Here is a 57,092-nt window from a genome sequence, read left to right as displayed (position 1 = left end):
GAACGAACATGTTGCCGCCGACGTCACCGTAGAAGACGTAGGTGCCCAGCGAGGCGCCTGTGAAACTGTCGTCGCCGCCCTTGCTGTGGTCCGAGCTATCCTCGCCGGCATCTCCGTAAGCAGTGGTGGTGGAGGATGGCGATCCCGTGAAGATGTCGTTGCCGCCCCTCGAGAAATCTAGCAGGCTGCCGCCAGCATCGCCGATTAAGGTGTTTGTATTTAGATCGCCTGCGAGGACGTCATCGGTGCCCCGTTGACGATCTACTAGATCACCGGGAGTAAAGGGAACGCGTATAGCCATTGTTCGCTCTCCTGTTAAGCCTGCCCGTCCGATGACAGCCGTACGATGTGAGGTAACAGCGAGCAATCATCCCGAATGGCTATATCTTTAGGCGTAGGGATCGGTGCCTCGTTAACGGCGCGCTTGGCGGCAGCTTCCTGAGGCCGTCCTATTCCGGACTATCCCAGCCTTGCGCGAGCCTTCGCCGTCCAGGCGTTGAACAGCCGGTCGGCGACGATGCCGATGAAGGCAATGGCCAGGCCGGCGACGATGCCGCGGCCGGAATCGGCCTTGGACAGGGCGATGAACACCTCCTGGCCGAGATCGCGGGTGCCGACCATGGCGCAGATGATGATCATCGCCAGTGCCATCAGGATCGTCTGGTTGACGCCAAGCATGATCTCTGGAAGGGCCAGCGGCAGCTGCACGCGAAAGAAGGTCTGCCGCCTGGTGCAGCCGGACACCTTCGCCGCCTCGATCAGCGCCGGCGGCACCTGCCGGATGCCGTGATTGGTGTAGCGGATCGCCGGCACCACGGCGAAGGCGACGGTGGCGATCATCGCGGTGACGTCGCCGACTCTGAACAGCATCACCACCGGAATGATGAAGCAGAACGACGGCAGCACCTGCAGCGTGTCGATGACCGGCGTGACGGTCTTTTCGAAGCGGTCGCTGCGCGATGCCATCAGCCCGATCGGAATGCCGATGAGGCAAGCGATAAAGGCCGAGATGCCGCACAAATAGACCGTCGCCATGGTCTTTTCCCAAAGGCCGGTGACGGCGCAGAACGCTGTCAATGCCGCGACCAGGGCGGCGAGGCGGAAGCCGCCGAGCTGGTATCCGGCAAGGCCAAGGAGACAAACCGCGCCCAGCCACGGAAAGCCCTCGCAGAAGGCGCGCACCGGGTTCAGCACGTTGAGGATAAGCGCCACGCGGAACGCTTCGATCGTGTCGAAGAAGTTGATGGTGATCCAGTTCACCGCCGCCTTCCACAAAGGCGCGGTGGTGAAGGTGATCGCCTTCGGCACCGCGGCGAAGGCCGGCACGAACAGGCCGAGCAGCGTGGTGACGGCGAGAATGGCGACGGCCAGCGTCAGGTTGGGATAACGCCGCCAGAAGCTGGTGCCGGCCTGATGGCGGACATTGCCCTTGGCGTGATTGTGCGCGATCCCCTGGCTCAGCCGGTCGAGTGCAATCGCCAGTGCGACGATGGCGAGGCCAGCTTCCATCGCCTCGCCGACCTTGAGCGCGCGCAACGCCAAAAGCACGTCATAGCCGAGCCCACCGGCGCCGATCATCGAGGCGATGATCACCATATTGAGCGCCAGCATGATGACCTGGTTGACGCCGACCATCAATGTCGGCCGCGCCGACGGCAACAGCACCCGCCACAGCTTCTGCCGTGCCGTGCAGCCGGCCATCTCGCTGAAATCGTCGATCTCCGACGGCACCCGCGACAGGCCGAGCATCGTCGCCCGCACCATTGGCGGCGTCGCGAAAATTGCCGTCGCGATCATTGCCGAGACCGGGCTGTTGCCGAACAGAAGCAGCATCGGGATGAGATAGGCGAAGGTCGGGATCGTCTGCATCAGATCGAGGGCAGGGGAGATCAACAGCCTCTCCGCCCAGGGCTTGCGCCATGCCCAGATGCCGGCGAACAGCCCGGTGACAATGCAAAACGGCACAGCGATCGAGATTAAGCCCAGCGTCAGCATGGCGCTGGTCCACTGCCCGAACAGCGCGATGTAGAGAAAACAGCCGCCGGCCAGCGCACCCAGCTTCCAGCCGCCGGCGGCGCGTCCGGCAAGGTAGGCGGCAGCGCAGACGCCGACCCAGGACAGGCGCGGCAACACGACCATATCGGCGCCATGGCCGATCTTGAAATTTTTGGCCAGAAGAGCGAGCGCGAAATCGAGCGGCACGCCGAGCACCGCGGTGATCGAACGGGTCAGCCAGGAGAAATTCGACTTCACCCAGTTCATCAGCGCACCGACCCAGTCTGCGACAGGAACGATCGCGCCGGCCGGGTAATTGACCGCCCAGGGCAGGCTTTCCTGCAGCAGGAAGACGACAAGCACGGCGGCGAGCGCGCAGGCCCAGATCGCCAGCCAGGTTTGAACCGGCCGGGGCCTCGCTGCGCTGGCGCTTGCCGTGACCGTCATGCGCCGGCCCCACGACGTTCTATGCCGGCCAGAAGATCGATCACCGCCTGCGGCGTGACTAAGCCGATCGGCTTGCCGGTGCCGTTGACCACCGCGAAGGGCTTGCCGGCAGAGACGATATCAGCCGAGAAACTGGCGATCTTGGCATCCGGCGCGACCGTGCCCCCGTACTCGGCGCCGTCGCAGGCGCGCATCAGGCTGCGCGCCGATATCACCTTGGCGCGATCGACATCGCGGGTGAATTCGGCGACGTAGTCGGTCGCCGGGTTGACCACCAACTCTTCCGGCGTGCCGATCTGGATGACCTCGCCGTCCTTCATGATGGCGATACGATCGGCTAGCCGGATGGCCTCGTCGAAATCATGGGTGATGAAGACGATGGTCTTGTGCAGCATGGTCTGCAGCCGCATCAGCTCGTCCTGCATCTCACGGCGGATCAGCGGATCGAGGGCCGAGAACGGTTCGTCGAGGAACCAGATTTCCGGCTTCGTGGCGAGGCTGCGGGCGATGCCAACACGCTGCTGTTGTCCGCCGGAAAGCTCGCGCGGATAGAAATGCTCACGGCCGCGCAAGCCAACCAGCTCGATGACTTCACCGGCCCGCTTCTCGCGCGTCGGCCGGTCCTGCCCCTGGATGCCCAAGGGAAAGGCGATGTTCTCCAGTACGTTGAGATGCGGCAGCAAGGCAAAATTCTGGAACACCATACCCATACGGTGGCGTCGCAGCTCGATCAGCGCGGCATCGGAAATCTTGAGCAGGTCCTTGCCTTCAAACTCGACCTTGCCGTGGGTCGGCTCGATCAGCCGCGACATGCAGCGCACCAGCGTCGACTTGCCTGACCCGGAAAGTCCCATGATGATGAAGATCTCGCCCTGGCGGATTTCGAGATCGACGGCGCGCACCGCCCCAACCAGTCCGGCGGCGGCGATGTCCGTCATGCTGGCCTTGCCGTCGCGCCGGCGGATGAAATTGGCCGCGTCCGCGCCAAACAGCTTCCAGACATTGCGACAGGCAAGTTTTATCGGGCGTGCATCGTTGCCCGCTTTCAACGCCTGTTCAATCGTATCGCTCATTCAATCGTCCTTCTGGAATAGGGGATCGAGACCCGGCCCTGAGTGGCCGGGTCGTCGCGTTTCCAGTCAGACGGTCACTCGGCCCAGGCTTTCCAGTCGGCTTCGTGGGCGGCGATCCAGGCGGCGGCGACGTCTTCCGGCGTCTTGCCTTCGAGATCGATCTCGCCGCTCATCTTGTTGAGCTCGTCGGTATCGACCGTGTAGTTTTTCGCGACCTTGTAGGCGACCGGCCATTTGTCCTTCATGCCGGCCCAGGAATATTTCCAGATCTCGCCATGCGGCTTGCCGCAGTCATATTTGGCATCGGGGTTCACGCCCCATTTCGGGTCGTTGTAGCATTCCGGCGTATAGTCGGGGAATTCGACCCATTCGCCCTTGTATTTGGCCGGCGCCCAATGCGGCGAATAGATCCACAGCATGATCGGCGCCTTGCGCTGATAGGCCGAGTCCAGTTCGGCGAACATCGCCGCATCAGTGCCGGCATGGATGACGGTGAAGGGCAGTTTCAGCGCCTCGACGCGTTCGTCGTCAAAACCTTCCCATGTCACGGGTCCGCCGAGATAACGCCCCTTCGGCGCGGTTTCGGCGGTCGAGAACGCTTCGGCGCATTTCGGGTCTTTCAGCGCCTCCCAGTTAGGCAGGCCGGGGCATTTCTCTTTCATATACTCGGGAAACCACCATTCTTCCTTGGCCTTGGGTCCGAGCTTGCCGAGGCGTTCGGTCTGGCCCGTCGCGTCCGAGGCCTTCATCGCCTCGCCGGCCGTCGTGTCCCAGAATTCCAGGCCGACATCGATGTCGCCATTGGTCAGGCCGGTGGTCAGGCTGGAGAGATAGTCGGCGGTCGGGTACTCGACGGTGTAGCCGAGCTTTTCGAGGATGCCGCCGAGGATCTTGGCGTTCAGATTGACGCTGGTCCAGTCGAACAGCGCGATCTTGATCGGGTCGTTGGATTCCGGCGCTGCCGCATAGGCCGAAGACGTCAGCGCGCTCGCCGCGGCAAGTATTAAGGCTCCCATTGAGAAACTCGAAATCATGCTCCGAAGTGACATGCTTGTTCTCCTGTCAAGCTCTGGTGAAGTTATCGTTCGTTCCCTTCTTGCGTCTTTTTTTGATTGTGTTGGAAAAGCTGGTCGTTGCGCAAGGGCGTTGGCGCCAGATTGCTGCCGGCGCTGAAGCGGCGCAGAGCGGATGATGCCCAATTTTGTGAAGATGTGCCGGAGGGGACCGTGTCATGGCTGCTGATGGATTGCTGCCAAGGCAGTCCGCGGATCGATCGCCGGTCTGGCGGCGCTCTGAAAGATGCGAGCCATCAAGGTCCCATGATCTCAGCTGTCGGCCTGGCGAACCCATCTCGCCAGAGCCGTTTCATGGGATGAAATTATATATACCAACATTCATGTCTCGCAACGCGTAATGCCGTCACGGTCATGCAATTCGGACAGGGCACTGGCGCCCGAGTATCCTCACGACATGATCAGGCCGCCATCGACATTGATGGTCTGCCCGGTGATGTAGGCCGCATCGTCGCTGGCGAGAAAGCTGACCAGGCCGGAGACATCCTCGCCGCTGCCGGCGCGGCCCATCGGGATGTTCTTCACCCATTCGGCCATCAGCTCGCCGGGCTTGTAGTCGCCCATCAGCTTGCCCCACGCCGCATCGTTATAGGCCCACATGTCGGTGTCGATGATGCCGGGGCAGATCGCGTTGACGGTGATCTTCTCCTTTGCCACTTCCTTGGCCAGGCTCTGGGTGATGCCGACGACGCCGAATTTCGAGGCAGCATAATGCGGCGTGTAGATAAAGCCCTGCCGCGCCTGGCCGGATGCGGTGTTGATCAGCCGGCCGCCGTCGCCGTGCTTGCGGATGCGCGCGATCGCCTCCTGGCAGCACAGGAACACGCCCTTGGTGTTGACCGCCATCACCTTGTCCCATTCGGCCTCTGTCATCGCCTCGACCCGGGCGATGGTGATGACACCGGCATTCTGTACGGAGATGTCGACGCGGCCGAACTGTTGCTCGGCCAGGTCATAGAGGGCGGCGACTTCGTCCTTCCTGGTCACGTCCATGCGCAGCGATGCGACCTTGGCGCCCGCAGCCTTCAGGTCGGCGGCAACCTCATCGACGCGCGCGTCGATGGCGCTGACGACGACCGCCGCACCTTCCGCGGCGAAGCGCCTGGCCATTGCCGCCCCAATGCCGCCGCTGGCGCCGGTGATGACCGCCGTTTTTCCCTGGAATCGTTTCTGCATTTTTTCTCCTACCAGCAGACGAAGCCGCCATCGACAATCAGGTCGATGCCGGTGACGAAACTCGAGGCGCGGCTGGCCAGGAACACGGTCGGGCCGACCATTTCTTCTGGCGCCGCCATGCGGCCCATCGGCGTGTCGCGCTCGAAGATTTTGACCTGGTCGGCGACCTCCGGCCGCTTGTTCATCGGCGTCAACGTATAGCCGGGGCTGACGACATTGACGCGCAGGCCGCGATCGGCCCATTCCATGGCCAGGCTCTTCGACATGTGGATGACCGCGGCCTTCGACGAATTGTAATGCGCCTGGGTCAGGCCGCGATTGACGATCGAGCCAGACATCGAGGCGATGTTGATGATCGAGCCTTTGCGCCGCGTCAGCATGGCGCGGGCCTCGGCCTGGCAGGACAGGAACACGCCGCTGACATTGACGTCGTAGAGCTTCTGCCATTTCTCCAGCGACAGCGTCTCGGCCGGCTCAGCTCCGGCGACGCCGGCATTGTTGACGGCGACCGTCAGCGCGCCGAGTTCCTTCTCCGTACGCTCGATCGCGGCCGCGAGATCGGCCTCTGACGTCACCGTGCCGTTCAGCACCAGCGCCTTGCGGCCAAGTGCCGTGATCCGGTGCGCGGTCTCCTCCAGCCCGCCTGTGGAGGCGTGGCCGAAGCAGGCTATGTCGGCGCCGGCCTCGGCCAAGCCGATGGCGATTGCTTGGCCGATGCCGCTGCCGGCGCCTGTAACAAGTGCCACGTCACCATGAAGTTCGAATAGTTTCATCGTCGGTCCCTCTGTTCCAACCGCCGTCCTCCGGAAATAAAGGGGCGCCAACTCTGTTGCTGGCGCCCCGCGCGGTCTGGTGCCCGGGAGGATACCACCTGCTGCGCTTTGTTTCGATGGGCCGTCCTAGCTCGTGGCGAGTTCCATCACGGCGACATTGCTCGCTTCGCTGCGGTCGAGAATGCCGCGTTGCCGGCCGCGGCTCAGCACCAGCACGCGATGCGACAGGCCGAGCACTTCCTCGAGGTCGGAACTCACCACCACCACCGCCATGCCGGAACGGGCAAGGTCGGCGATGACATCATAGATTGCGGCGCGAGCGCCGACATCGATGCCGCGCGTCGGCTCGTCCAGGATGAACACCTTGGGCGGGCGCGACACCCATTTGGCAATGATCACCTTCTGCTGGTTGCCGCCGGAGAGCTTGCTGACCGCCTGGTTCGGCCGGCCCTTGACGCCGAGCCGGCGAATGCCGGCCTCGGCGAATTTCTGCACCGCCTTCGGGAACACCCAGCCATTCGGCGCGACATGGTCGAAATTGCCGATCGCCAGGTTCTCGCCGATCGTCTGGTCGAGCACCACGCCTTGCGCCTTGCGGTCTTCCGGTACGAGAACGACGCCGGCCTTGATCGCCGCCGCCGGGCCATTGAGATGCACCGGCTTGCCGGCGACGCTCACCGAACCCGATGAGATCGGATCGGCACCGGCGATCGTCCGCACCAGCTCCGTGCGTCCGGCGCCGATCAGCCCGGCAATGCCGAGGATTTCGCCGGCCCGCACTGAAAAGCTGACATTTTGAAAGCTGCGTTCCGGCGAGGACAGGTTCTCGACCTCGAGCAGCGTGTCGTTGCCCGGCGCCGATACCGTAGGGAACATCCGCTCGACGCTGCGGCCGACCATCTGCTCGACCACGGTGCGCACCGGAATGTCGGCGCGCTCGTGCCGGGCGACGATGCGCCCGTCGCGCATCACCACCACGCGATCGGCGATTTGGGCGATCTCGTCCAGCCGGTGGCTGATATAGATGAAGGACATGCCTTCCGCCTTGAGCTTGCGGATTTGCTGGAACAGGAGCTCCGTTTCCTCGCCGCCAAGGGCGGCCGTCGGTTCGTCGAAGATCAGCAGCTCGGCATTGAGCGTCAGCGCCTTGGCGATTTCGACCTGCTGCTGGGCGGCGATACGCAGCGTGCGCACTTTGCGCTCGGGCGAGACATCGAGGCCGAGGCGCTTCAACTGGGCCGATGCCCGTGCATTCATTGCCGCGCGGTCGATGCGGCCGCCACGCATCGGCAGGCGCCCCACATAGACGTTTTCGGCGACCGACAGATCGGGCAAGAGCTTCAGCTCCTGGTGGATCATGCCGATGCCGGCGTCGATCGCCGCGGCAGGATTGGCGGGGGAATAAGGGTTCCCCCGCCAGGTTATGGTGCCGGCATCGGGTTTCGTCGACCCGGCGATGATGTTCGAGACGGTCGACTTGCCGGCGCCGTTTTCGCCAAGCAGCGCCACGACCTCGCCTGGCCGCACCTCGAAGCTCGCATCGGCCAGGACCTGCACCGGCCCGTAGCTCTTGCAGAGGCCGCTGACGACGAGTCCGTTATGGGGGCTGTGCGTATGGCGAGGATCGGTGGACATCGTTGCGCTGCCGGACGGGTCTTAATCAAGGATGCTTGGCGATGAACTGCTCGACATTGTCCTTGGTGGTCAAAGTCGCATCCTGCAGCTGTTCGGCGGGAATGGTCTCGCCGGCCACCAGCTTGATTGCCGCGTCGACGGCAAGCCGGCCCATGCCTTGCGTCTGCTGCGTTGCCGTCACGTCGAAGACGCCGTCCTTTAGTGCCTTGAGCGCCGCCACGTCGCCGTCGAAGCCGGCAACCCAGACCTTGTGGCCGGGATTGGCGACCTTTACCGCCTGCGCCGCACCGAGCGCCAGCGCGTCGGCCTGGCCGATGACGATCGACACATCCGGATGCGACTGCAACAGATCCTGCGTCAGCTTGAAGCCTTCGTCCTGGTGCCAGCCTTCGCTCCACAATTCGCCGACCACCTTGATGTCGGGATAGCCCTTCAACGCTTCGCCGCAGCCCTTCGAGCGATCGACCTCGGGCGTCGTACCCTTCTGGCCGTGGATGATGATCAACTCGCCCTTGCCGCCGGCCTGCTTGGCGATGTAGTCGCAAACCGCCTTGGCAGATGCCACGCTGTTGGTGGCGATGAAGGTGTCGCCGGGTGCGCCGTCGGCGTTGCGATCGACATTGATGACTGGGATGCCGGCCGCCTTGGCCGTCTTGGTCGGCACGGTGGCGGCGGTGGCGCCCGCCGGAATGTAGATCAGCGCATCGATGTTCTGCGTGATCAGGTCCTGCACCTGGCTGACCTGGGTCGCCGAATCGCCCTTGGCATCGACAGTAACGACCTCGATGCCCTTTTCCTTGCCATAGGCTTCGACGGATTGCTTGATCTGGTTGAAGAAGTCGGCCTGCAGATTGGCGACGGCGAGGCCGAGCTTCTTGGCCTCCTTGGCCGAGGCCATATCGGACAGGCCAAGCAGCGGGATGACGGCCGCGGCGGCAAGCAGCAATGAACGTTTGGTCAGCATGTTATTCCTCCGTTGATGTTCAATCTGTCCTGCCCGCGCATCGCGGCGCCCCTTGGCCGAACAACTCCCAGTTTCGGATCACCGATCCGTTTTCGCCCGAATATCCGGGTGAATCTCATTGAGCCAATTCTTCATTGTGCCCCATTCTTCATTGTGCTCGGCGCCGCCAGGTGTCGGTGGCCACCGCCAGCGCGATCACCACGCCGATAACCACTTGCTGGATGAAGGGCGAGACACCGAGCAGGTTCAGCCCGTTGCGCAGCACGCCGATGATGAGGACGCCGATGGCGGTGCCGCCGATCGAGCCGACGCCGCCCGACAGGCTGGCGCCGCCGATCACTACCGCCGCGATGGTGTCGAGTTCGTAGCCGAGGCCGGAGCTCGGCTGGACGGAATCGAGCCGCGCGGCAAGCACGATGCCGGCGAGACCGGCCAGTACGGCGCAGATCGCATAGACCCAGTTCGTCAGCGACTTGACCGGTATGCCGGACAGCCGGGCGACTTCGGCACTGCCGCCGATTGCGTACAGGCTACGGCCGGTGGCGCGGTAGTTCAGGAAGATTGCGAAAATGACGGCAAGCACGATCATCAGCCCGACGGTGACCGAGAGGAAGCCGAAATGCCGGATGATCGACAGGCTGGTGAACCAGTCGGGAAAGCCGACGATCTGCGAGCCGTCGGTGATCATGTTGGCGAGACCGCGCGCCACCGACATCATCGCCAACGTGGCGATGAAGGGCGGCAGCTTGGTGATCGTGACCAGCAGGCCCGAAACCAGGCCGCAAAGACCGGCGACAACGAGGGCCGCGGCGATGCCGGCGGGCAGGCCGAGATTGAGATAGTCCGGATGGGCGACGAAGCCCATCACCATGGAAGCCAGTGCTAGCACCGAGCCGACGGACAGGTCGATGCCGCCGATCAGGATGACCAGCGTCATGCCGATCGCCATGATGCCGAGCACGGTGATCTGGTCGAGCACGTTGAGGATGTTGCGGATGGTCAGGAACGTGTCGGTGGTCAGCGAGAGCGCCAGGCACAGCAGAACCAGCCCGATCAGCGGACCCATGGTTCCGGCAAAGACAGCTGAAAACCTTGCGCCCGCCGTAGCCTGTGCGCCAGCGCCTGCCTTCAACTCGCCTGCCTTCAAATTGCTTGTGTCGTTGCTCACAGCCACTCTGTCTCCTCCACAGCAATCCGGCGCTGCATCACCGGGCCACTTTGTCCACCAGGCCCCTCCCTGTGAACAATTTATCTTTAACATGCAATTTTGTTCAGCTAAACTGTTCGTCGGAAAATTGTCAAGGCCTGCCGCTTCATTCGAGGACGGGTTTGCGCTGTCCGCCGGTTTGGCTTACGCAAGGTCTCCGAAATCTTGGGCATTTCGAAGTCGCCGGATTGGAATTTCATGAGCAGAGCCGGCGGCTGCGGCAAGGCAAACAGATGACGATCGTAGAGAACGAAAGAGCCTCGCGCTTCCCCGACGCTGAACTCAAGGCCCGCGCCGCCTGGCACTATTACGTCGAGGGTCTTACACAGGAACGGATTTCCGAAATTCTCGGCGTCGGCCGCATCAAGGTGCATCGCATTCTCTCCGCCGCCCGCGAAGAGGGGGTCGTCCAGTTTCGCATCCGTGACAGCGTCGTCGAATGCGTGATTTTGGAGGAAAGCCTGAAGCAGCGGTTCGGGCTCAGCCAGGCCGTGGTCGTGCCGTCGGCAGCCGACCGAAGCAATGCGCCGCTGATGATCGGCCACGCCGCTGCCGCCTACCTGGCCGACCATGTGAATGCCGGCGATGTCATCGCGCTGGGCTGGGGGCGGACACTGAAATTCGCCATCAATGAATTGCCGCGGCGGCCCATCGCCAGGACGACGGTGGTTTCGATGCTTGGCGGCCTCACCCATGCCCAGCCGCTCAACCCGACAGAAAGCGCCTGGGATTTCGCCGAAAAGATTGGTGCGGAGTGCTTCCTGCTGCCGGTGCCGGTCTATGCCGACAGGCCGGAGCAGCGCGACGCCTTCATGAGCCAGCGCAGCGTTCAGGACGTCGTCTTCCGCGCACGCCGGGCAAACATCGCCGTGCTCAGCGTCGGCTCGTTTTCCAACGACAGCCCGATCGCCAATTATGGCTTCATCAAGCCAAGCGAACTGGAGGAATTGCAGGCGGCCGGTGCCGTCGGCGATATTCTGTGTCATTTCATCGACGCCGAGGGCCGCCCGGTCGACCACGAGGTCAACCGCCGCGTCTGCGCCTATCCGCTGCAGGATCTGTCGGATATCCCGAGCATCATCCTGGTGTCGGGAGGCAGCGAGAAGGTAGCGGTAATGCGGGCTGCGCTCGCCAACACCAAGGTATCGGTTCTGATCACCGACGAAGACGCGGCAAAGGGCCTGCTCAACCGCTAGATTTCGCCGAGAGCGCCGAGGCGGGTGTGGATATCGCGCGTCGCCCGGTAAAGGTCGCGGTAGATTGCCTTGCGGTCGCGATAGACGGCGACAAGCCCGTCGACCGGATCGACATGCCTGGTGGGAGCGGCAGCCATTACCTCTGCTGCGGCTTCCGGCGAGGCAAACCAGCCGATAGCCGCTGCCGCCAGCATGGCAGCGCCGAGCGCGGCGGCTTCGTTGACCGGCGAGACCGAGAGCGGCCGCTCGAGCACGCTTGCCATGATCTGCATGAGCAGCGCGCAATTGGTGCCGCCGCCGGCGGCAATCATCGCCGCCGGTCCGCCGGCCTGGGCTTCCATGGCCTCGGTGGCGACGGCCTGCTCGAAGGCGATGCCTTCCAGGACAGCGCGGAAGAGATGCTCCGGCCGGTGGTCCAGCGACAGGCCGACAATGGCGCCGCGCGCCGCACCGTCCCAATAGGGGCTCATGACGCCGGCCCAATAGGGCATGATGAGCAGGCCGTCGCTGCCTGCAGCAACATCCAGCGCCGCGTTCTCCAGCGCTGCCGCCGATGGCGAACCGGTCGTGCGAACGATCCAGTCGACCAGCTGCATGCCCGAGCGCAGCACGGTCTCAAGCATGAAACCGGAGCCGGTCGGCGAGACCAGCGTTCGAAAAGCGTCCGAGGTTTTCACCTTGCCGGAATAGCAGCCGCTGACCACGCCGGAGCCGAGCGAGAGATAGCTCTTGCCTTCCCCGTAGACGCCCATGCCGAGGCCCATAGCTTGCCCGTCACCGGCTCCTGCCACAACCGGCGTGCCAGCCTTCAGGCCGGTCAGTTGCGCAGCGGTTGTGGAAAGCCCGCCGCAAATTGCGCCCGGCGCGGCCAACTCGGGCAATTGCTCCATCTGCAGTCCGGCGGCCGCAACGAGGCGGGGATGCCAGGTACCTTTCTCGACGTCGAGCAGCCCGAGCGGATCCGCACTTGCGGTGCTGGTGACCAATCGCCCGGTCAGTCGCTGAACGAAGAATCCATGCACGTCGACCAGCGCCGCTGCCTGGCGAAGCACTTGCGGCTGGTGCTCGGCAAGCCAGGCGATGGCGTAGAGTGCCGGCGTCGGGTCCGGCGGCTTGCCGCTCCAGTCGCGGATCGCCTCGCGGCCGAGTTCGGCCGAAAGCCTGGTAACCTGCGGACGGGCGCGTTCGTCCAGCCACAGGATCGCCGGGATGAGTGCTTTGCCGGCGCTGTCCACCAGCGTGAAGGTCTCGCGCTGATGAGCGATGCAGATCGCCGCCACCCGCGCAGCGCCGACCGCCTCGGTGACCTGCTTCAATGCGCCAAGCAGCGCCGTCCACCAATGTTCGGCGTCCTGCTCGAAATGGCCGGGCTTCGGATTTGAAAGCGGGTACGGCTCGCGCGCCTGGAACAGCTCCTCGCCGTCGCGCGAGAAGGCAATTGCCTTCACGGCCGTGGTCGAGGCGTCGATCCCGATTACGACATCTTCCATCAGGCGGAGATCCGGCGGGGTCAGGCCGCGTTGGTGGCGAACCGTCCGTCTGACTGGTCGAGACGGCGGCGGATCTGGGTTATCACCATCGAATCGTCGGGTACACAATTTTCATAGCTCAGGAAGTCGCCGGTCTTGAGCGGCTTGACCACCTTGGCGCGTTCAGCAAGGCCGAGCGGCAGGGCGCCGCGGGCGCGCGCATCCTCCCAGGTCATGGCGAAGCCACGATAGTCGTTCTCGCCGATCATGCCGAGAGATTGGCCAACGCCGAGATCGCTCTTGGCAACCGCCACCGCCTCGGCGACCGGATGGTCGAGCGGCTCCATGTCGGCACGCTTGTAGACGACCGCGCGCGCCGCCGACAGCGGCACTTCCAGGCTGGTCAGATGATAGGGCCGGAAGATCGTGAAATAGGGGCCTTGGCCGACCTTGAGGTCGATCATGCGCTCCAGCACACGCGGATGCCGGGTCTCGATGATGCAGAACACGCCGGGCGCCACACCCTTGCCGATCGAGTAATCGACAACGCCCTTGCGGTGCAGCACGCCGCCATCCTCGCGCGGGCAAAGCACGCTTGCCAGCTCCTCCAGCGTCGCGGTCGGGCCGTGCATGCCCGGCACATCGGGCACCAGGCCGGTCGCATTGGCGATTGCCACCATTTCGATCGCCGTCTTCGAGCCGTCGACGAATTCGACCAGCATGCGCGCATTCATGTTGCGCTCGGCCGCCTCCTTCTCGTAGTCGGCCGGCATGGCGTCGATTTTCAGCGGATTGTTCTTGCCCTTGCCGGCGGCGATGATGTTGAAGCCGAGGCTTTTAGCAAAGCCGATGATCTCCAGCGTGCAGGCGGGCTCGTCGCCGGCGGCACCGGTATAGACGACGCCGGCCTTGCGTGCCTCCTCCTTCAGGAAGCGGCCGATGGTGATGTCGGCCTCGACATTGAGCATGACGATATGCTTGCCGTTCTTCATTACTTCGAGCGCAAACAGCGTGCCGATATTGGGATTGCCCGTTGCGTCGATGATGACGTCGATCCGGCCGGCCGCCGCCAGCGCATGCAAATCTTCGGTCACCGCGATCTTGCCCGCCTCGATGGCGCGGTCGATCGCCGCGGCATTGCCGGCCTGAACGATGTCGGAATGGTCATGGCCAGCGAGCAGCGCCGCGTCGATCGCTGCCTGCGGCCTGACTTCAGAAATGGCGCCGATCCGCATGCCCGGCATCAGCGCGACCTGGACGACGATGTCGGTGCCCATCTGCCCGGCGCCGGCAAGCCCGATGGTGATCGGCCCCTGCTGTTCAGCGCGCTGCAGAAGTTCCGCTGCAAATTGCGGATGGGACATGTCGCTTCCTCCAGTTCCTGACGCGCCGCAGCGTCCAAATCAGCGTTTTGAACATTTCTATTTGCAAATGAAAAATATTTCAACCGGCAATTGGGTATTGTCGCTCTGCAATCGGCCGAAGACGATTGGATGAGCGGTCAATCCACACGGCCGTGCCTCCGCAGTTAGAAGGACGCGGCATATTCAGGTTGATTCGGTGCAACCTTATTGCAGCTCAGCTGCCGATTTCGAAGAAGGGCGCACCGAGCAGGCCGGGAACGACATCGATGCCGAGGCCCGGCCCATCCGGAATGCCCATACGGCTTCCCGAAACCGGCGGCATGTTGGATGCGGTGCGCACCGTCACCCATTCGTGAAAGGCGATGGCGTGCAGCCGGCGCTCCTCCGGCGTCGACAGCGACAGATGCGCCATGGCCGATGTGTCGATCTCGGCGCCGCCAGTGTCCTCGACCGTGATCATGAAGCCGAGGTCGACGGCAAGGTCGCGGATCTGGCGCGTTTTGGTGACGCCGCCGAAGCGTGAGATCTTCAGCGTCAGCCCATCGGCGGCGCCCTTGCGATGGATGTCGAGCATATCGTCAAGCGAGGCGACGGATTCGTCGAGCACCATCGGCTTGTCGAGCGAGCGGCGCACCGACAGGCATTCGTCGATCGTCGTGCAGGGCTGCTCGAACGTGTAGTCGATGTTGCGCGTCGCATCGGCGAACTGGCGCGCCTGGTAAGGCGTCCAGCCGGCATTGGCGTCGCAGAAGATGACGGTGCCCTTCGGCACGGCGGCGGCGACGGCTGTGACGCGTTCGATGTCGTCATGGACGTTGCCGCCGACCTTGACTTGCAGCCGATGAAAGCCGTCGTTGACGATGCGCTTGGCGAGTGCGGCCATCGCGTCGACGGTGCCGTGGGTGACGACCTTGTAGAGTTCGGCCGTCTCGCTTTCGCGCCCACCGAGCAGGGTGACCAGCGGCACGTCGACGGCGCGCGCCGCGAGATCCGCGCATGCCATGTCGAGCGCCGACTTGATGTAGGGATGGCCCTTGAACACGGTGTCCATCAGCCTGTTGATACTGGCTAGCCCGCGTGGGTCATGGCCAATGAGATGCGGCGCGATCTCGACGACACCGGCGCGAGTACCCGCAGCGAAGGCAGCCGAATAGAAGTTGCCAAGCGGCGCCATCTCGCCCCAGCCGGTGAGCCCGCTATCGGCGGTGACGGCGACGATCACCGCGTCGAACGCATCGGCGACGCGCCCCTTGGACATGCGGTAAAGCCCGTCAACGAAGGGCTGCACGACATGGTAGGCTTTGATGGTTTTGATCTGCACGTTTTCTGTCCGTTGTCTGTGTTCCGGGATGTCCGTCAAATTTGTCGGGCTCAGCCGCCTCTAGGTCGGCCGGCACGATCGGCGCCGGCGCCCTTTGAGCCGCGCTGTTCCAGCCCGCGCGCATAGGCGAGCAGTTCTTCGAAATCCAGGTCGATATGCTCCTTGGCGTGGCGCTGTGCGGCGCGCATGTCGCTGCCCTTGAGCAGCCGTACATAGGTCTCGTGAGCATCTTCGGCAGGCACCGGCTCGTTGCGCGCCCGCTGGTGCAACGCGAAATACATCTGCAGCCGGCTGGTCAGCCGTTGCCACGTTTCAAGCAGCACCGAATTGTCGGCCCATTCGTGGATCAGGCCATGCAGTTGCAGCGCTGTTTCGATCTGCCGCGTCGTGTCCAGTTCGCGCGTCGCCTGCTTCACCGCCGCATGACGCCGGTCGAGTTCGTCGAAGAAGCGCTGGTCGCGAAGCGGCCAGGTCCGCGCGATGGCGAACTCGTCGAGCACCTTGTTGAGCGAATAGGCGTCGTCGATGTCCTTGGCGGTGACGTCGATGACAAAGGTTCCGGCGTAGGGAATGCTGGTCAGGATGCCTTCCTGCACCAGCTCGCGCATCGCCTCGCGCAGCGGCGCGCGGCTCACCCGCATCTGCTCGGAAATCCTGAGTTCGTTGAGCTTCTGTCCAGGTTCCAGCTGGCCGGTCAGGATCGCCCGCCGGAGCAGCCCTACGATCTCGGCCCTGCGTGTCGTATCCGCGATCGGACTGAAATCCAGCTTTGCCATTCGGCTGCTCCAGGGAACCGAAATCAAGACAAGCAGATTGTCGACAATCTGACAAGAGGCGGGTTGTGGATTTCTTGACTTCCGCTTGGCCGGCTGGCTTGCGGCGCCGGCAAGGCCGTCAGGCCGCACGGCCGCAAAGACCGACCCGTTCTTCATCGCTGAACATCACACCGGCTTCTCGAAGCCGGCGTACGTTGCGTTTTCCCCAAGGAGTTGCGTAGAACGAAACATAGCAAAAACGGCGCCCTTGGCGTGGGAGCCGAGGGCGCCGCGGAACCGGACCTGATGGGGGTTATCAGGTGGCCGGTTTCTCGGGCAGCGGCGAGACCGGCATTCCCGGGCCGATCTTCTGCAGATTGCCGGTAATCACCCGGTCGCCTTCGGCCACACCGCTCAAGATGGCGACCTGATCGCCATTGGTCGGTCCGAGCGAAACGATACGCTGGTCGACCGTGTTGTCCTTGCCGACGACATAGAGGTATTTGCCGAGCTGGCCTGAGCCGAGTGCCGTCTGCGGTACCATCAGCGCATCCGGCTGCTCTTTGACGTGCAGCCGGACGCGGACATATTGGCCGGGCAGCAGCGTGAACTTGCCGTTGCCGATCGTCGCCCGTGCCGTGATCGTGCCGGTCGAGCGATCGATCGTGTTGTCTATGAAGGTAAGATCGCCCTTCTGGCGCGGTTCCGTTTCACCGGGAAGCAGGACGTCGACACTGATCGGTCCCGCGGCCCGGGCTTCCTCGATCTGTGTCAGGTCCGTTTCGCTCGGATTGAAGGTGACGTAGATCGGATCGAGCTGCACCAGCGAATTGAGCACGGTGCCGGCAACGCTGACCAGCGTTCCAACGGAAGCCTGGCTGCGTCCGATGCGTCCCGCGAACGGGGCACGGATTTCGGTATAGCTCAAATTGAGCTCGGCGGTCCGCAAGGCGGCCTGGTTCACGGCGAGCGAGGCCTGAGCCTCACGCAAGGTGCTGGTGCGCTGGTCGAACACGTCCTTGGCGAGATAGCCGCTCTTGGCGAGTTCGCTGCCGCGCCCGAGATTGGAGCGCGCATAGTCGAGCGTCGCCGTGTCGCGCTGGATAAGCGCCTTCGCCTGCTCGAGGGCAGCCTGAAAATCCTCCGGCGCGATCTTGTAGAGAAGGTCGGCCTTCGCAACGTCGCTGCCGTCGATGGCAACCTGCTCCTGCAGATAACCCGGCACGCGCGCCTGCAGCGTGATGCTGCGGATCGGCTCCACCCGGGCGGCGTAGTCGAGATAGATCGGGATCGTCTTCTTGACGACGCTCACCACCGGCACCGGCATGACGAAGGCTTCCGGCTTGGGTGTTGCCGCCCCGGCTGTGCCGGCGTTGAGGCTGAGGCTGCCCATGTCGAGCAGGTGAACGCTCGCCACCGAAATCGCCCCAAGGGCGACGGCCGTTCCCAGCGCGATTTTCCATTTACGCATGATCAATTCTCCAGTCCTATTCAGCCGCTTCGGCCAGGGGCTCGAAGGCGGGTTCGGCAGTTGGTTGTTCGGTCGCTTCGGAAACCGGTTCGCTCTCGCTGCGGCGCTCGCGCAGCTGCTCGATCACCGCATAGAAGACCGGCACGAACACCAGCGACAGGATCGTCGCCGCGACCATGCCGCCAAAGACGGTGGTGCCGATCGACTGCCGGCTTGCGGCACCCGCACCTGTGGCGAACATCAGCGGCAGCACGCCGAGGATGAAGGCGAAGGCGGTCATCAGGATCGGTCGCAGCCGAAGCCGCGCCGCTTCCATTGCGGCGTCGACGATGCTGAGGCCTTCTTCGCGCCGGCGCCGGGCAAACTCCACGATCAGAATCGCGTTCTTGGCCGCCAGTCCGATCAGCATGACGAAGCCGATCTGCGAATAGACGTCGATCTGCATGCCGCGCAGCCACAGCACGACGAACGCACCGAACAATGCGAGCGGCACCGCCAGCAGCACCATGAACGGCATCGCCCAGCTCTCATACTGCGCGGCGAGGATCAGGAAGACAAAGACGATTGCAAGGCCGAAGACGACGGATGCGATCGATCCTGCCTTGAGCTCCTGATAGGTGATGCCGGTCCATTCGTAGCCGAAATCTCTCGGCAATGCCGTGGCAGCGGCACGCTCCATTGCCGCCACCGCCTGGCCGGACGAAAAGCCGGGGGCGGCGCCGCCATTGATCAGCGCCGACGCATTGTTGTTGTAATGCGGCACGGTCTCGGGGCCGACGATCGGCACAAGCTTGCCCAACGTGCTCAACGGCACCATGCCACCCGACGCATTGCGGACATAGAGCCGCGATATGTCGGCCGGACCGGCGCGAGAGTCCTTGTCGGCCTGGATCGTCACCCGGAAGGTGCGGCCGAACAGGTTGAAATCGTTCACATAGAGCGAGCCGAGATAGATCTGCAGCGTGTTGAAGACGTCCGGCAGGTTGAGCCCGAGCAGCTTCGCCTTGGCGCGATCGAGATCGTAGTTGAACTGTGGCGTCGAGGTCGAGAACGACGAGAACAATTGCTGCGGGTTGAGCTCCGGCTGCTTGCGCGCCTCGGCAATCACGGCTTGCGTCGCATCGTTGAGCGCCACGCTGCCGCGGCCGGTCAGGTCCTCGACCTGGAACTCGAAGCCACCAGTGGTGCCGATGCCCGGGATCGACGGCGGGTCGAAGCTCAGCGCAAAAGCCTCCGGAATTTGCAGCAGCTTGTTGCGCACCTCGGCGACGAGCTTCGAGGCGCTCTGGTCGGGGCCGCGTTCGTCCCATGGCTTCAGGATCGCGAATTCGACCGCCGAATTCGACTGCGCGGCACTGGTCAGGAAATTCAAGCCGCTGATCGAGCCGACGATGTCGACGCCGGGCGTGTTTTGCAGGATGTCGCGCGCCTTTTTCGCCACTGCATCGGTGCGTTCCAGCGAGGCCCCGTCGGGGAGCTGGATGACGACGAAGAAATAGCCCTGGTCCTCGACCGGAAGGAAGGTCGACGGCAGGCGCTGCCAGACGAAATAGGTCGCGACAAGTCCGGCCGCGAACACGCCGAGCATGATCCAGCGCAGGCGGATGAGAATGCGTACGCCATTCGCATAGGCATGCGCCAGCCGTTCGAAGCCTGTGTTGAACCAGCGGAACAGCACGAACTGGGTTTCCGGCCGGTGGCGCAGGAAGGCGGCGCTGAGCGACGGGGTAAGCGTCAGCGAGACGAAGGCCGAGATGCCGAAGGAGATCGCGACGGTCAGGGCGAACTGGTTGTAGAGTCGGCCGGACACGCCGGGAATGAAGGCGACCGGCACGAACACGGCCATCAGCACGGCGGTCGTGGCGATGATCGGGCCCGTGACCTCGGCCATCGCCGTGCGCGTGGCAGCCAGAGGTTTGAGGCCGGCCTCAAGTTGGCGTTCGACATTCTCGACGACGACGATGGCGTCGTCGACGACGAGGCCGATCGCCAGCACCATGCCGAGCAGGCTGAGCATGTTCAGCGAGAAGCCAAGCATATGCATGACGGCCAGCGTCGTTACCAGCGACACCGGAATTGCGATCGTCGGGATGATCGTGGTGCGCCAGCTTTGCAGGAAGATGAACACCACGGCGACGACCAGGACCAGCGCTTCGCCGAGCGTGATCAGCACGTCGTGCATTGAGGCCGAAACGAAACGTGTCGTATCGTAATGCATGGCGTAGCTGACGCCCTTCGGGAAACGGGCCGACAGCTCCTGCATCTTGTCCTTGACGCGCTGCTGCAGATCGAGCGCGTTGGAGCCCGGCATCTGGTAGACCGCGAGCACCACCGTCGGGTCCTTGCCGAAGAAGGCCGACGACGAATATTGCAGCGCACCGAGTTCGATGCGGGCAACGTCGCGCAGCCTGACCAGCGAGCCGTTGGCGGTATTGGCCCGTACGACGATGTCGCCGAACTCCTTGGGATCGCTCAGCCTGCCGACGGCGTTGACCTGCATCTCGAAGGCAGTGCCGGCCGGAGCCGGTGATTGCCCGATCTTGCCGGCCGCCACCTGGACGTTCTGCTCGGCGACGGCGTTCTGCACGTCGACGGCAGTAATGCCGAGATTGGCGAGCTTGTCGGGGTCGAGCCAAATGCGCATCGAATAGCGCCGCTCGCCGAAGATCTGCACGTCGCCGACGCCGGGCAGGCGCTTCAGCGGATCGACCACCTGCAGATAGGCGAGATTGCTCAGCGCGACCGGATTGACGGAACCGTCCGGCGAGGTGAGGTCGACGATCAGGACGAAGTTCGGGTTCTGCTTCTTGATCGTCACGCCGCCCTGATTGACGATGGCCGGCAACGAGGAAGCCGCCTGCGAAACGCGGTTCTGGACGTCGACGGCCGCCGTGCTCAGATCGTAGCCGACGTCGAAGGTGATGGTGATCGTCGACGAGCCGTCATTGGAGCTCGACGACGACATATAGATCATGCCTTGGACGCCGTTGATCTGCTGTTCGAGCGGTGTCGTCACCGTGTCGGCGACGACCTGCGCGCTGGCGCCCGGGTAGTGAGCGCTGACCACGACCTGGGGCGGCGTGATGTCGGGAAATTGCGAGACCGGCAGAAGAAAATAAGAGATTCCCCCGGCGAGCACCATGATGATGGCGATCGCCGACGCAAAGATCGGACGATGGATGAAGAAGTTTACCATGAGATGCATGCCTCGCCCGATGCTCTGGCCCGGCCGAAGGCCTTGGCCACCCTGGACAGCCGCCGGCTGCGCGTTGAGCCGGAATCTTCGAGAAAGCCGAAATCTTGCAGGGGACGACGCGGCGCATTGCGGCGCTCGGCCTGCTCGTCCGCCAGCGCACGCAGCATCGCCTCGAAAGACCGCGGGTCGACGCGGTCGGCTTTCATCAGCATGCGGATCATCGGATCCCTCACGACTTCATCGATCGTCAGATCATTGCGCTGCGACATCGAAGCGGCTCCTGGTTTTGACGATCCGCGGCAAGCCGCGGATCTGGTGTTCTCTTGCTCGCCGGCCGAGGCCGTGAGGTGCGGTTCGTCCCCTTGCCGATCGGGGCGGGGCTGATGACCGGCACTTGCGAATTTGACATAATGCAATGCGGGTGTTACAGGTAAGTAACATCTCTAACGTTACAGACCGGTAACACCCTAGTCAAGAGGTGCACCGAGGGAATTTCGGAAACGCAATCACGGAGGTTTTGATGACAGACGGTGTTGTGGAGCGTGTTCGCCCCCGGGACAGGATCCTGGAGACGGCACGGGACATGTTTCACAAGCATGGCATTCGCGGCGTCGGCATCGACGCCATCACCGAGGCCGCCGGCACCAACAAGATGACGCTCTACCGGCATTTCGAGTCCAAGGACGACCTGATCATCGAATGTCTGCGGGCGACCGCCTGCAGCGCCAACGCGATGTGGGAGAAGTTCGAGGCGGAGAATCCGGGCGACAAGCTGGCGCAGCTGCACGCCTGGGTCCGGATGGCGGCCGATTGCCTGATGTCGGATCGCCGCGGTTGCGACATGGCCAACGCCGCCATCGAGCTGAGCGAGGCCGATCATCCGGCAAGGCAAGTGATCAAGGAACTCAAGGAAGCGCAGCGCGAGCGTCTGGTCTCGCTGTGTCGCGATGCGGGTATCGGACAGGCCGAGCTTCTCGCCGATACGCTGTCGCTTCTGCTCGAGGGCGCCCGCGTCAGCCTGCAAAGCGTCGGCGCCGAGGGCCCGAGCGCGCAGTTCGTCCGCATGGCGGAAGGCCTGATCACTTCTTTCAGGGCCAGATAATCTCGCAAGCGGCGAAACGATCCGCGGCGTTTCGATTGCGCGCCGTGCCGCCGCGTGATGTCTCGTCCCATCGCGATGTGCCATCTCGCGTCTCCCTTGCCGATCCTCCGCAGCAGCATTGCTGGCGCGGCGTTGTTTGCTGGTCGCGAGGCAGGATAGGGCCGCTGGCGAACCGGTGAGAGTGACAAGTGTGACAGGATTCCGCCCCGATAAGCCGCGGCAGTCGCAGCGAAGCTCATCGATCCGCGGATCAGCAATCGTGTGCGGTGCCAGTCACGATCCCAGCATCGCCCGCTATCCCGGCGCCGGAACAAAAAAAGCCCGCTGCCGGGAGGAGGTGGCAGCGGGCTCGATTTCGAATACGGCACGGGAGGAGGTGTACCGCACTCAGCGTCGGCATCGCATCTGGGAGGAGTAGATGGCCGACACCTGCGAAACTATCAATTGCCCAATGATTCGGCAACCAAAAAAGTTGCATAGGTGATGTGCAGATTTGCGGTATCAACCGAATCTTAACGATCGAGGCCCGAGCGACCATCGCCCCCGCACGACATCACTGCACCGGGACATTTTCCTTGAAGATCAGGCGCGGCTCGATGAATTTCCGCGTCAGATAGGGCGCCGACGAGGCGATCGAGCCGAGCAGGCGAATGACCGACTGTTCGGCGATCAGCCGCGCATTCTGGTCGATGACGACGTCGAGCAGATCGTCGACCAGATAGCCGCGCGTCTCGCGCGTCAGGTCATGGCAGATGAACACCGGCTTCGTCCGCGGCCTGGCTTCGAGCAATGCTTTTGCCACGCCCGAGCGCCCGGCGCCGATACAGTAGATGCCGAGCAGCTCCGGCTCGTTGTGCAGCGCCTTCATGGTCGCGGTATAACTGACCTCCGGCTCGTCGTTGATCTCGACGGCGCTGGTGACGGTCAGATTGGGGAACTCCTCGCCGAGCACTGAGCGAAAGCCCATTTCGCGTTCCTCGTGGCCGCGATAGGAACGTGAGCCGACCACCATCGCCAGATGGCCCTGGCGGCCGCCGAGGAACCGTCCCATCAGCAGCGCCGCGGTGCGGCCGGCCACTCTGTTGTCGATGCCCACATAAGCTGAGCGCGGCGCGCCGGGAACGTCGGACACCAGCGTGACCAGGCGGATGCCGGCCTCGACGATCTCGCGCAAGATGTTGCGCGTTCTCGGATGGTCGATGGCGATGACGCCGACACCGTTCGCCTTGAGAGAGAGGTTTTCGACGGCCGTCTGCAAGGCACTCGGCGAGATGCCGGCGAGCTTGTGGATGCGGCAGGAGGCGACCAGCGGCAGGCGCGCCGCATAATCCTCGATGTGCCTGGCCAGATCGGCCATGAAGGCATTGCTGCCCATCGGCAGGAAGAATTCGAGATGTGCCGGCCGCGAGGGCAACGCGACCTGGTCGACGACCGGCAGATAGCCGAGCTGCTTGGCCGCCTCCATCACGCGCTGCCGGTTGGCGGCACTCGCCCCCGGCCGGTTGTTGAGCACACGGTCGACCGTCGCGGTCGACAGGCCGCAGCTCCTGGCAATATCCGAAACGGTGGCTTTCATGTCGCAACCATGTGGCGATGCGATCCAGTGCCTCGACGATAAGCCCGGCCCGGCTGCTCACCCGGGCCGTTGCGTGCCCTCGGCCAGCGCGTCACGGATCTCCTTGTCCGACATGCCGGTGATGACGCGCTCGACTTCGGCGACGCTGGTCTTCTTCGGGTCGATATCGTCGGCGACCACCTTGCCGCGGCGCATGACGACGATGCGGTCGACCACCTGGAAGACATGATGGATGTTGTGGGCGATGAAGATGCAGGAATGGCCGGAATCGCGGGCACTGCGCACGAAGCTCAGCACCCCTTGCGTTTCGGCGACGCCGAGATTGTTGGTCGGCTCGTCTAGGATGATAAGGTCGCTGTCGAAATGCATGGCGCGCGCAATCGCCACCGCCTGCCGCTCGCCGCCGGAGAGTGAGCCGATCGGCGTCGTCGGCGGGATGTTCTTCGAGATGCCGACCTGCTTGAGCAGGTCACGGGCAACCACGTTCATCGCCTCCTGGTCCATGCGGTTGAGGAAACGCGGCGGCTTGATCGGCTCGCGTCCGAGGAACAGGTTACGGGCGATCGACAGCTGCGTCACCAACGCGGAATCCTGGTAGATCGTCTCGATGCCATGGGCGATGGCGTCGCTGGTACTGCGCAAATTCACCTTCTTGCCGCCGATAAAGATGTCGCCGCTGGTCAGCGGGACCGCGCCCGACAGCACTTTGATCAGCGTCGACTTGCCGGCGCCGTTGTCGCCGAGCAGTCCGACGATCTCTCTTTCGTTGACATGGAAATTGGCATCAACCAGCGCCTGCACGCGCCCATAGGACTTGCGGATATTTTCCATGCGGACAAGCGGTTCGGCCATGGTTCAAGTCCCTGCCTGATGCCGGCGTTCCAGCCATGAGTGGAGCGCCATCATGCCGAGGATGATGGCGCCGATGAAGATGTTGTACGCAAGGCCCGGCACACCGATCAGCACGATGCCGTTGCGCATCACGCGCAGGATCAGGATACCGAGCACCGTGCCGATGATTGTGCCGCGCCCGCCGGTCAGCGCCGTGCCGCCGATCACTACCATGGCGATGACTTCGAGCTCGTAGCCGGTGCCGCTGTTGGGGTTGGCCGCCGAGGTACGCAGCGAGGAGATGACGCCGGCGAGCGAGGCCAGGATCGACGACAGGATGAACAGGCCGATCTTGACGCCGCTGACATTGACGCCGCGCGCCCTTGCGGCACTCGGGTTGCCGCCGGCCGCCTGGATCCAGTTGCCGGTCCGGCTCTGCGTCAGCACGTAGCCGAGCGCGATTGCGGCGGCGATGAACCAGAACAGCGACATATAGATACGGAACGGCCCGATGAAGAAATCGCCGACCAGGGCTTCCGCCAGCCAGCTGCCCTCGGCGCTCCAGGTCCGCTGCGGAAACCCGCTGGTGACGAACAAAGCGGTGCCGCGCACCACCAGCAGCATGCCAAGCGTCACCAGGAAGGACGGGATCTTGAGCTGCGTCACGAACCAGCCATTGACCAGTCCGATGAAGGCAGCGACCACCAGCGCAACGACGAAGGCGGCTTCGAGCGAGGCGACGCCGCTGTTGAACAAGGTCCACATCAGGACCGGCGAGAAGCCGAACACCGAGCCGACCGAGAGGTCGAATTCGCCTGATGTCATCAACAGCGTCATCGCCAGCGCGATCAGCCCGAGTTCGACCGTGAAGGCCAGCGTGTTCGAGATGTTTTGCGGCGACAGGAAGTCGTGGTTGATGCCCCAGAACACGGCGATCTCGATGACGAGCAGCACGAACGGCCCGAACTCAGGCCGCGCGATCGAGCGTTGGATAAGAGAACGATTTTCCACCTTGGACCCGCGATAGGATTGGATTTGGCCGAGACCGCAAGCGGTTCGGCGGAATGATGAGACGGTCACGGCCGCCGAAGCGGCCGTGACCAACTCGATCGCGGACCTATTTGCCGGACAGGATCTTGTCGTATACCGCGGCGGTGTCCTTCTCGTAGAGCGCGCCGGTGATCACGTCGAAGCCTGGCGGGATACCGCTTGCCGCCATGTTGGCGAGCGAGAGCGCGACGTAGCTGGTCGCCTGCGGATCCTGCCACTGCGCGGCATTGACGTAGCCGTTCAGCACTTCCTGAGTGGTGTCGAGCGAGTTGCCCCAACCGACGACCGGGATTTCGCCCGGCTTGACGCCGACCTGGTCGAACACTCGCTTGATCGAACCGGTGACCAGGTCGCCGAGGCCGATAACCGCCTTGACCTTGGCCCTGTTGGCGGTGAGGTAATCGACCATGCGGTTGATCACTTCGGCCTGGTCGAGCGTCGCTTCGGTGATTTCGTAGGTGATGCCGAGCGGCTCGAACACGCTCTTGATGCCTTCCTCTTCCTGGACGCCATAGGTGGCGCCGGGAATCTCGACCGGCATCCAGACGAAGTCGCCCTTCTTCACCAGGCCCTTGTCGACCAGATACTGCGCCCAGTGCTTGCCGAAGGTGACGTTGTCGCCGCCGACATAGGCGTTGAAGTCCGCCTTCGGGTCGGGCGTGTTGAAGTTGATGATCGGGATGTTCGCCGCCCGCGCTTCCTTGACGATCTCGACAAGGCTGCCCGGATCAGGGCTGGTCGTGGTGATGCCGTCGGCCTTGGCGGAAATCGCGGCGCGAATAGCCTCCTGCTGCGACGCCACGTCGCCATTGTGGAACGATGTGTTGACAGTGTTGCCGGTGTCCGCCGCCCATTGCTTGGCCCCGGCAAGGAAGTAGGTCCAGACCGGATCGGCCGGGCCGCCATGCGAAATCCAGTAGAACGTCTTGGCCTGTGCCGCGGCCGGAATGGCCAGCGCCACTACCAAGCCAAGTACAAGCAGTCTTAGCCTCGTCAGCATGTGATTTCCTCCCATTTGAACCGAACTCCTCCTCCGACGACGATCACCGCGAAAGGCCGTGCGCGGCCAAAACGGTGGTGCGCATTTTGCCAGCGTCGACCTGGGCGCATTAGAGCATTCCCTTTTTCGATCGATGGCAAGCCTCCATCCGCCAATGGACGTTGGCGCAATGCACGACGCCATCAGCAATCCCATCAGATTGCATCAGTTTGGCTGATATTTTCCAGGCGGCCGACGATCGGCCCTGCGACCGTCACGCAATGCCGCGCGGCGGCGCGCCGAGCACGGATTGCTCTAGGTCGATAAGCGTCCCGGTCATCAGCCCGGAGGCGTCGCTGAGCAGGAACAGCGTTAGCTGGGCGACTTCGTCCATGGTCAGCAATCGACCAAGCGGCAGGCCGGCGGCGGCGATCTTTGCCCAGTTTTCGCCCTTGCCCAGCGTGCGCGCCTGCATCTCTTGTTCGGCCGGCGTCGCTACCCAGCCCATGTTGATGCCGTTGACGCGGATGCGATCGGAAAGATGCGCGTTGGCAATGTTTCTGGTCAGCGTCGAAAGCGCGCCCTTGGTGGCGGAATAGATGGCAAGGTCCGGCGCACCGCAATGCGCATTCACCGACAGTATGTTGACGATGGCGCCCGCCGCCTGCCGTGTCTTCATGTCGGCTACGGCCGCTTGCATGAGGAAGAACGGCGCGCGCGCATTGACGGAAAACAACCTGTCCCAGTCGTCGATTGTGCCAGTTTCCAGCGAGGCCCGGTCGGTGAGGGCCGCAGCGTTCACCAGACAATCGATGCGGCCGAGTCTTTTGATCGCTTCCGCCATGACAGCTGCAGGCGCGGCCGGATCTCCAAGCTCGGCCTGGATGAAGACGACGGGCCGGCTTGGTCGTGAAAGCTCTTCGGCGATGCGTGCGCCACGCTCGGCATTGCGGCCGACAATGGCGATCCCTTCGCCGCCGCCGGCTGAGGCCAGCCGGGCGATGGTCTCGCCAAGCCCTTGCGTCCCGCCGGTAACGACAAGGGTCTTGCCCTCAAGAGCGACGATCAATGGACTCTCCCGAATGCCGACGAGCAGGTAATTTCCAATCAGAGAATTCTAGATCTATCGGATGTGAGGCTGGGGGACTAGATGAGGTCGGCCCTTGCGAGGTCACGCATCAGATGGCTGGCGCCGTAGGTCCAGTGTGGGCAGTCGGGTGACAGCCGCACGCGGTTGACCAAGGCACCGAACTTCTCCGACGATATGGTGACGATGTCGCCGACCTTGTGGGTAAAGCCTTTGCCTGTTTCGCCGCGATCCTTCGACGGCACGAACATCGTGCCGAGATAGAGTGCCAGCCCGTCCGGGTATTGATGATGTGGCCCCATGGCGGCGGCGACCAACTCTTCTGGCGAGCGGCTGATCTCGGCCATCGAACTGGCGCCCTCCAGCGAGAACCCATCCTCGCCTTCGACTTTCAACCGTACGATCGCCTGCTTCACGTCGCCGATGGAAAATGTCTCATCGAACAGCCGGATAAAGGGGCCAAGTGCTGCCGAAGCGTTGTTGTCCTTGGCTTTGCCGAGCAGCAGCGCCGAGCGCCCCTCGACGTCGCGCAGGTTGACGTCGTTGCCGATCGTCGCCCCGACGATCCTGCCGCTGCTCGCAGCAATCATGGCGATCTCCGGCTCCGGATTGTTCCATGTCGAAACCGGATGCAGGCCGACATCGGCGCCGAAGCCGACCGAGGCCATCGGCTGGCATTTGGTGAAGATCTCGGCATCGGGGCCTATGCCGACTTCCAGATATTGCGACCAGGCGCCGCGCGCAATCAGCTTGGCCTTGATCTCCATCGCTTCCGGCGAGCCGGGCTTGAGCTTCGACAGGTCGTGGCCGATCAGCCCGGCGATGTCGGCGCGAATGGCGTCGGCCTTTTCCGCCGAACCGCGCGCCTGCTCCTCGATCACCCGTTCGAGCAGGCTGACGACAAAGGTGACGCCAGACGCCTTGATCGCCTGCAGGTCGACGGGGGACAGCAGGTACGGTTTCCCCGGATCGCGCGCTGTCTCGAAACTGTTGGCCGCAATGGCATCGAGCGGGCCGATCGGCCGCCCCTTTGCCGAGCGGACGTGCGCTGCCGGATCCGGCAATTCGCAAACGTCGCGTACGGTCGGTGCCACATTTGACATGATGTCGAAGACCGTGCCGTCACGCACCGTGACCACCAGCGGATGGGAAGCATCGCTCGCCCGGGCGCGGCCCACGAAGAGGCCTTCGGCGGGCAAATGTGTGGCGTTCGTCATGGCTTGTATTTCCTGTTGTCTTGTCCTTCGGCCGCGGCACTTTCAACAAATTCCCGCCAAAGGTCTATCCCGCTTGCAGGGCGAGCTTTGTCAATTCTTTGGGTCTTCGCATCGCTGGACCTTGATCGAGCCTGACGTGCGCCAACGGCGACGGAAAACGCTCTTTCAAAATAATGAAACCGTCGCTAGGGTTTTTCACCTACTGAAGTCTCCAGGTGACGCTTGCTCTTACGGTTTTCCGACCCAATCTGGCAGAAGCCGCGGACAGCCACCGCGTTCCAGTCGCTTTTTCCAGCCGGCCAATGCGTCGATGTCGTCATCGTCGGCGGCGGCATCATGGGGCTGTCAACGGCCTTGCACGCTGCCCGGCTCGGCCTTGCGGTCCAGGTGCTGGAGGCCGGCGAAATTGGCAATGGCGCGTCCGGTCTGAACGGCGGTCAGGTTATTCCTGGCCTGAAATACGATCCGGACTGGCTGCTGGAGCATTTTGCTCTCGAACGCGGTGAGGCGCTCGTCAACTTTGCCGCCTCGACGGCGGACGCCGTCTTCGAATTGATCCGCGACGAAAAACTGGCGGTGCCGTTCGTTCGCAATGGCTGGATTCAGGCCGCGCACACCGAGACCGCGCTGATAGCGGCGGCGAATCGGGATCGGCAGTGGCGGGCGCGGGGCGCCGATGTCCGGTTGCTGAGCGGGACGGAGATCGCGACGATGACCGGCGCGCAAGGCTATCTCGGCGGCTGGCTCGATCGCCGTGCCGGCGTCATCGATCCGCTCGCCTACACGTCGGAACTGGCGCGCGTCGCTGCAGCGGCAAGCGTAAAGATCGCCGAGCGCCAGAACGTGATGCAGATCAGCAAGGATGCTGGTATTTGGCACGTTGCCACGGAAAGCGGCGCCGAACTCAAGGCCAGGGCGGTCGTCCTGGCGACCAACGCCTATACTGGCGGCCTGCTTCCCGGCCTCGCCGAGACGATCGTCCCGCTGCATTCCTTTCAGATCGCGACAGCGCCGCTATCGTCCAATCTCGCGGCGGCGATCCTGCCGGAGGGGCAGGCGGTTTCGGATTCGCGCCGCATCCTCGTCTATTACCGCAAGAGTGCCGATGGTCGGCTGGTGCTTGGCGGACGCGGCCGCATGGCCTTGCCGAACGGCCCGGCCGACTGGGCGCATCTGGAACGCGCGCTGCTGCGACTCTACCCGGCGCTGTCCGACGTGGCCATTGAAAAGCGCTGGTTCGGCCGGGTTGCAATGACGCCGGACCATCTCCCGCATATCCACGAGCCAGAGAAGGGTCTGCTGGCGGTGGTTGGCTGCCAGGGCCGCGGCATCGGCCTGATGACCGCCCTTGGCGAGCGCATCGCCTCCTACCTGTCGAGCGGCGACACCAGGCAATTGCCGTTCCCGATCTCGCCGATCCGGCCGATTCCGTTTCACGCCTTTCGGCAGGTCGGCGTTGCCGCGACCATCGCCTGGTACCGAATGCTGGACGCCTTCGAACGCTGACGTTCATTCCCGAACGTGAAACAGCTTGACAGCTTCACGAATATGAAAAAAGCTTAGTCGATTTCAAATACCATAGGCAGTCGATGTCGACCATCGCCGCAACCCAGCCGCTGCCGGAAACCCGGTCTTCGCCGGGTTTCCGTTTCGCCATGCTGCTGCCGGGCGGGCTCGTCACCTTTGTGCTGATCCTTTTCGCCCTTGGCCTTGTGTTCTTCCTCGCCTTCCGCGGCAATGACGGCTCGCTGCTGGGGGCTGGTTTCACCCTTGCTAATTTCGTCACCGTGGCAACCGATCCGCTGTACTGGACGGTGACGCTGCGCTCGCTGGGTATCGCCGGCGTGGTGACGCTGGCAACGGTCGTCACGGCGTATCCTGTCGCCTACTATCTGGCCTTTCATGCCGGGCGGCGACGCGGGCTGCTGCTGTTCCTGCTGACCCTGCCGTTTTGGACCAGCTATCTGCTGCGCGTCTTCGCTTGGAAGATCGTGCTTGCCTATAATGGCGTGCTCAACTCGGCGCTGATCGAAAGCGGCATCTGGTCGGAGCCGACATTGGCCTTTCTCAACACACCGGCAGCGGTCGTCGTCACGCTTGCCCACGCTTATGCCCCGTTCGCCATCCTGCCCATCTATGTGGCGCTGGACACGATCCCGAAATCGCTGCTCGAAGCCGCTTCCGATCTCGGCGCAAAACCGTTCACCAGCTTCCGCCGCATCGTGCTGCCCAATTCGATGCCGGGCGTGCTGGCGGCGGCCCTCGTCGTCTTCGTGCCGACCGTCGGCGACTATGTCACCCCGGCGTTGGTCGGCGGCCCGGCCAGCACCATGATCGGTACGCTGATCCAGGCCGAGTTCGGCAAGGCAAATGACTGGCCGTTCGGCGCCGCACTCGCCGTCGCCGTCATGCTGGTCATTCTCGCCGTGGTGCTGGTGGTGCGCTTCGCCGACCGCCGATACGGCAGCCGCACATGAACACGGCGCGTATCGATGCAAGGCAGGGCGGCGGCTGGCTGGGAGCCTACGTCCTTGCCTATCTGGTGTTCCTGTATCTGCCGATATTGCTGATCCCGCTGTTTTCCTTCAACGATTCGATCCAGGCGGCGTTTCCGCTGCAAGGCTTCACGCTTGAGTGGTACGGCACGCTTTACGGCAATTCGGCGCTGTCCAGCGCGCTTGCCACCAGCCTCGTCATCGGCGCAACTGCTGCCACTGGCGCAACACTCTGCGGCGTGACCGTGTCCTATATGGACCTCTACGGCCGCTCGCCGCTGGCCGCCACGATCAGTGCTATAGCGCGGCTGCCGATCCTGATCCCAGGCGTCATCGTCGGCATATCGCTGCTCATCCTGGTCAACCTCGCCGGCTTGGGGCCGTCGCGCATTGCCATTGTGCTCGGCCATGTGTTGGTGGCGCTGCCGACGACGGTGGTGGTCATGCGCAGCCGCTTCGCCGCCATCCCGAAGACCATCCGCGAGGCAGCGCTCGACCTCGGCGCTTCCGACTGGACGACCTTCAGACGGGTGATGCTGCCGCTCAGCCTGCCGGCCATTATTTCGGCGTTCATGCTGGCCTTCCTGACCTCCTTCGACGAGTTCATCGTCGCCTTCTTCCTTGCCGGCACCGAGCCGACGCTGCCGCTTTATGTCTGGAGCCAGCTGCGCTTCCCGAAATCGCTGCCGACCGTCATGGCGCTCGGCACCGCGATCCTGGCCGTGTCGTTTCTCATCGCCGCACTCGCCGAAATGCTTCGCCATCGCGGGCTTGCTGCCACCCGGCGGTCAGCGCGCGCCAACCTGTCAAAACCAGAAGAAACCGAAGGAGGAGAACTGCAATGGCATTCGACCTGAAATCGATAACGGCAAAGACAGCGAAAACCGGACTGGCTGCCTTCGCGCTGGCGCTTGCGTCGACTGTCGCCTTTGCCGGGGACAAGCTGCAATATTTCACCTGGTCGGGTTATGAACTGCCCGACTTCAACAAGAGCTTCCTCGCCGCGCACCCCGATGGTGTCGAAGCTTCGATGTTTGGCGACGACGATGACGCTTTCACCAAGGTCAAGGCCGGCTTCCGCCCCGATATCGCGCACCCATGCTATGACAAGGTGGCGCGCTGGAACAAGGAAGGCCTGCTGCAGCCGATCGACACCAAGCGCATCAAGAACTGGGATTCGATCTTCCCGGTCTTCAAGAACCTGCCCGACCTGCAGGCCGGCGACGGCAAGGTCTGGATGGTGCCGTGGGACTGGGGCAATACCGCGATCCTCTATCGCACCGATCTGGTGAAGAACCCGGAAGCCAGTTGGAACCTGCTTTGGGACAAGCAATATGCCGGGCGGATGGCGACCATCGATGCCGTCCACGACACACCGGTGGTGGCGGCCCTTCTCGCCGGCGTCAATCCATTCGACATGACACCGGAACAGATGGACAAGGTGGCAGAAAAACTTCGCGAGCAGCGCCCGCTGCTCTCGAACTACACCACCGACATGACCTCGGTCGAGCAAGCATTGGCGAGCGGGCAGCTGGTCGCGGCCATGACCTGGAACGCCTCGGCCACCTCGCTGAAGAAGCAGGGCGTGCCTGTCGAGTTCATGAAGCCGAAAGAAGGCATGCTGACCTGGGCTTGCGGCTTCGTCATGCTCAAGGACGCCAAGAACGTCGACCTAGCCTATGACTTCATCAACAGCCGGCTGGAGACGGATTCCGGAAAGTATCTGATCCAGGCCTACGGCTATGGCAGCTCGATCAGCTCGGCTTTCGCCGCCGTGCCGAAGGAGGAGTTGGAGAAACTGCAGCTGCCTTCCGATCCCGAGGTGATGCTGAAGACCACGATCTTCACCGGGCCGATGAAACAGAATGACGAACTCGCCAAGATGTTCGAGAAGGTCAAGGCGGGCGGCTGAGTTCGTACTTCCTTCTCCCCTTGCGGGAGAAGTGTCGCCGAAGGCGACGGATGAGGGGTGTTCCAGATGGCACCGACGGCACTCCGGCCAACACCCCTCATCCGTCTCGGCGCTTCGCGTCGATCCACCTTCTCCCACAAGGGGAGGGAAAACCTTACCAAATAAGGACGAACGAATGGACATGCTGGACGAAGCGGCTGAGAAGCCGAAGGATGACGCCGACGTCAGGGTCGGCCGGCGCGTGCGGGCGCTCAGGCTGGAGCGCAATCTCTCCCTGGCCGAACTCGCCGCCAAAGCCGGCGTCTCGATCGGTGCGCTGAGCCAGATCGAGCGCGGCATGTCGTCATTGCGGGTGCGAGTGATCTGGCCGCTTGCCGCCGCCCTCGACATCGAGCCGTCGGCGCTGATTGTTGATGGCAACGATGCCGGCAACGATCTGTATTGCGTTCGCGCCAACAGCCGGCGTCAGATCCCGGTCAAGTCGGAAGGCATCGCCAAGGCGCTGCTGTCGCCGCCGGCTGCCACGCTGACCGGGATGCTGGTGACGGTGGAAGCCGGTGGCGGCACCGCCGAAGCCTACGCCCATGCCGGCCATGAATTCGGCTTCGTCCTGTCGGGCGAGGTCGAGCTGGTGGTCGATTCGACCAGATACGGGCTGAAGGCCGGTGACAGCTTCGCCTTCAAGAGCACCTTGCTGCATGCCTTCCGCAATCCGGGCAGCGAGCGCTGCCAGATCCTGTGGGTCAACACCACCAAGCCGTCCGAGGTTCGTGATGGCGCCTGATCCGCTCGTCCGGCTGGACAAGGTCTCCAAGATTTTCCCCGGCGGCATCGTCGGGCTCGACACTGTCGATCTCAATATTTCGCGCGGCGAGTTCCTGACCCTGCTCGGACCGTCCGGCTGCGGCAAGACCACCAGCCTGCGGGTCATCGCTGGTTTCGAAGGCCCGTCGAGCGGCAGGGTCCTGCTCGAAGGGCGCGACATCACGGGGCTCAGGCCCTTCGACCGCCCGGTCAACACCGTATTCCAGGACTACGCGCTGTTTCCGCACATGAACGTCGCCGAAAATGTCGGCTTCGGCTTGTCGCTGCGCAAGCTCGCCGGTGCCGAACAGGCGAAGCGCGTCGGCGCGGCGCTCGACATGGTCGGCCTTGCCGACAAGCTCGGCGCCCGCGTGTCCGAACTGTCGGGTGGCCAGCGCCAGCGCGTCGCGCTTGCCCGCGCCATAGTCTGCGAACCGCGCGTGCTGCTGCTCGACGAGCCGCTGTCGGCGCTCGATGCGCATCTGCGCGAACAGATGCAGGTCGAGTTGAAGCGCCTGCAGTCGCGCCTCGGCACCACTTTCGTCATGGTCACGCACGATCAGACCGAGGCGCTGTCGATCTCTGACCGCATCGTCGTCATGAACAAAGGCCGCATCGAGCAGACCGCGCCGCCGGCGACCCTCTACGACCGGCCCGCAACCAAATTCGTCGCCAGCTTCATCGGCACGATGAACCTTCTGCAGTCGCGCTTTGTCGGCCGCGACGGCGAGCGCTTGCGGTTCGCCGCCGGCGCCCTGCCGCTGGAAGCGGTTTCGGAGACGGGCGAACTGCCTGGCGAGGGCACGGTGCGCACCATCGGCGTGCGTCCGGAGGATCTTTTGGCGACGACCGAGGCCACGGCCGGCACTGTACCGGTGCGGGTGAACAGCATCGTCTTCCACGGCCGCACCTTGCGCCTTCATGCAGAGCTGGGGCAGGGGACACAGGTGGTGATCGACGCGCCACGCCCGACAGAGGGTTCTCAATTCAGCGTCGGCGATGTGGCGCATATCAGCCTGCGCCGCGGCGCCAACTGCCCTATGCTGCCCAGCTAGTCTGATTTTCAACTTCCAGAAAACCGGAGTGTTCCCACACTATCGGCAACGGGGCGCAGAGTTCGAATTCCTGCTCGGCAGGGCTTCCTCGACAGCTGAAATCGCGGGTGTTGGCGCGGAAAGCATTCAGCGCCCGTTGCGTTTCCATTTGACGAGTTCTCTGTTTGTTCTAAATTTCTCGGTCGGATACAATTTGCCGGACGAGAGATCAATTATGAGTGGGCAACCTGCATTCGGAGCCGCGAACAACGGCCAGACCTTTTTCCGATGGGAGCGGTCCAAGCGACGTTTCGACGACCGCATATTCTTCGCCATCTTGGCTGAGAGCGCGGTCGCTGGTCCCTTGGCGCGAAAGGCTATCGCCTTGAATCGAGAGTTAGGGCTGCAAGGCTGGTTTGTTCCGGAAAAGCACATCCATATCTCGCTCGTCGGCCTCGGTGACCATGATGGGTATCCGGAAGAGCTGGTTGAAATCGCTCGGCATATCGGCTCGATGATCGTTGCAAAACCGTTCGATGTTTCTTTCGATCGCCTGACGGCTTTTGGTGGTGGTTCGCTGGTTCTGCGCAACGGTGACAGCAATCCAGCGCTCCAAGAATTCTGGCGCAATCTCACCGCTCTGATTTCCGACAGCCCGCTAAAGCTCTTTCTCACGAAGTCCATTGAACCGCATGTTACGCTGCTTCGTGACGAAGTCCGTGTCCCCAGGATTTCGCGAACGGTCGATTGATCCAATTGGCTGGACAGTCCGGGATTTTGTGCTGATCCACAGTGTAATCGGCAAGGGGATTTACCGCGAGCGCGCACGTTGGCAATTGAACGGCCAAGACGATGCCTTGGCCGGGATGTAGAGCCCCCGCACGATATTCATCATCCTGACATGGCATGTCAGCTGTCTCGGGATTGACGATGGCAGGCCAGCACGCGACCCGCTACTTCCAATGCGTCTTAACAGGAGGAACCCCCATGACGATCACGGAAATTGCCAAGGATTTCACCGAGCTCCTCAAGCAGGGCGATCACCAAGGTGCTGCTGAGAAGTACAATGCCGACGACGTCGCCAGCTACGAAGCCATGGAGGGGCCGATGGCCGTCTCCCGTGGCAAGGAAGCTCTGAAGCAAAAGAACCAGTGGTGGCAAGAGAACAACGAAGTGCATGGCGGTTCGGTCGAGGGCCCATATGTCAACGGCGACCAGTTCGCAGTGCGCTTCAAGTTTGACATAACGCCCAAAGCTACCGGCGAACGTGCCACCATAGATGAGGTTGGTCTGTACACGGTCAAGAACGGCAAGATCACAGAAGAGCGGTTCTACTATTGAGGCCGGAAATACCACCGGCTTCCGGGAGCCGCTGCAAGGTTGAACAATAAGCATGGCGGCCGGGAGGATGACCTGGCCGTCTTCGAGAAGCTCAGATCGTTTTGACGTAACCCGCCAACTGATCCGCCACCGTGCCCCAGCCGTCGTAGAAGCCCATCTCCTCGTGGCTGTTGCGCGTGGCTTCGTCGCGGTGGATGGCGGTCGCGGTGTAGCGCGTCGCCTCGCCCCGCGATTGCAGCGATATGACGGCTGTAATGAACGGGTCGCCTGACGGCCGGTAGCCTGGCAGCAGCGCATCGGTCCACACCAGCCGCTCGTCCTGGACGATCTCGAGGTAGCAGCAACGCCTGTCGTTGACCTCCTTGCCGTCGGGCGACTGCATGCGGGTGCGGAACAGGCCGCCGGGCCGCAGGTCGATCTCGCAATCGGTGATGATCCACGGCTTCGGCGTGAACCATTGGCGGACATGCTCGGGCTTCGTCAAGGCCATCCACAGCAGTTCGCGCGGCGCCTCGATCGACCGTTCGAGCACGAGGTCGAGCTTCGGATCGGGTTGGAACAACGGAGCCATGTTCATCTGTCTTTCTCCTTGAGTTTCAGCACGTAGTCGTCGAACTGGTCGAGACGGCGCTCCCACAGCGCTCGCTGCTCGGCCAGCCAGTTTTCCGCGAGCTTCAGCGGCTCCGGCGCGAGCCGGTAGGTCCTGACGCGGCCTGCCTTCTCCGAATGCACCAGCCCGCAGCCTTCCAAAACCCTGAGATGCTCGATGAACGATGGCAGGGCCATCTCGAACGGCTGGGCAAGCTCGCTGACCGAGGCGGGGCTTCGGTTCAGTCGCTCGACCACGCGTCGCCGGGTCGGATCGGCGAGCGCCCGGAAAATGCCGTCGACGGGCGGGGGGCTTTCGGTCTGCAGGCTCGTCATAGTCGTTTCCTTGCCTCGGCCATTCCGCGTGACCAGAGTTGGCTTAGAAACACTTAGGGAAATTCCTTACTATTGGCAAGGGCGAAAATCATGGATGCCCGGCAAGGCCGCTGGAAAACTGCGAGGTGCGGTTTTAGGGTGCCGTCAGATTCGACCGGTCCGAGGATCCGTTTTTGACGATCACCATGTATGGCATCACCAATTGCGATACGATCAAGAAGGCCCGTTCCTGGCTGGCGAGCCATGATGTTGCCTATCGCTTTCATGACTACAGGGTCGACGGGCTGGATGCGGATCGGCTGAACGGCTGGTCAGGCAAAGTCGGCTGGGAAATTCTGCTCAACAAGGCGAGCACGACGTTTCGCGAACTGTCGGGGGAGGACAGGATGGGCCTGGATGAAAGGAAGGCCAAGGCGCTGATGCTGGCAAAGCCGACGATGATCAAGCGTCCGGTGCTGGAACTTGGCGATCGCATACTGGTTGGCTTCAAGCCTGATGTTTATCAAGAGGCGATCGGTAGGAAGTAGAACCGACCGACCGCGATCCGTCGCGCCCCCCTCTGTCCTGCCGGCATGAATATCGATCGTATCAGACGCTTGTGGTTTTCCCATGCAAATAGCTCGCCAGCGCGACCGCATTATTATGGGCCTCGTCATGCGCGCCGTAGAGCAGCGTCACCTTGCCCTCACGCAGCAAGGCGCGCAGTTCCGCCACCGCCTCGCCGTTCCGGTCGAGCTCATCGCTGTATCGCCGCTGGAACTCCGCCCAGCGCGCCGGCTCATGGCCAAACCATTTGCGCAACGCGTCGCTTGGCGCGATGTCCCTCAGCCATAGCGTCAGCGCCGCGTCCTGCTTGGCGATGCCGCGCGGCCATATGCGGTCCACCAGCACCCGCTGCCCGTCATCGGGCGACGGCGGCTCATAGATGCGCTTGACCGCGAGTTCCATTGCCAACCCCGCATGCGTCACCGGCGCGGCTGCGTGCTGGTGCTCTTAAACCCACTCGCCCTTGCGCATCACCGGCACGCGGCTGCTGTCCTTGTGGACGCCGTCTATATCGATCTTGTCCGAGCCAATCATCCAGTCGATGTGGATGAAACTCTTGTTGCCGCCGCGCGCCGCGATCTCGTCCTGGCTGAGCGAGGCGCCGTCGACAAAGCACTTCGAGTAGCACTGGCCAAGCGCGATGTGGCAGGCGGCGTTCTCGTCGAACAGCGTGTTGAAAAACAGCAGCCCGCTCTTGGCGATCGGCGAGGAATGCGGCACCAGCGCCACCTCGCCGAGACGGCGCGAGCCTTCGTCGGTATCGAGCACCTTCTGCAGCACATCCTCACCTTTCGAGGCCTTGGCCTCGACGATGCGGCCCGCCTCGAAACGCACCGCAATGCCGTCGATCAGCGTGCCCTGGTAGGACAGAGGCTTGGTGCTCGTGACGTGGCCTTCGACGCGCCTTGCATGCGGCGTGGTGAAAACCTCTTCGGTCGGGATGTTCGGGTTGCAGGTGATGCCGTTCTTGGCGGTCGAGGCGCCGCCCATCCACTCGTGGCCGTCGGCCAGCCCGACGGTCAGGTCGGTGCCGGGGCCGGTGAAATGCAGTGCGTGGAAATTGTGGCCGTTCAGCCATTCGGTGCGGCTCTTCAACGCCGCATTGTGCGCCGTCCAGTTGCCGATCGGGTCTTCGACGTCCACCCGCGAGGCGGCAAAGATGGCATCGGCGAGCTTGGCCACGGCGACGTCTTCGGCATCGTCCGCGAAAACCTGCTTGGCCCACGCCTGATCGGGATAGGCCACGATGTTCCAGTTGATCTCGAAGCCGGTGATCTTCTCAAGCGCCGGCTGATAGGCCATCGAATTTGCCTTGTTGGCACGCGCCACCTTTGCCGGGTCCTGAGACGAAAGCAGCGAGGGATCCTCGCCGCGCACGGCAAGCCTCGCCGCATTGTCGGCGAAGGCTTTTGCCATGCCTTCATAGAGCCAGCCGGCGGCGCGGTCAAAACCGGCGTCGGCGCCGTAGCGGAAGCGCGCGAGAGTGATCTCGTCGTCGTTGAAGATCGGCGTCACCAGGCCGGCACCTGCCTTGTAGGCGTGCTCGACGATCCGCCGCGTCAGAGGCAGCGCGGCGATAGACGAGGTCAGCACCAGATCCTGACCCGGCTGCAATTGCAGCCCGACCTTGACGGCGACCTCCGCCAGCCTGTCGAGCTTCACCGGGTCGATGGTTGCGGAAACGCCGCGCGAATGTGTGGTCATGATCCTGCCTGCCGTGATTGGGGACTGCGTCTTACATAGACCGGCGTTACCGACCTTTCCACTCTGATGACGCCGGCAGGTCTAGCTGACGCTCTCGAGCGACCTGAACTGCGCCATCGTCGCCTCGATCTCTTCGCGCACCCAGATCTTGAAATCCCTGACCTTGCGGCTTTCGCCCTTGCTGGCCGAAGTCACCAGCCAATAGCCGAGCCCGCTCTGGGCGCGTATGCCGAACGGCGCAACGAGACGGCCGTCGACCAGCGCGTCGGCGGCCAGCAATTGCCAGCCGAGCATGACGCCGTGACCGGCAATCGCCGATTCCAGGCACAGCATCGGATCTGTGAAGCGCGCCTTTCATGAAGGTGACCGGCTCCACCCCGGCCGCTTCGAACCAGCTCTCCCAACTGATCATCGATCTTTCGTCTGTGATCGCACAAGTCAAAGCAAGGTCCTCGATCGATTTCAGCTTGCTGGCGATCACCGGTGCACAGACCGGAAACACCTCTTGCGCCAGCAGCAATTCGGCCCGCCCGCCCGGCCATTTGCCGTCGCCGAGCCGGATGGCGACGTCGATGTCCGAACGATCGAAATCGGCAAGCCGCACCGAGGCATCGATGCGCAGGAGCACGTTCGGATGCCGGGCAAAATGCCGCGATAGCCGCGGCAGCAGCCATTTCGAGGCGAACGCCGGCGCCACCGAAACCACCAGCGTGCACTCCGAGCTTTCATCGGCAAGCGCCACCGCCTGTGCGAGTTCGCGAAACCCGGCGCTGAGCCGCGCGGTAAAGACGGCACCGAATTCCGTCGCCACCAGGCCAGCTGGCGTTCGTTCGAACAGCGCCCGGCCGAGCTGCTTTTCTGTCCGGTTGATCTGCTGGCTGACGGCGCTGACCGAGACGTTGAGCTCGCCGGCCGCCGCCGCAAGCGAGCCCAGGCGGGCAACGGTTTCCACGGCGCGCAAGCCGTTGAGATGGACGCGGTTCAGAGTAGCCATACAGTTTTTCTAAACTCGAGCGGCGGAAATCTCAATTGCCAGACGCTAACGAACGGCGGATTCTAAGTGGGTTACGCAGAGTGAGGAGGCAAATCCGATGAAGATTTTATCATGGCTCGGCGCCTTTTCCTCGATCGGGACGCAGCCACACCGGCACGACAGCGAGGCCATCAGCTGGGTGACCGATCCGCTGTCGCATCCGGTGCTCGACACCATGTCGGAGCGCGAACTCGCCGACATGCCGTTCAGGCTGACCGCGCGTCGCACTCGCTTCGAGACGGCCTCGACAAGAACCTGCTGCGGTTGAGTCTCCTGAAGAAGCACCTCGGGCGAGCCAACCGCCGACGCGGCTGCGCAACCCTTCTGGCCCAACAAAAGGCGGATTGTCTCACCGGCAGGCGCACTTATGGTGCACTGCAATGAACATCGCTTCGCCCTTGCGCCTGGCAATCGCCGGCATGATTGCCCTGGCCGTCGCCATGGGCATCGGCCGCTTCGTCTATACGCCGATCCTGCCCGGCATGATGGAAGAGCTTCGCCTGTCGCCGGCCGATGCAGGCTGGATCGCATCGGCCAATTATCTCGGCTACCTCGTCGGCGCGCTTGCCGCCACCGGCGGCTGGGCGCAGGGCCGGGAGCGCCAGCTGATGCTGGCCGGCCTTGCCGCCACCGCGATCCTCGCCGGGCTGATGGGCCTGACCGGTACCATGACCGGCTTTCTCCTCATCCGCTTTCTTGCCGGCCTCGCCAGCGCCTTCGTGCTGGTCTTCATGACCAGCATCGTTTTCGGTCATCTCGCCGCGGCCGGGCGAAACGACCTGCAGGCGCTGTATTTCGGCGGTGTCGGCCTCGGTATCGCGGCATCCTCGGGGCTGTTGGCGCTCCTTGTCACCGAACACGCCGGCTGGGCGGCGGGCTGGCTGTGGTCCGCGGCGATTTCGGCCTGCGGCTTTGCCGCCGTCGCCTTGCTGGCTGCCGGCACCTCGACCGCGAACAGCGTTGCCGGGCCCGAGCCGGCACTGCCAAAAGACCGGTCGCTGGTGAAGATCATTGTCGCCTACGGCCTGTTCGGCTTCGGCTATATCGTCACGGCAACATTCCTGGTCGCCATCGTCCGCCAGGGCGGCGGCGGCCGGATCTTCGAGGCCGTGGTCTGGATGGTCACCGGCCTTGCCGGTTTCCCCTCGGTCTGGCTGTGGCAGAAGCTTACGGCCAGGATCGGGCTCTATGCCACCTATGCCCTGGGATGCCTCGTCGAAGTGATCGGCGTCAGCGCCAGCGTCGCCATGGGCGGGCGCACCGGGCCGCTGCTCGGCGGCCTTCTTGTCGGCGGCACCTTCATTGCCATCACCGCGCTTGGCCTGCAGGCCGGCAGGCAGCTTGCTCCGCAAGCACCACGCCGGATGCTGGCGGTAATGACGGCCGCCTTCGGCCTTGGCCAGATCATCGGCCCGATCGTCGCCGGGCTGCTCGCGCAGGCCTCAGGTAACTTTTTCCTTGCCTCGATCGTTGCCGCCGCCGTCCTGCTCGCTTCCGGCGCGATCGCCTGGTCGGCTGCGCCAAAATCGCCATGATTATGGTCTTGCTCGGCGCCGGGCGTCGGGCACGGGCATTTTCTTTCCCACTAATGTGTGACTTTATGCCCGCTGACCAACGCCGCTGATTTGCGCCGACCGAGGATTTCGCCACAGTGTTCGTATCGTTTTTTCCGCAGCCGAAGCTGTTTTTCACCTCGGTCGCCGTCTGGAGCCTTCTGCTCGTTGTTCTTTGGTTTTTCGGCGGCGAACACCTCGGCACGATGCTTGGCATGCCGCCAGTCGATCCGCAGGCAGCGCCTGTCATAAGCCCAGTGAGATTCCTGACGGCGTCATTCCTCTGGTTCTACGGATATTTCTTCGCCGGTATCGGCATATTTTACCTTTTTTGGGCGCTGTACGCCCCCCATCCCTGGCAGAATTGGTCGATCCTTGGTTCTGGTTTGGTTGTTTTTGTCACTAATTTCATCGTCCAGATAAGTGTGGCGCTGAACGATTGGCGTGGCATGTTCTACGACATGGTGCAGAGGGCCCTGACCACACCCGGCTCCGTCACGCCTGCCGAGCTTTACTACGGAGTGTGGCAGTTCCTCTCTTTGGCGCTGGTCTATATGACCATCGCGGTTTTGAACGTCTTCTTCGTCAGGCACTATGTCTTCCGCTGGCGGACGGCCATGAACGACTATTTTACCGCCTATTGGCCGAGGCTACGTCATATCGAAGGGGCGTCGCAGCGCGTTCAGGACGACACGATGCGCTTCTCGAGCACAATGCAAGGGCTGGGAGTGAACTTCATCGATTCCGTTATGACCCTCATCGCATTCCTGCCCTTGCTGGCAGCTCTGTCTCGTCATGTCCCAACCCTTCCTATCGTCGGAGCGATTCCCTATCCACTGGTAATCGCCGCAATCGTGTGGTCGTTGTTCGGCACTGGGTTGTTGGCCGTGGTCGGGGTCAAGCTTCCTGGCCTGGAATTTCGAAATCAACGGGTTGAAGCCGCTCTGCGCAAGGAACTTGTCCTTGGTGAGGACGATATGGCAAGAGCGCAACCGCCAACCCTAGCTGAGCTGTTCGCGAATGTTCGGAAGAACTATTTCACCCTCTACGCTCATTATGTCTACTTCGACATGGTCCGGTATCTCTATCTCCAGGTAGACAACGTTTTCGCCACACTTATTCTTGTTCCGACTCTCGCTGTAGGCAAGATAAGCTTCGGCATTTTTCAGCAGGTCGTCTCCGCCTTTTCCCAAGTCGCCAGTTCGTTCCAGTATCTCGTCAATTCCTGGCCTACTATCGTCGAGTTGATTTCTATCTACAAACGTCTGCGCGCGTTCGAAGCGACCCTTGAAGGGGCACCGCTGCCGGTAATCGATCAGCACTATCTGGAACGGGAGCAAGCTGGCCTGCGCCCTGAGGATCAGCCAGCAAGCTAAGAAAATCGGGTGGCGAGCGCTTCCGCTCAGCCGCCCACCGCCGCCTGCCGTTCGCCTCGCTGCGATAGATAATCGCGAAAACTAATGCACTCGACGTCGGCCTTGATGCAGACCTCGCCGGCAAAGCGTTCCAGCGCGTTCCAGTAGGCGCCGTCATTCATCAGCGTGAAGTGGAAGCCGAGCTCAAGCGGAATGCGCTTGCCCCGGTATTGCGCATCGAAGGCGGCGCGGAACGCGTGATAGGTCCGGTCAGCGAACTCTTCCGCCATGCTCGGCCGCTCGAAGCCGCCGGAATGCCTGACATAGAGATTGTAGTCCATGGCGATCACCCGCCTTGAGCTCGGCCCTTCCGGGATCTGCGGCAGCGAAAAGCGCGTGATGCCGCTGACGGTCGGTGGCTCAACCGGCTCACGCGAGACGCCGCTTGCGTCGAGCAGGAAACCGGCCGCGGGCAGCGCCTCGTAGAGCGCCTTGTTTGCCGACAGGTAGGGCGCGCGAAACCCGACCACCGATTTGCGGGCGAAATCGCGCCAGTCCTTCGGTTCAGGAGCAATGCCGTTGATCGAATAGGCGTTTTCGAGAATATGCTTGAACGAGCCGAACTCGCTCAGCCAGTCGGCTTTGCTCCAGTCCTTGCCATCGAAATGACCACAGCCATGGCTGCCGATGTCGTGGCCTTCCCTAGCGGCGAGGTTGATCTGCTCGAGCCGCTCGGCGACTTCCTGTTTGGAGGCAGCGAAGCCGATATTCGATTTGCCTTCTGTCTTGCCGGGCGCGGTGTATTGCTTGCGTGTCTCGGGCGACAGCAGGAACACGCAGGAGACAAAATAGGTGAAATGCGCGCCTGTGCGCCGGGCCAGCGCCCGGCTGCGCTGCCACTGCGAAATGTCGCGGGCGCTGTCGAATGAGATGATGACGATCTGCTTCGGTTTTGTCGGCGGCGGCGGCGGGTCGGCAAATGCCGCGCCGGTAGCAAGCGCGGCAATCGAAAACGCAACAACGCGGGACAAACGGGGCAAAGGCATCTGACCGGATCAAGGAATGTAGAAGCGACGCCTACCGCTGAAATATGGCACGGGTACGATCGACCTGTACGGCCGCCGTTGGCGGCGACTGCCTCGTGAATAGGCGATTTTCCTGCCGAACCCCTTCCATGCCGGCAAAATTTCGCTAAAACGCGGGCTCATCAACCGCCCCGCCCGGGGCATGAATGGTTTTGATCCATGTCGGACGACAGTTTTATCCGCGAAGTCAACGAAGAGATTCGTCGCGACCAGGCGCATGCGCTGTGGGACCGTTTCGGTCCCGCCTTGCTCGTGCTGGCCGTGCTGGTGGTGCTCGGCACTGCTGCTGTCGTCGGCTACCGCTATTGGGACGAAACTCGCGCCAACCGCTCGGGCGATGCTTTTTCGCAGGCGCTCAAGCTTGCCAATGACGGCAAGAACGACGAGGCGCTTGCCGCTCTGGAGGCGTTGGAGAAGGACGGCTACGGCGCCTATCCGCTGCTCGCCCGCATGCGCGCGGCAACCGTCAAGGCGGACAAGGGCGACGTCGACGCCGCCGTCAAGGATTTCGACGAGGTCGCCGCCGACACCAAGATACCCTCCGGCATTCGCGACATGGCTCGGCTCAGGGCAGCGCTGCTTCTGGTCGACCACGGCTCTTTCGCCGATGTCTCCAGTCGCGTCGAGGCGCTCACCGCCGAGACCAACACGCTGCGCCATACGGCGCGCGAGGCGCTTGGCCTTGCCGCCTGGAAGGAAGGCAAGGCGGCGGATGCATTGAAGCTGTTCGACCAGATCGCCGCGGATGATGGCGCCCCGCGCAACACGCGCGAGCGGGCGACTTTGATGTCCGAGCTGATCCGCGGCTCGGGCGGCGTGTCGTGATAGTCCATGACCTTCAAAGTCGCCATCATCGGCCGGCCTAACGTCGGCAAATCGACCCTTTTCAATCGGCTGGTGGGAAGGAAGCTGGCGCTTGTCGACGATACGCCGGGCGTCACCCGCGATCGCCGCGTCCATGCCGCAAAGCTCTACGACCTGCATTTCGACGTCATCGACACCGCCGGCTTCGAGGATGCGGCTGCCTCGACGCTGCCCGGCCGCATGCGCGCCCAGACCGAGATCGCCATCCGCGAGGCCGACCTGATCTTTTTTACGATCGATGCCAAGTCCGGGCTGATGCCCGACGACAAGACCTTCGCCGAGATCGTGCGCAAGTCCGGCAAGCCGGTTGTCGTCGTTGCCAACAAGGCTGAGGCGCGCGGCGCCCAGGGCGGCATGCTGGAGGCCTGGGAGCTCGGCCTTGGCGAACCGATCCCGGTCTCGGCCGAACACGGCCAGGGCCTGCCCGATTTGCGCGACGCGGTGATCGCAGCACTTGGCGAGGCGCGCGCCTTCGGCGAGGACGAAGAGGCCGGCGAGGATGAGGTCGCCGCCAGCGAGGTGCTAATCGGCGAGGACATCACCGACCCGGACGCCGAGCCGAGCTATGACGACACCAAGCCGATGCGCATCGCCGTCGTCGGCCGCCCCAACGCCGGCAAGTCGACGCTGATCAACGCACTAATCGGCGAGGAGCGGCTGTTGACCGGCCCTGAGGCCGGCATCACTCGCGATTCCATCTCGGTCGACTGGGACTGGCATGGCCGCCGCTTAAAATTGTTCGACACCGCCGGCATGCGCCGCAAGGCCAGGATCCACGAAAAGCTCGAAGTGATGTCGGTGCAGGACGGCTTGCGCGCCATCCGCTTTGCCGAAATCGTCATCATCGTGCTCGACGCCACCATTCCCTTCGAGAAGCAGGATCTGCAGATCGCCGACCTGATCATCCGCGAGGGCCGTGCCCCGGTGATCGCCTTCAACAAATGGGACCTTGTCGATCATCCCCAGGAGTTGCTGGCCGAGCTGCGCGAAAAAACCGAGCGGCTGCTGCCGCAGGCGCGCGGCATGCAGGCGGTGCCGGTGTCGGCCGAGACCGGGCGTGGCCTCGACAAGCTGATGGATGCTGTCATCAGGACGCATCGAGTTTGGAACAGCCGTGTGTCGACCGGCAAGCTCAATCGCTGGCTGGAAGGCATCCTGGCGCATCATCCGCCGCCCGCTGTCGCCGGGCGTCGGCTGAAGATCAAATATGTCACGCAGGCCAAGACGCGGCCGCCGGGCTTCGTCGTCTCCTGCTCACGGCCGGATGCGATGCCGCAATCCTACGTCCGCTATCTCTCGAACAGCCTGCGCGAGGCTTTCGACATGCCCGGCGTGCCGATCCGCATCGCCTTGCGCACCTCGGACAATCCTTTCGCCGGCAGGGCGAAGAAGCGCCGCTGAGCTGCGCGTCTTCTGGGCGCCAGCATCAGGCTACGCTCGGCAGGCCGCTCGCGGGCAGCGCCTGCACATTTTCGGGAAGGCGATTCCACCGACACCTGCAGCAGGATGTCGGCAAGTCGCGCCGCCACCGGGTCTGGCTCGGCCTTCCTTGCGATGCGGCAACAGGCCCATCTCAGGCAGTGCGGGCAGCCCGGCGATCTCCGGCGTCATCGCCCTGACGGTGGCCGGCGCGAGTGGGGGCAGCCTCTGCACCTAATGGGCGGTGTAAGCTCCGTCCACCAGATGGTAGCTCCCAGTGATAAAGCTGGCCTGGTCGGACAAGAGGAAGCATACAAGAGCCGCTACCTCTTCTGGTTTCCCGCGCCTGCCCATCGGCTGAAGACCTGCCATGCGCCGGCTGGCTAATGCCTCCATTTGCTCCGACAAAAGAGGCGTTTCGATCCAGCCGGGGCCGACTACATTGATCCGGATGCCCATCCTGGCATATTCGATCGCCGCAACTTTGGTTAGTCCAACGACTCCGTGTTTCGCTGCCGTGTATGCGGACGCAGTTGGCAAGCCGACGGAACCGAGGACGGAGGACATGTTCACGATGGCGCCTCCGCCTCGATCCAGCATCGCGGCGATTTCGTACTTCATGCTGTAGAAAACGCCATTTAGATTGACGTTTATCAGCTTGTGCCAGTTGTCGAGCGGATAGTCTGCCGTGGCTTTTCGAATGCCGTCGATACCTGCATTGTTTACCGCCATATCCAGTCCGCCGCATTTCTGGACAGTGAACTCGATCAGCTTTTCCACGGCTGCCGCATCCGTGACATCTACCGCAAAGTCGTAGGCCCTGCCGCCTTGCGAGCTTATTTCGGCGGCTCTGCAGTGCGCGGCCTCGGCATCAAGGTCGGCGACAACAATCTCGGCTCCTTCTTGCGCGAGTTGCCGTGAAACAGCCGCCCCTATTCCGGAGCCTGCGCCGGTCACAATCGCGACTTTACCATGGAAGTCAGGCTTCATCGTCTCTGTCCTATGCCAATTTTGACATAACCGAACAGAGGCAGACGGTTATCGCAAGAAGTTTCGCTCCAATTCGCTTGTCAATCCTGTGAATTCATTTTGCCACCACACAGCGAGACTTGGCGCGCAGGCCTTGGAATGGTAGAGACGAGGGCGGCGGTAGATGACCAGTTTCCTAGCAGGTACAAATGGAAGAACACCACATTGCGCGCCGGGGGCTCGTGCTGGGTAGTCTGGCTCTGATGGTCTCCGGATGTACGTCGATTTCATCCGCGTTCGGACCAAGGCGTGGCCTGAATCCTCGTTACCGACGACAGCACGTGCGGTACGACGGAAACGAGCCGGCCGGAACGATCGTCGTCGATACTTCGCAACGCTTTCTCTATGCCGTCGAGACGGACGGGTGGGCGACGCGCTACGGCGTTGGCGTCGGCGAGCAGGGACTTTCGTTCAAGGGTACAGCGACCGTCGGCCGCAAGGCGGACTGGCCGTCGTGGACACCCACCGCCAGCATGATGCAGCGCAAGCCGCGCCTGGTGAAGTATGCAGGGGGGGTCCCTGGCGGACCAAACAACCCGCTTGGTGCGCGTGCCCTTTATCTCTATCAAGACGGGCGCGACACCCACTTCCGGATACATGGTACAAACGAGCCATGGACGATAGGCACAGCGGTATCGAACGGGTGCATCCGTATGATAAATGACGACGTCATTGACCTCTACGACCGTACTCCTTTGGGCACGACGGTGGTGGTTGTTTGATGGTGGGCAGGCCTGATCTCCGTTGCATGGTGAACCCTGCCAGCACGTCACCGCAAAGGTGCCGCCGGCAACTGGATGCCAACTGTGTCATTTCTGCACTAGGCGTTGGTGTAGATCGCAGCTAACTTGGTGGGGCTGCATATCGTTTTAGTTGTGGCGATTCTATAGGCTATTCCGCCCCCGGGGAAAGGATTGCTTGATGAACAGGATATTGGTTGCAATGGTTGCTGTGCTCGCCGTTGCCAGCCTGAGCGGCTGCGCGAACGACTGGATCGGCAAAGGAAAGGGTAAGGCTCCGGCACCCGCTCCGGTAGAGGAACCAGTGATTAAGTAAGGACCGGCTTGTATGGGGAAGGGGTGCCAAGCCCTTCCCCATACATACGCAGCCGGGGCTTTGGCCGGCTTCATAGCGTCCGGCGCGGTTGGCGGGCATAGGCCGTTATTAGGTCTGTGCATTGTGAAGTTCGGGAATGGACGCGGCGATGACGCTTGTAAGTAGCCGTCTCTTGCTTGTGGCATTGGTGGCCCTCCCGGCAGCGGCATGTCAGACGAAAGACCTGCCGCCCCAGCCGAATTTCGTATCTTATGCCGATGGCGGAGCTGCGCCTAAAAAAAACGACGAGCGGTACTTCATCGAGTTCCGCTCCCGCTACGCCCTAAGCTACGGCCACACCTACGCAGTTTTTGGGCGCCTGGACCGGGCCGGGAGAATGATCGATCCCCAAGTCGCGGGCCTTCACCCGGCTTCGAACAGTGCGGTTCCCTATGTTCTGGGCCATATCGTGCCGGTGCCAGCCGAAACCGGGTGGAGCGACGGTGATCTGGAAGAACCATACAGATCCGCAAGCTGGCGAATCATATTGACCCGGGCCGAATACGACAAAGTCGTTGCCTACATCCGCAAGCTGCAGGCGAGCTCGCATGTCTGGCAGGCGACGGTCTTGAACTGCAACGGCTTCGTGGCGGACATCGCTCATTCCATGGGATATAAGACTCCCGCCATTCAGCTCCGGCCGCAACAATTCATAACCGAGCTTCGGGAGATGAATACATAACCAAGATTCGAGGGATGAATGGGACCGAATGCGATCGGTACTGCCCCTCCGGCTTTCGCGTGTGCGGACTAACTCGGAGAGGATCGCTGCGCCTGAAGGTAGGCCGGTGACGAAATCGAGGCGATGGGTGAAGTGGCCATACTCAGGGGCAGCTGCTACAGTCGCGATCGCAGAAAGGGCGCTGGTGACCTGAAGTGACCATTGCTTTAGCCTCACTTGGCGAGATCATATGGGTGATCGGCATCGTCGCTTGGTACGTGATCCGGTATCCCTTCGAGCGCCGGGCAAGGCGCGTGCGAATAGTAGCTGGCGGCCGCTCAAGTTCCGACACCGTCGGGCTTGCATCGGCTCTCCTTGGCCTGGCGATCCTGCCTGGCTTCTATGTCGCCACCGGCATCCCCGCAGCGGCTGATCATCCGGCCAGCGTGTGGTCGGTGGCGCTCGGAACCATCATCTTCTGCTCAGCGCTGTGGATTTTTCGCTTATCCCACAAGGAACTTGGCCGTAACTGGTCGATTACGCTCGAGATTCGCGAACGGCATGAACTGGTCAGCGCCGGGCCATACGCCTTGGTCCGTCACCCTATGTACACCTCTTTCCTGCTTATGGGGCTCGGCCAGCTCTTTCTGCTGCCGAACTGGGTTGCGGGCATATCGGGTTTGGTTGGTTTCGCAGTCCTTTTCCTGCTGAGAGTGGATAAGGAAGAGCGTATGATGCTGGAGAATTTAGGCTCGCAATACCGTGTCTATATGGAAAGGACCAAGCGAATATTCCCTTATCTTTATTAGAGGTCGTTTTATGCGAGGCCGAGCCCTCAAGCTTTCCGCGCCCCGGCGCCTTGTTGGCGACCTGATGAGGTTTTCGATCGGCGTGCCACGGGTCGCGGTGCAGCGTCAGATGAATCTCGGCCCACTCGTAAGGGCTAGAATGGCGCAGCAGACCAGGCCCTCGTGGACCGCGATCTTCCTGAAAGGGTATGCGCTTCTTGCCCTAGAGACCCCGGAGTTGCGGCGCGCCTATGTCAAGTTGCCCTGGCCGCAGCTTTACGAGTATCCGGCAAGCGTAGCCTCGATTGCCCACGAGCGCGAATATGATGGCGAGCCGGCCGTTCTGCTGAGCTGCATCAAATGCCCGGAGCGCTACTCCATCACGGAACTTGAGCGATCCATCCACGCGGCTCGATCACGGCCGATCCAGGAGGTCCCGGAGTTTCGGCGTGCCTTGCGGATGGCAGGTGCGCCCGCGCCAGTCAGGTGGCTGCTTATGTGGCTAGGGTTGAACATCGCCCGGCAAAGGGCAAATTACTTCGGTACCTTCCAACTGTCCGTCTATTCTGGTCTCGGTGCGGAATCACTCAACCCGCTGACACCACTGACCACCCTTCTAAACTACGGTCCGATCGGCAAAGACGGATCGGTGAATGTCCGCATCCACTACGATCACCGGGTCATGGATGGAGCGAACGTCGCACGAGCACTGGAGAGATTCGAAAAGATTCTGAACGGCACTGTCGCCAATGAAGTGGTGCTGCTCGGTCAAGGTGTTTCCGCTCCTGCAAGACAGAGGAATGCGAAGTGATTTCGCACTGTGAATTCCGGCCAGCTATCGTCGTGATTGGCGGCTCGGGTGGAATTGGCCGGGCGATTGCGAGCGTCGCTGCAAGGGAGCGCGGTGCGGTTGTGCTGGTTGCCCGCTCACCTGAGGGTTTGGCCGCCGCGGCGTCTGAGGTTAGGGAGGCGGGCGGCGAGGCATTCACGCTCGAGTTGGATCTCGTGGCAGGCGATGCGCCAACGCGCCTGGAGGGCTTTCTGTCCGCACACGGCCTGGTCTGTGATGTCCTGGTCAACAGCGCCGGGTACGGCCTGCGGGGCGCGACGACGGCGCTGCCTATTGATGGTCAACTCGGCATCATCGATCTCAATATACATTCCCTCACAGAACTGACCCTTCATTTTCTGCCGGGAATGGTGGCACGCCGACGGGGCGGGGTGCTCAATCTCAGTTCCGTGGCCGGGTTCGTTCCCGGGCCTTATATGGCTCTGTACTTCGCTAGCAAAGCTTTCGTGCGCTTCTTCTCAGAGGCGCTTCACCAGGAATTGCGCCGAACCGGTGTGACGGTCACATGCGTTGCACCAGGCCCGGTGTCCACGGAGTTTCTCGCAAGATCAGGCGCCAATCAGACGGTGCTCTTCAACATCTTGCCCAAGGTGGATCCGAAGTATGTGGCCGAACAGGCGTGGCGAGCGTTCAAATCCGGTCGTCGCCTCGTCGTACCGGGAATCTCGGGTAAGTTGGCTGCCCTTGTGGCAGCGCTCCTGCCTTCCGCGGCGCTGCTGCCCCTGGTCGGCCGGCTGCAACGCGGCGGCAATGATCAATGTCCTTGCGGTTCAGGTATGAAGTTCAAGAAATGCTGCGGTACCCGCCAGATTCAGCTACGCCGGGGCCCTCGGGGAATTATCCCCTGACCGGACCAGCACGTCACCGAAAAACCTCATTGAAACAAGAGACCGCTCGCCGATGACGGGCGTAAAGTAAGCATGTTGGTAGCATAGAGGCGAGGCTTTCGATATGCCCGGCGCGCCGATCCGCATCGCTTGCGCACCTCGGACACCTGTTCGCCGGCCGGGAGAGATTGGCCGTTCCCTCCGCTTTTAGCCAATCTCCGACGCCGAAAGACGGGTGGGACGGCGAAGCTGCTAATCTCCCCCTCGAGCGGCCCTCGAGGGGGAGATATCCGGCAGGACAGAGGGGCGCGCGAGGGATCGCCAGCATTACTGCTTCTTCGACCGACTAAGTTATGGAGCGCCCTGCGCCCCTTTCGGCTCGTCTGCGCTAAGCCGCTTTCCTCAGACCATCCGCGTCGCCACTTCCCGGCAACGCTTCCAGCGCCGCCTGCAGCAGGATGTCGCCAAGCCGCGCCGCTATCGGATCGGGCTCGGCCTCCTTGCGGTGCAGGAACAGCGCCATCTTGGGCAAGGCGGGCAGCCCGGCGATCTCCGGCGTCATCGCCCTGACGCTGGCCGGCAGGCCGATATCGGTGCGGATCGTCAGTCCGAGCCCGGCGGCGACGGCTGCCCAGATGCCGCCAAGGCTGGGGCTGGAGAAGGCCATCCGCCATGCCAGGCCGGCGCGGTCCAGCGTTTCGGTCGCCACGCTGCGCAGCAGGCACGGCGCTTCGAGCGCCACCAGCGGCAACGGCTCGCCATCGCGCAGGCAGGTCTCGATCTGTTTTGCCGGGCCGATCCAGCGCATCTGGACGTCGGCGAGATTCCGGCTGTAGGGCAGCGTCGCGCCATTGTGCCAGGCAAGCGCGATATCGACGCTGCCCGAAATGATCCTTTCGGCAAGCTCATGGCTGCGCGCGATCCTGGCCTCGATCTTGACCTTGGGATGGGCGCGGGCGAAGCGCCCGAGCACATCCGGCAGCACCGCCTCGCCGAAATCCTCCTGTAGCCCAAGCCGTACCCAACCCTCCAGCTCGACATCGTGGATGGCGGAGGCGGCCTCGTCATTGAGCTCGATCAGCCGGCGCGCGTAGCCGAGCATGGTCTCGCCCGCGTCCGTCAGCGCCAGGCCACGCCCAGATTTGCGGAAGATCGGCGTCGCCGCCTGCTCCTCCAGCTTCTTCAATTGCGCACTGATTGCCGACGTCGAGCGGCCGAGCCGGTCGGCGGCCTTGGCGAAGCTGCCCAGCTCCATGCCGGTAATGAAGCTGCGCAGAACTTCGAGATCGAATGTCACGCGTCGCATAGCGATAATCCTGATATTTAGGACATTATGTGAAAAACTTCCTGATATTCAGTACGAAGTTATGGCGGTAGAGAGAGCGCGTCAAGACCCGAACGCAACCAGCGCATGCAGGAGCTGAACCATGTCCGCTGTCGACACACGAGCAGATTGCAAACCGCTTCGCCCGGCCGCCGTTACCACCCTGTCAGAGGCGGCGGTGCTTCGACCCAATCATCGCTGGAAGGTGCTGGGTATCGGCGTCGCCGCCAACGCCTGCTTCTCCGCGACATTCTCCGGCATTCCGGCCACGGCGGTGTTCCTACGCTCGGGCTATCATCTCTCCAATGGCGAGCTCGGTCTGGCGCTTGGCCTTCTCGGCTTGGGCGTGGCGCTGAGCGAATTGCCGTGGGGGCTGCTGACCGATCGCTGGGGCGACCGCCGCGTGCTGCTGACCGGGCTCGGCGCAACCGCGTTGTGGCTGCTCGTCATGGCCGCGCTGGTCGTGCCGTCACCAGCCCAAATTCCCGGCGTCGCGCTTCTCGCCGCTGCCCTGCTGGTCACCGGATTGCTCGGCGGCAGCGTCAACGGCTCCAGCGGCCGCGCCATCATGGCCTGGTTCGGCGAAGGCGAGCGTGGCTTTGCCATGAGCATCAGGCAGACGGCGGTGCCGCTTGGCGGCGGGCTTGGCGCGCTGGTGCTGCCGTCGCTCGCTTCGGCCCATGGCTTCACGGCGGTCTTCGGACTTCTGGCGGCTGCATCCGCCGTCTCGACCTCACTCGCCTGGCGCTGGCTGCATCAGCCGCCGGCGCACGACCATGCCCATTCGAGCAGCGCGGCAAAGCCGGCCGGCCCCGCGCCGCTGCGCAACCCGGCCGTCTGGCGCATCGCGACAGCCATCGGCCTGCTGTGCTTCCCACAGGTGGCCGTGCTCACCTTTGCTTCCGTCTTCCTGCATGATTTTGCCGGCATGGGAACAGCCGTGATCAGCGCCAGCCTGGGTGCCGTGCAGGTCGGCGCCATGGTCATGCGCGTCTGGAGCGGCCGCTATACCGACCGTCACGGCAACCGCCGGTCGTTCCTGCGTCTGTGCAGCATGCTGAGCGTGGCCGCCTTCGCCGTGCTTGCGGCGCTCGTCTTGTTTTCGGCCCAATTCTTGTCAGGCCAAGCGCCGATGCTGTCGCCGGCGATCGTTGCGATGCTCGTCGTGGCCGGCATCTGCGTCTCCTCCTGGCACGGCGTCGCCTACACCGAGCTTGCGACGCTGGCCGGCGCCAGCCAGGCCGGAACGGCGCTCGGCCTTGCCAACAGTCTGGTCTTCATTGCCTTTTTCCTGGTGCCGATCGCCATTCCGGGGCTTCTCGTGCTCTGCTCGTGGCCAGGCGTCTGGCTGGGTGCGGCTATTTGCGCGCTGATCGCCTGGCCGATCTTTCTTCCGCCAACGGACAGCCGCAAAAGCGCCTGACTTCGACACGAGATGGGAAAACAAGGTTCTAAGCTGTTAACGCCCCATCAAGGTTAATGCATCATTGTAGCTCTCCAGTGGGGTCCGTTGCGTTTCTGGAGAGTTCCGTGCATCGACGTGTTTTGACGCGGCTTGTCGCCGCCGCCGGTGAGAAAAAGCGTTCCTTCCTGTCTCCGTTTATTATTGGCCTTGGCATCTGGATCGGCTTTCCGAGTGTCGTTGCCTATCAGGACATGACAAGCCTGGTCTCCAGTCTTGAGGCGCCGAGCGTCCGCTGGAACGCCTATGTCGAGAAATCCGTCGCCGGCTCCGTTCACGCCGCCGAAATGCCCTTCCTCGATTCCAGCAGCACCGGCTCGCTCTCCGGCTCCGGCGTCCAACTGCCCGGCATCGGCGCCGTCTCGTTTCGCGGCAAGGGCGGCATCGCCGGCACGACGCCGGACGAGAACCGTATCACGCGTGCCGACAAGAAGGGCCGCATCATCGAGGTCTCGCCCGTCTCGCCGCCGAAGAACTTCAACGCCGGCTCGATCTTCGAGCGAACCTCCTCGCTGCTGCGCCCAAGCATGGACAGCGGCCTGAGGATGGCCTTCGCCAAGCCCGAGATCAAAGGCAAGGAAATTCAGATCGCGGCCTCCTTCCACACGCGCGTCGACAAGAAGCCGGATTCCGGCGTGCCGGCGATGCTTGCCGCGCTGGTCAACAACGATCATCCCGACGTGCTGGCGACCGCCTATGCCTCGTCTGCCCCCGATTACGCCAAGGCGTCGCCTTTCGAGGCCTTGCTGCAGGACGAGGACCCGAACGATGGCCGCTTCATTCCGCCCCTGAGCAAGGGCGATCATTCTTGGATGCAGACGCCGCTGCCGGCGAGCGTCTTTTCCAAACCGGAGCAGGCCTGTCTCGCCAACGGCATCTATTTCGAGGCGCGCGGCGAGTCCGTGCGCGGCCAGGCCGCCGTCGCCCAGGTCATCCTCAACCGTGTCCGAAACCCGGCCTATCCGAACTCGATCTGCGGCGTTGTCTACCAGAACGACAACTGGTTCAACCGCTGTCAGTTTTCCTTCGCCTGCGACGGCAGGAAGAAGCGGATCGACAACCCCGCTGCCTACAAGACCGCTCAGGATGTCGCCATGGCCGTCACAGCCGGCAAGATCTTCATTCCGGAAGTCGGCTCGTCGACCCATTATTACGCCAACTACGTCCATCCGGGCTGGGCGCGGACGATGCAGAAAATGACCAGGATCGGCCTGCACATCTTCTACCGCACCTATGGCGGCGGCTGGAGCTAAGCGCTCTGGCGGCCCTTGCATCTTTCCCGCGAGAGCGGCCGATGGAAGACGCATCGCCGTGGGGATTCGGCCGCAGCCCGCCGGAGACCGCGTCGGGCACGATGTCGCACCCAGGCAAGTAGCTGATTCATAACGAAAAAATACTTGAGCTCGAAGGTCCGCCCGTGGCTTGACGGGCGCGGACCCTCTAACTATGTTGCCGGCGACTTTAAGAAGCGGACGGACGGTAACGGTCTGACCGGGCAGGGGGGGTTGCGTGGCCGACAAGAATGGGCCAGACGGAACCGGCAAAACCGGCCGCGGCAAGCAGCATGAAGCCGACATCCGCGACGACGATCTTGAGCGCCGCCGGCGCGACCTTGAAGCATCGCTTGCGACAAGGCGGCCGGATCGGCTCGAGGGGAAAGACGACGCGAAAACGGGCAGTGTGGCCGGGTACGGCCAGGCGCTCAAGCTGTCCAGCGAGTTCATCGCCGGGATAGTGGTCGGTGCGGCTCTCGGCTGGTTTATCGATCGCGTGGCGGGGATATCGCCATGGGGTCTGATAGTCGGGCTGCTGCTGGGTTTTGGCGCCGGCGTGCTCAATGTCCTGCGTTCAGCCGGGCTTGTGTCGGAATTCGGAACGGGCGACAAACCGCGCGATCCGAAAGAATGAATTGAGGCGCCGCATGCCGGCGCATTGAACAGAATGCTGAAGCCGTCTGCGGCTTTGATGGGGATTTAAAGTGGCTGCTGACAAGGTCGATCCGATCCACCAGTTCCAGATCCATCCGATCA

Annotated in this window: 55 protein-coding genes and 1 pseudogene (2 of these 56 only partly in view); 26 read left to right on the top strand and 30 right to left on the bottom strand. The window is 62.9% G+C overall.

Annotated features, from left to right (window positions below):
* The 9 genes from NKJ17_RS19835 to NKJ17_RS19795 all read right to left on the bottom strand — a co-directional run.
* Positions 1-301 carry the start of a hypothetical protein gene (locus NKJ17_RS19835; protein ID WP_352689773.1) on the bottom strand. It extends 1,346 nt beyond the left edge of the window, so the window shows 301 of its 1,647 coding nt (coding positions 1-301); its start codon is at positions 299-301; its stop codon lies beyond the left edge, outside the window.
* A 158-nt stretch (positions 302-459) separates the two neighbouring features.
* Positions 460-2,442, bottom strand: coding sequence for an ABC transporter permease (locus NKJ17_RS19830; protein WP_352689772.1), 1,983 nt, complete (start codon positions 2,440-2,442; stop codon positions 460-462).
* On the bottom strand, positions 2,439-3,515 hold the full coding sequence (locus NKJ17_RS19825) for a quaternary amine ABC transporter ATP-binding protein (protein WP_352689771.1): 1,077 nt from the start codon (positions 3,513-3,515) through the stop codon (positions 2,439-2,441). The genes NKJ17_RS19830 and NKJ17_RS19825 overlap by 4 nt, the downstream gene beginning before the upstream one ends.
* 74 nt (positions 3,516-3,589) lie before the next feature.
* Positions 3,590-4,564: an ABC transporter substrate-binding protein gene (locus NKJ17_RS19820; RefSeq protein WP_352689770.1), complete on the bottom strand. Its 975-nt coding sequence runs from the start codon at positions 4,562-4,564 to the stop codon at positions 3,590-3,592.
* 414 nt (positions 4,565-4,978) lie between these two features.
* Entirely contained in the window at positions 4,979-5,764 is a 786-nt protein-coding gene (locus NKJ17_RS19815; protein WP_352689769.1) for a glucose 1-dehydrogenase, read from the bottom strand.
* A gap of 8 nt (positions 5,765-5,772) precedes the next feature.
* The gene (locus tag NKJ17_RS19810; protein WP_352689768.1) at positions 5,773-6,537 is read right to left on the bottom strand and encodes an SDR family oxidoreductase; all 765 of its coding nucleotides are present in this window, start codon (positions 6,535-6,537) and stop codon (positions 5,773-5,775) included.
* A gap of 126 nt (positions 6,538-6,663) precedes the next feature.
* A complete protein-coding gene (locus NKJ17_RS19805; RefSeq protein ID WP_352689767.1) occupies positions 6,664-8,172 on the bottom strand; it encodes a sugar ABC transporter ATP-binding protein in 1,509 nt (502 codons plus the stop codon).
* Positions 8,173-8,197: 25 nt separating this feature from the next.
* Complete coding sequence (locus tag NKJ17_RS19800) at positions 8,198-9,136, bottom strand: sugar ABC transporter substrate-binding protein (RefSeq protein WP_254820381.1); 939 nt, start codon at positions 9,134-9,136, stop codon at positions 8,198-8,200.
* Between the two features lie 148 nt (positions 9,137-9,284).
* Positions 9,285-10,268, bottom strand: coding sequence for an ABC transporter permease (locus tag NKJ17_RS19795; RefSeq protein ID WP_502906560.1), 984 nt, complete (start codon positions 10,266-10,268; stop codon positions 9,285-9,287).
* A 308-nt stretch (positions 10,269-10,576) separates the two neighbouring features.
* Here NKJ17_RS19795 and NKJ17_RS19790 point away from each other — a divergent pair, with 308 nt between their 5' ends.
* Complete coding sequence (locus tag NKJ17_RS19790) at positions 10,577-11,539, top strand: sugar-binding transcriptional regulator (protein WP_031211026.1); 963 nt, start codon at positions 10,577-10,579, stop codon at positions 11,537-11,539.
* Here the strand turns inward: NKJ17_RS19790 and NKJ17_RS19785 are convergent.
* The 7 genes from NKJ17_RS19785 to NKJ17_RS19755 form a co-directional block, all read right to left on the bottom strand.
* Positions 11,536-13,029: a xylulokinase gene (locus NKJ17_RS19785; protein ID WP_352689765.1), complete on the bottom strand. Its 1,494-nt coding sequence runs from the start codon at positions 13,027-13,029 to the stop codon at positions 11,536-11,538. The genes NKJ17_RS19790 and NKJ17_RS19785 overlap by 4 nt on opposite strands.
* A 20-nt stretch (positions 13,030-13,049) precedes the next feature.
* On the bottom strand, positions 13,050-14,372 hold the full coding sequence (locus tag NKJ17_RS19780) for an NAD(P)H-dependent oxidoreductase (protein ID WP_352689764.1): 1,323 nt from the start codon (positions 14,370-14,372) through the stop codon (positions 13,050-13,052).
* Positions 14,373-14,586: 214 nt separating this feature from the next.
* The gene (locus NKJ17_RS19775) at positions 14,587-15,693 is read right to left on the bottom strand and encodes a mandelate racemase/muconate lactonizing enzyme family protein (protein ID WP_352689763.1); all 1,107 of its coding nucleotides are present in this window, start codon (positions 15,691-15,693) and stop codon (positions 14,587-14,589) included.
* Positions 15,694-15,743: 50 nt separating this feature from the next.
* Positions 15,744-16,469: a GntR family transcriptional regulator gene (locus NKJ17_RS19770; RefSeq protein ID WP_352473393.1), complete on the bottom strand. Its 726-nt coding sequence runs from the start codon at positions 16,467-16,469 to the stop codon at positions 15,744-15,746.
* Positions 16,470-16,764: 295 nt separating this feature from the next.
* A complete protein-coding gene (locus NKJ17_RS19765; protein WP_352689762.1) occupies positions 16,765-17,919 on the bottom strand; it encodes an efflux RND transporter periplasmic adaptor subunit in 1,155 nt (384 codons plus the stop codon).
* 16 nt (positions 17,920-17,935) lie between these two features.
* Positions 17,936-21,115, bottom strand: coding sequence for an efflux RND transporter permease subunit (locus NKJ17_RS19760; protein ID WP_352505458.1), 3,180 nt, complete (start codon positions 21,113-21,115; stop codon positions 17,936-17,938).
* Complete coding sequence (locus NKJ17_RS19755; protein ID WP_352476600.1) at positions 21,109-21,384, bottom strand: hypothetical protein; 276 nt, start codon at positions 21,382-21,384, stop codon at positions 21,109-21,111. The genes NKJ17_RS19760 and NKJ17_RS19755 overlap by 7 nt, the downstream gene beginning before the upstream one ends.
* A gap of 251 nt (positions 21,385-21,635) precedes the next feature.
* Between NKJ17_RS19755 and NKJ17_RS19750 the strand changes: the two genes are divergently transcribed.
* Positions 21,636-22,217 (top strand): TetR/AcrR family transcriptional regulator, encoded by a 582-nt coding sequence (locus NKJ17_RS19750; RefSeq protein ID WP_031211029.1) that lies wholly within the window; start codon positions 21,636-21,638, stop codon positions 22,215-22,217.
* Positions 22,218-22,770: 553 nt separating this feature from the next.
* Here NKJ17_RS19750 and NKJ17_RS19745 read toward each other — a convergent pair.
* The 6 genes from NKJ17_RS19745 to NKJ17_RS19720 all read right to left on the bottom strand — a co-directional run bounded on the left by NKJ17_RS19745 (position 22,771) and on the right by NKJ17_RS19720 (position 28,957).
* The gene (locus NKJ17_RS19745; RefSeq protein ID WP_352505276.1) at positions 22,771-23,793 is read right to left on the bottom strand and encodes a LacI family DNA-binding transcriptional regulator; all 1,023 of its coding nucleotides are present in this window, start codon (positions 23,791-23,793) and stop codon (positions 22,771-22,773) included.
* Positions 23,794-23,850: 57 nt separating this feature from the next.
* Positions 23,851-24,645 carry an ATP-binding cassette domain-containing protein gene (locus NKJ17_RS19740; protein WP_352505275.1) on the bottom strand — a complete coding sequence of 265 codons (795 nt, stop codon included), beginning with the start codon at positions 24,643-24,645 and terminating at the stop codon, positions 23,851-23,853.
* A gap of 3 nt (positions 24,646-24,648) precedes the next feature.
* Positions 24,649-25,635, bottom strand: coding sequence for an ABC transporter permease (locus NKJ17_RS19735; RefSeq protein ID WP_254820392.1), 987 nt, complete (start codon positions 25,633-25,635; stop codon positions 24,649-24,651).
* Between the two features lie 106 nt (positions 25,636-25,741).
* A complete protein-coding gene (locus tag NKJ17_RS19730; RefSeq protein ID WP_352505274.1) occupies positions 25,742-26,674 on the bottom strand; it encodes a sugar ABC transporter substrate-binding protein in 933 nt (310 codons plus the stop codon).
* Positions 26,675-26,927: 253 nt separating this feature from the next.
* Positions 26,928-27,722: an SDR family oxidoreductase gene (locus tag NKJ17_RS19725; protein ID WP_254820394.1), complete on the bottom strand. Its 795-nt coding sequence runs from the start codon at positions 27,720-27,722 to the stop codon at positions 26,928-26,930.
* Between the two features lie 77 nt (positions 27,723-27,799).
* The gene (locus NKJ17_RS19720; protein WP_352505273.1) at positions 27,800-28,957 is read right to left on the bottom strand and encodes a fumarylacetoacetate hydrolase family protein; all 1,158 of its coding nucleotides are present in this window, start codon (positions 28,955-28,957) and stop codon (positions 27,800-27,802) included.
* Between the two features lie 222 nt (positions 28,958-29,179).
* On the opposite strand from NKJ17_RS19720, the gene NKJ17_RS19715 reads away from it, so the two are divergent.
* The 8 genes from NKJ17_RS19715 (at position 29,180) to NKJ17_RS19680 (ending at position 36,543) form a co-directional block, all read left to right on the top strand.
* Complete coding sequence (locus tag NKJ17_RS19715; RefSeq protein ID WP_352505272.1) at positions 29,180-30,463, top strand: NAD(P)/FAD-dependent oxidoreductase; 1,284 nt, start codon at positions 29,180-29,182, stop codon at positions 30,461-30,463.
* Positions 30,464-30,546: 83 nt separating this feature from the next.
* Complete coding sequence (locus NKJ17_RS19710) at positions 30,547-31,434, top strand: ABC transporter permease (protein WP_352505271.1); 888 nt, start codon at positions 30,547-30,549, stop codon at positions 31,432-31,434.
* Positions 31,431-32,309 (top strand): ABC transporter permease, encoded by an 879-nt coding sequence (locus NKJ17_RS19705; protein ID WP_352689761.1) that lies wholly within the window; start codon positions 31,431-31,433, stop codon positions 32,307-32,309. The genes NKJ17_RS19710 and NKJ17_RS19705 overlap by 4 nt, the downstream gene beginning before the upstream one ends.
* On the top strand, positions 32,294-33,364 hold the full coding sequence (locus tag NKJ17_RS19700; protein WP_352505269.1) for an ABC transporter substrate-binding protein: 1,071 nt from the start codon (positions 32,294-32,296) through the stop codon (positions 33,362-33,364). The genes NKJ17_RS19705 and NKJ17_RS19700 overlap by 16 nt, the downstream gene beginning before the upstream one ends.
* Positions 33,365-33,539: 175 nt before the next feature.
* Positions 33,540-34,148, top strand: a complete 609-nt coding sequence (locus NKJ17_RS19695) for a cupin domain-containing protein (protein ID WP_254820400.1) — start codon at positions 33,540-33,542, stop codon at positions 34,146-34,148.
* Positions 34,138-35,223 (top strand): ABC transporter ATP-binding protein, encoded by a 1,086-nt coding sequence (locus NKJ17_RS19690; protein ID WP_352505268.1) that lies wholly within the window; start codon positions 34,138-34,140, stop codon positions 35,221-35,223. The genes NKJ17_RS19695 and NKJ17_RS19690 overlap by 11 nt, the downstream gene beginning before the upstream one ends.
* A gap of 28 nt (positions 35,224-35,251) precedes the next feature.
* A complete protein-coding gene (locus tag NKJ17_RS19685; RefSeq protein ID WP_352689760.1) occupies positions 35,252-35,953 on the top strand; it encodes a 2'-5' RNA ligase family protein in 702 nt (233 codons plus the stop codon).
* A 236-nt stretch (positions 35,954-36,189) separates the two neighbouring features.
* Entirely contained in the window at positions 36,190-36,543 is a 354-nt protein-coding gene (locus NKJ17_RS19680) for a SnoaL-like domain-containing protein (RefSeq protein ID WP_352505266.1), read from the top strand.
* Between the two features lie 91 nt (positions 36,544-36,634).
* Here NKJ17_RS19680 and NKJ17_RS19675 read toward each other — a convergent pair whose 3' ends face one another.
* Positions 36,635-37,114, bottom strand: coding sequence for an SRPBCC family protein (locus NKJ17_RS19675; protein WP_352505457.1), 480 nt, complete (start codon positions 37,112-37,114; stop codon positions 36,635-36,637).
* 2 nt (positions 37,115-37,116) lie between these two features.
* Positions 37,117-37,467, bottom strand: coding sequence for an ArsR/SmtB family transcription factor (locus tag NKJ17_RS19670; protein WP_254820403.1), 351 nt, complete (start codon positions 37,465-37,467; stop codon positions 37,117-37,119).
* A gap of 173 nt (positions 37,468-37,640) precedes the next feature.
* Between NKJ17_RS19670 and NKJ17_RS19665 the strand changes: the two genes are divergently transcribed.
* A complete protein-coding gene (locus tag NKJ17_RS19665; protein WP_352505265.1) occupies positions 37,641-37,994 on the top strand; it encodes an ArsC family reductase in 354 nt (117 codons plus the stop codon).
* 61 nt (positions 37,995-38,055) lie between these two features.
* Here the strand turns inward: NKJ17_RS19665 and NKJ17_RS19660 are convergent, their stop codons facing one another.
* From NKJ17_RS19660 to NKJ17_RS19650, 3 genes and pseudogenes are all read right to left on the bottom strand, one after another.
* Positions 38,056-38,421 carry a DUF488 domain-containing protein gene (locus tag NKJ17_RS19660; RefSeq protein ID WP_352505264.1) on the bottom strand — a complete coding sequence of 122 codons (366 nt, stop codon included), beginning with the start codon at positions 38,419-38,421 and terminating at the stop codon, positions 38,056-38,058.
* A 39-nt stretch (positions 38,422-38,460) separates the two neighbouring features.
* The gene (locus NKJ17_RS19655; protein WP_352505263.1) at positions 38,461-39,717 is read right to left on the bottom strand and encodes an aminopeptidase; all 1,257 of its coding nucleotides are present in this window, start codon (positions 39,715-39,717) and stop codon (positions 38,461-38,463) included.
* A gap of 81 nt (positions 39,718-39,798) precedes the next feature.
* Positions 39,799-40,711 (bottom strand): annotated as a pseudogene (locus tag NKJ17_RS19650) (LysR substrate-binding domain-containing protein).
* A 97-nt stretch (positions 40,712-40,808) separates the two neighbouring features.
* Between NKJ17_RS19650 and NKJ17_RS19645 the strand changes: the two are divergent.
* The 3 genes from NKJ17_RS19645 (at position 40,809) to sbmA (ending at position 43,679) form a co-directional block, all read left to right on the top strand.
* Positions 40,809-41,018, top strand: coding sequence for a hypothetical protein (locus NKJ17_RS19645; protein WP_352505262.1), 210 nt, complete (start codon positions 40,809-40,811; stop codon positions 41,016-41,018).
* Between the two features lie 112 nt (positions 41,019-41,130).
* The gene (locus NKJ17_RS19640; RefSeq protein ID WP_352505261.1) at positions 41,131-42,285 is read left to right on the top strand and encodes a YbfB/YjiJ family MFS transporter; all 1,155 of its coding nucleotides are present in this window, start codon (positions 41,131-41,133) and stop codon (positions 42,283-42,285) included.
* Positions 42,286-42,401: 116 nt separating this feature from the next.
* The gene (gene sbmA, locus NKJ17_RS19635; protein ID WP_352505260.1) at positions 42,402-43,679 is read left to right on the top strand and encodes a peptide antibiotic transporter SbmA; all 1,278 of its coding nucleotides are present in this window, start codon (positions 42,402-42,404) and stop codon (positions 43,677-43,679) included.
* Between the two features lie 26 nt (positions 43,680-43,705).
* Here the strand turns inward: sbmA and NKJ17_RS19630 are convergent, their stop codons facing one another.
* Positions 43,706-44,698 (bottom strand): polysaccharide deacetylase family protein, encoded by a 993-nt coding sequence (locus tag NKJ17_RS19630; protein WP_352505456.1) that lies wholly within the window; start codon positions 44,696-44,698, stop codon positions 43,706-43,708.
* Positions 44,699-44,902: 204 nt separating this feature from the next.
* On the opposite strand from NKJ17_RS19630, the gene NKJ17_RS19625 reads away from it, so the two are divergent.
* Together NKJ17_RS19625 and der are read left to right on the top strand one after the other, a co-directional pair.
* Positions 44,903-45,568 carry a tetratricopeptide repeat protein gene (locus tag NKJ17_RS19625; protein WP_352505259.1) on the top strand — a complete coding sequence of 222 codons (666 nt, stop codon included), beginning with the start codon at positions 44,903-44,905 and terminating at the stop codon, positions 45,566-45,568.
* 6 nt (positions 45,569-45,574) lie between these two features.
* Positions 45,575-47,008 (top strand): ribosome biogenesis GTPase Der, encoded by a 1,434-nt coding sequence (gene der, locus NKJ17_RS19620; protein WP_352505258.1) that lies wholly within the window; start codon positions 45,575-45,577, stop codon positions 47,006-47,008.
* 252 nt (positions 47,009-47,260) lie between these two features.
* On the opposite strand, the gene NKJ17_RS19615 is transcribed toward der, so the two are convergent.
* On the bottom strand, positions 47,261-48,016 hold the full coding sequence (locus tag NKJ17_RS19615) for an SDR family NAD(P)-dependent oxidoreductase (RefSeq protein ID WP_352476622.1): 756 nt from the start codon (positions 48,014-48,016) through the stop codon (positions 47,261-47,263).
* Positions 48,017-48,204: 188 nt separating this feature from the next.
* Here NKJ17_RS19615 and NKJ17_RS19610 point away from each other — a divergent pair, with 188 nt between their 5' ends.
* The 6 genes from NKJ17_RS19610 to NKJ17_RS19585 all read left to right on the top strand — a co-directional run bounded on the left by NKJ17_RS19610 (position 48,205) and on the right by NKJ17_RS19585 (position 52,297).
* Entirely contained in the window at positions 48,205-48,777 is a 573-nt protein-coding gene (locus NKJ17_RS19610) for a L,D-transpeptidase (protein ID WP_352505257.1), read from the top strand.
* 199 nt (positions 48,778-48,976) lie between these two features.
* On the top strand, positions 48,977-49,111 hold the full coding sequence (locus NKJ17_RS19605; protein ID WP_254820414.1) for an ABC transporter: 135 nt from the start codon (positions 48,977-48,979) through the stop codon (positions 49,109-49,111).
* Between the two features lie 148 nt (positions 49,112-49,259).
* Positions 49,260-49,832 (top strand): hypothetical protein, encoded by a 573-nt coding sequence (locus tag NKJ17_RS19600; RefSeq protein WP_254820425.1) that lies wholly within the window; start codon positions 49,260-49,262, stop codon positions 49,830-49,832.
* Between the two features lie 200 nt (positions 49,833-50,032).
* The gene (locus NKJ17_RS19595) at positions 50,033-50,620 is read left to right on the top strand and encodes a protein-S-isoprenylcysteine O-methyltransferase (protein ID WP_254820426.1); all 588 of its coding nucleotides are present in this window, start codon (positions 50,033-50,035) and stop codon (positions 50,618-50,620) included.
* A 10-nt stretch (positions 50,621-50,630) separates the two neighbouring features.
* Complete coding sequence (locus NKJ17_RS19590) at positions 50,631-51,410, top strand: hypothetical protein (RefSeq protein WP_352689759.1); 780 nt, start codon at positions 50,631-50,633, stop codon at positions 51,408-51,410.
* The gene (locus NKJ17_RS19585) at positions 51,407-52,297 is read left to right on the top strand and encodes an SDR family NAD(P)-dependent oxidoreductase (RefSeq protein WP_352505256.1); all 891 of its coding nucleotides are present in this window, start codon (positions 51,407-51,409) and stop codon (positions 52,295-52,297) included. The genes NKJ17_RS19590 and NKJ17_RS19585 overlap by 4 nt, the downstream gene beginning before the upstream one ends.
* A gap of 367 nt (positions 52,298-52,664) precedes the next feature.
* On the opposite strand, the gene NKJ17_RS19580 is transcribed toward NKJ17_RS19585, so the two are convergent.
* A complete protein-coding gene (locus tag NKJ17_RS19580; protein ID WP_352505255.1) occupies positions 52,665-53,582 on the bottom strand; it encodes a LysR substrate-binding domain-containing protein in 918 nt (305 codons plus the stop codon).
* Between the two features lie 121 nt (positions 53,583-53,703).
* Here NKJ17_RS19580 and NKJ17_RS19575 point away from each other — a divergent pair, with 121 nt between their 5' ends.
* From NKJ17_RS19575 to NKJ17_RS19560, 4 genes are all read left to right on the top strand, one after another.
* The gene (locus NKJ17_RS19575) at positions 53,704-55,023 is read left to right on the top strand and encodes an MFS transporter (protein WP_352505254.1); all 1,320 of its coding nucleotides are present in this window, start codon (positions 53,704-53,706) and stop codon (positions 55,021-55,023) included.
* A 107-nt stretch (positions 55,024-55,130) separates the two neighbouring features.
* Complete coding sequence (locus NKJ17_RS19570) at positions 55,131-56,315, top strand: cell wall hydrolase (RefSeq protein WP_352689758.1); 1,185 nt, start codon at positions 55,131-55,133, stop codon at positions 56,313-56,315.
* Positions 56,316-56,571: 256 nt separating this feature from the next.
* Entirely contained in the window at positions 56,572-56,970 is a 399-nt protein-coding gene (locus NKJ17_RS19565; RefSeq protein WP_352505252.1) for an AtpZ/AtpI family protein, read from the top strand.
* Positions 56,971-57,040: 70 nt separating this feature from the next.
* Positions 57,041-57,092 carry the 5' portion of a F0F1 ATP synthase subunit A gene (locus NKJ17_RS19560; RefSeq protein ID WP_352505251.1) on the top strand. 707 nt of this gene lie beyond the right edge of the window, so 52 of the gene's 759 nt are visible here — the first part of the coding sequence; it begins with the start codon at positions 57,041-57,043; its stop codon lies beyond the right edge, outside the window.

Source organism: Mesorhizobium sp. M0208 (genome assembly GCF_040322015.1).
Lineage (GTDB): Bacteria > Pseudomonadota > Alphaproteobacteria > Rhizobiales > Rhizobiaceae > Mesorhizobium.
This window is presented reverse-complemented; position numbering and strand designations above follow the sequence as displayed.

Coding starts and splice junctions, on each gene's coding strand:
- NKJ17_RS19680 (WP_352505266.1), top strand. CDS start 36,190: ATGACGATCACGGAAATTGCCAAGGATTTCACCGAGCTCCTCAAGCAG.
- NKJ17_RS19770 (WP_352473393.1), bottom strand. CDS start 16,469: ATGGCAAAGCTGGATTTCAGTCCGATCGCGGATACGACACGCAGGGCC.
- NKJ17_RS19615 (WP_352476622.1), bottom strand. CDS start 48,016: ATGAAGCCTGACTTCCATGGTAAAGTCGCGATTGTGACCGGCGCAGGC.
- NKJ17_RS19785 (WP_352689765.1), bottom strand. CDS start 13,029: ATGGAAGATGTCGTAATCGGGATCGACGCCTCGACCACGGCCGTGAAG.
- NKJ17_RS19800 (WP_254820381.1), bottom strand. CDS start 9,136: ATGCTGACCAAACGTTCATTGCTGCTTGCCGCCGCGGCCGTCATCCCG.
- NKJ17_RS19720 (WP_352505273.1), bottom strand. CDS start 28,957: ATGACGAACGCCACACATTTGCCCGCCGAAGGCCTCTTCGTGGGCCGC.
- NKJ17_RS19705 (WP_352689761.1), top strand. CDS start 31,431: ATGAACACGGCGCGTATCGATGCAAGGCAGGGCGGCGGCTGGCTGGGA.
- NKJ17_RS19645 (WP_352505262.1), top strand. CDS start 40,809: ATGAAGATTTTATCATGGCTCGGCGCCTTTTCCTCGATCGGGACGCAG.
- NKJ17_RS19625 (WP_352505259.1), top strand. CDS start 44,903: ATGTCGGACGACAGTTTTATCCGCGAAGTCAACGAAGAGATTCGTCGC.
- NKJ17_RS19640 (WP_352505261.1), top strand. CDS start 41,131: ATGAACATCGCTTCGCCCTTGCGCCTGGCAATCGCCGGCATGATTGCC.
- NKJ17_RS19580 (WP_352505255.1), bottom strand. CDS start 53,582: ATGCGACGCGTGACATTCGATCTCGAAGTTCTGCGCAGCTTCATTACC.
- NKJ17_RS19695 (WP_254820400.1), top strand. CDS start 33,540: ATGGACATGCTGGACGAAGCGGCTGAGAAGCCGAAGGATGACGCCGAC.
- NKJ17_RS19750 (WP_031211029.1), top strand. CDS start 21,636: ATGACAGACGGTGTTGTGGAGCGTGTTCGCCCCCGGGACAGGATCCTG.
- NKJ17_RS19810 (WP_352689768.1), bottom strand. CDS start 6,537: ATGAAACTATTCGAACTTCATGGTGACGTGGCACTTGTTACAGGCGCC.
- NKJ17_RS19730 (WP_352505274.1), bottom strand. CDS start 26,674: ATGCTGACGAGGCTAAGACTGCTTGTACTTGGCTTGGTAGTGGCGCTG.
- NKJ17_RS19605 (WP_254820414.1), top strand. CDS start 48,977: ATGAACAGGATATTGGTTGCAATGGTTGCTGTGCTCGCCGTTGCCAGC.
- NKJ17_RS19825 (WP_352689771.1), bottom strand. CDS start 3,515: ATGAGCGATACGATTGAACAGGCGTTGAAAGCGGGCAACGATGCACGC.
- NKJ17_RS19830 (WP_352689772.1), bottom strand. CDS start 2,442: ATGACGGTCACGGCAAGCGCCAGCGCAGCGAGGCCCCGGCCGGTTCAA.
- NKJ17_RS19760 (WP_352505458.1), bottom strand. CDS start 21,115: ATGGTAAACTTCTTCATCCATCGTCCGATCTTTGCGTCGGCGATCGCC.
- NKJ17_RS19805 (WP_352689767.1), bottom strand. CDS start 8,172: ATGTCCACCGATCCTCGCCATACGCACAGCCCCCATAACGGACTCGTC.
- NKJ17_RS19675 (WP_352505457.1), bottom strand. CDS start 37,114: ATGGCTCCGTTGTTCCAACCCGATCCGAAGCTCGACCTCGTGCTCGAA.
- NKJ17_RS19780 (WP_352689764.1), bottom strand. CDS start 14,372: ATGTCCCATCCGCAATTTGCAGCGGAACTTCTGCAGCGCGCTGAACAG.
- NKJ17_RS19745 (WP_352505276.1), bottom strand. CDS start 23,793: ATGAAAGCCACCGTTTCGGATATTGCCAGGAGCTGCGGCCTGTCGACC.
- NKJ17_RS19740 (WP_352505275.1), bottom strand. CDS start 24,645: ATGGCCGAACCGCTTGTCCGCATGGAAAATATCCGCAAGTCCTATGGG.
- NKJ17_RS19755 (WP_352476600.1), bottom strand. CDS start 21,384: ATGTCGCAGCGCAATGATCTGACGATCGATGAAGTCGTGAGGGATCCG.
- NKJ17_RS19590 (WP_352689759.1), top strand. CDS start 50,631: ATGCGAGGCCGAGCCCTCAAGCTTTCCGCGCCCCGGCGCCTTGTTGGC.
- NKJ17_RS19815 (WP_352689769.1), bottom strand. CDS start 5,764: ATGCAGAAACGATTCCAGGGAAAAACGGCGGTCATCACCGGCGCCAGC.
- NKJ17_RS19670 (WP_254820403.1), bottom strand. CDS start 37,467: ATGACGAGCCTGCAGACCGAAAGCCCCCCGCCCGTCGACGGCATTTTC.
- NKJ17_RS19820 (WP_352689770.1), bottom strand. CDS start 4,564: ATGTCACTTCGGAGCATGATTTCGAGTTTCTCAATGGGAGCCTTAATA.
- NKJ17_RS19600 (WP_254820425.1), top strand. CDS start 49,260: ATGACGCTTGTAAGTAGCCGTCTCTTGCTTGTGGCATTGGTGGCCCTC.
- NKJ17_RS19765 (WP_352689762.1), bottom strand. CDS start 17,919: ATGCGTAAATGGAAAATCGCGCTGGGAACGGCCGTCGCCCTTGGGGCG.
- der (WP_352505258.1), top strand. CDS start 45,575: ATGACCTTCAAAGTCGCCATCATCGGCCGGCCTAACGTCGGCAAATCG.
- NKJ17_RS19700 (WP_352505269.1), top strand. CDS start 32,294: ATGGCATTCGACCTGAAATCGATAACGGCAAAGACAGCGAAAACCGGA.
- NKJ17_RS19790 (WP_031211026.1), top strand. CDS start 10,577: ATGACGATCGTAGAGAACGAAAGAGCCTCGCGCTTCCCCGACGCTGAA.
- NKJ17_RS19655 (WP_352505263.1), bottom strand. CDS start 39,717: ATGACCACACATTCGCGCGGCGTTTCCGCAACCATCGACCCGGTGAAG.
- NKJ17_RS19610 (WP_352505257.1), top strand. CDS start 48,205: ATGGAAGAACACCACATTGCGCGCCGGGGGCTCGTGCTGGGTAGTCTG.
- NKJ17_RS19710 (WP_352505271.1), top strand. CDS start 30,547: ATGTCGACCATCGCCGCAACCCAGCCGCTGCCGGAAACCCGGTCTTCG.
- NKJ17_RS19575 (WP_352505254.1), top strand. CDS start 53,704: ATGTCCGCTGTCGACACACGAGCAGATTGCAAACCGCTTCGCCCGGCC.
- NKJ17_RS19690 (WP_352505268.1), top strand. CDS start 34,138: ATGGCGCCTGATCCGCTCGTCCGGCTGGACAAGGTCTCCAAGATTTTC.